Source organism: Meridianimarinicoccus roseus (genome assembly GCF_003172915.1).
Lineage (GTDB): Bacteria > Pseudomonadota > Alphaproteobacteria > Rhodobacterales > Rhodobacteraceae > Meridianimarinicoccus > Meridianimarinicoccus roseus.
In genome coordinates this window covers 1-56,218 of record NZ_QGKU01000032.1, presented here as the reverse complement: position 1 = coordinate 56,218, position 56,218 = coordinate 1, and the positions used below count along the sequence as shown (strand labels likewise).

Annotated in this window: 51 protein-coding genes, 1 pseudogene and 1 riboswitch (1 of these 53 cut by a window edge); of the genes and pseudogenes, 19 read left to right on the top strand and 33 right to left on the bottom strand. The window is 68.4% G+C overall.

Features of this window, described 5'->3' with window-relative positions:
• The 3 genes from ilvD to DKT77_RS09390 form a co-directional block, all read left to right on the top strand.
• Positions 1–744, top strand: partial view of a dihydroxy-acid dehydratase gene (gene ilvD / locus DKT77_RS09400; protein ID WP_109811589.1) — the final stretch only. The gene continues 990 nt to the left of window position 1, outside the view; the window shows 744 of its 1,734 coding nt (coding positions 991–1,734); its start codon lies off the left edge, out of view; it ends in the stop codon at positions 742–744.
• Positions 731–1,411 carry a hypothetical protein gene (locus tag DKT77_RS09395; protein ID WP_109811444.1) on the top strand — a complete coding sequence of 227 codons (681 nt, stop codon included), beginning with the start codon at positions 731–733 and terminating at the stop codon, positions 1,409–1,411. The genes ilvD and DKT77_RS09395 overlap by 14 nt, the downstream gene beginning before the upstream one ends.
• A 99-nt stretch (positions 1,412–1,510) precedes the next feature.
• Positions 1,511–3,529 carry an NADPH-dependent 2,4-dienoyl-CoA reductase gene (locus DKT77_RS09390; protein WP_109811443.1) on the top strand — a complete coding sequence of 673 codons (2,019 nt, stop codon included), beginning with the start codon at positions 1,511–1,513 and terminating at the stop codon, positions 3,527–3,529.
• Between the two features lie 420 nt (positions 3,530–3,949).
• Here DKT77_RS09390 and DKT77_RS09380 read toward each other — a convergent pair whose 3' ends face one another.
• Genes DKT77_RS09380 through DKT77_RS09365 form a run of 4 tightly spaced genes read right to left on the bottom strand, consistent with a single transcriptional unit; the run spans position 3,950 to position 6,999 of the window.
• Positions 3,950–4,936, bottom strand: coding sequence for an OmpA family protein (locus DKT77_RS09380; RefSeq protein WP_109811442.1), 987 nt, complete (start codon positions 4,934–4,936; stop codon positions 3,950–3,952).
• On the bottom strand, positions 4,933–5,502 hold the full coding sequence (locus tag DKT77_RS09375) for a peroxidase-related enzyme (protein WP_109811441.1): 570 nt from the start codon (positions 5,500–5,502) through the stop codon (positions 4,933–4,935). The genes DKT77_RS09380 and DKT77_RS09375 overlap by 4 nt, the downstream gene beginning before the upstream one ends.
• Positions 5,495–6,265 carry a GNAT family N-acetyltransferase gene (locus DKT77_RS09370; protein ID WP_109811440.1) on the bottom strand — a complete coding sequence of 257 codons (771 nt, stop codon included), beginning with the start codon at positions 6,263–6,265 and terminating at the stop codon, positions 5,495–5,497. The genes DKT77_RS09375 and DKT77_RS09370 overlap by 8 nt, the downstream gene beginning before the upstream one ends.
• Positions 6,262–6,999 (bottom strand): competence/damage-inducible protein A, encoded by a 738-nt coding sequence (locus DKT77_RS09365; RefSeq protein ID WP_109811439.1) that lies wholly within the window; start codon positions 6,997–6,999, stop codon positions 6,262–6,264. The genes DKT77_RS09370 and DKT77_RS09365 overlap by 4 nt, the downstream gene beginning before the upstream one ends.
• A 46-nt stretch (positions 7,000–7,045) precedes the next feature.
• On the opposite strand from DKT77_RS09365, the gene sfsA reads away from it, so the two are divergent.
• The 3 genes from sfsA to DKT77_RS09350 all read left to right on the top strand — a co-directional run bounded on the left by sfsA (position 7,046) and on the right by DKT77_RS09350 (position 9,883).
• Positions 7,046–7,753, top strand: coding sequence for a DNA/RNA nuclease SfsA (gene sfsA / locus DKT77_RS09360; protein WP_109811438.1), 708 nt, complete (start codon positions 7,046–7,048; stop codon positions 7,751–7,753).
• Positions 7,754–7,895: 142 nt separating this feature from the next.
• On the top strand, positions 7,896–8,735 hold the full coding sequence (map, locus tag DKT77_RS09355) for a type I methionyl aminopeptidase (RefSeq protein WP_109811437.1): 840 nt from the start codon (positions 7,896–7,898) through the stop codon (positions 8,733–8,735).
• Between the two features lie 47 nt (positions 8,736–8,782).
• Positions 8,783–9,883 (top strand): TRAP transporter substrate-binding protein, encoded by a 1,101-nt coding sequence (locus DKT77_RS09350; protein ID WP_109811436.1) that lies wholly within the window; start codon positions 8,783–8,785, stop codon positions 9,881–9,883.
• 201 nt (positions 9,884–10,084) lie between these two features.
• Here DKT77_RS09350 and rsmD read toward each other — a convergent pair whose 3' ends face one another.
• Positions 10,085–10,648: a 16S rRNA (guanine(966)-N(2))-methyltransferase RsmD gene (gene rsmD / locus DKT77_RS09345; RefSeq protein WP_109811588.1), complete on the bottom strand. Its 564-nt coding sequence runs from the start codon at positions 10,646–10,648 to the stop codon at positions 10,085–10,087.
• Positions 10,649–10,768: 120 nt separating this feature from the next.
• On the opposite strand from rsmD, the gene DKT77_RS09340 reads away from it, so the two are divergent.
• The gene (locus tag DKT77_RS09340) at positions 10,769–11,257 is read left to right on the top strand and encodes a peroxiredoxin (protein WP_109811435.1); all 489 of its coding nucleotides are present in this window, start codon (positions 10,769–10,771) and stop codon (positions 11,255–11,257) included.
• A 56-nt stretch (positions 11,258–11,313) separates the two neighbouring features.
• Here the strand turns inward: DKT77_RS09340 and DKT77_RS09335 are convergent, their stop codons facing one another.
• The 5 genes from DKT77_RS09335 to DKT77_RS09315 form a co-directional block, all read right to left on the bottom strand.
• On the bottom strand, positions 11,314–11,595 hold the full coding sequence (locus DKT77_RS09335; protein WP_109811434.1) for a 4a-hydroxytetrahydrobiopterin dehydratase: 282 nt from the start codon (positions 11,593–11,595) through the stop codon (positions 11,314–11,316).
• 72 nt (positions 11,596–11,667) lie between these two features.
• Positions 11,668–12,855: a GNAT family N-acetyltransferase gene (locus DKT77_RS09330; protein WP_109811587.1), complete on the bottom strand. Its 1,188-nt coding sequence runs from the start codon at positions 12,853–12,855 to the stop codon at positions 11,668–11,670.
• Positions 12,856–12,937: 82 nt separating this feature from the next.
• Entirely contained in the window at positions 12,938–13,405 is a 468-nt protein-coding gene (locus DKT77_RS09325; RefSeq protein ID WP_109811433.1) for a RidA family protein, read from the bottom strand.
• Positions 13,406–13,462: 57 nt separating this feature from the next.
• Entirely contained in the window at positions 13,463–14,782 is a 1,320-nt protein-coding gene (locus tag DKT77_RS09320) for an HlyD family type I secretion periplasmic adaptor subunit (protein WP_274520073.1), read from the bottom strand.
• Positions 14,779–16,509 carry a type I secretion system permease/ATPase gene (locus tag DKT77_RS09315; protein WP_109811432.1) on the bottom strand — a complete coding sequence of 577 codons (1,731 nt, stop codon included), beginning with the start codon at positions 16,507–16,509 and terminating at the stop codon, positions 14,779–14,781. The genes DKT77_RS09320 and DKT77_RS09315 overlap by 4 nt, the downstream gene beginning before the upstream one ends.
• A 171-nt stretch (positions 16,510–16,680) precedes the next feature.
• Between DKT77_RS09315 and DKT77_RS09310 the strand changes: the two genes are divergently transcribed.
• Both DKT77_RS09310 and DKT77_RS09305 read left to right on the top strand, forming a co-directional pair.
• Positions 16,681–17,460: an MlaA family lipoprotein gene (locus DKT77_RS09310; protein WP_238547772.1), complete on the top strand. Its 780-nt coding sequence runs from the start codon at positions 16,681–16,683 to the stop codon at positions 17,458–17,460.
• Entirely contained in the window at positions 17,438–18,049 is a 612-nt protein-coding gene (locus tag DKT77_RS09305) for an MlaC/ttg2D family ABC transporter substrate-binding protein (protein WP_109811430.1), read from the top strand. Before DKT77_RS09310 ends, DKT77_RS09305 begins: the two co-directional genes overlap by 23 nt.
• A gap of 164 nt (positions 18,050–18,213) precedes the next feature.
• Here the strand turns inward: DKT77_RS09305 and DKT77_RS09300 are convergent, their stop codons facing one another.
• The gene (locus tag DKT77_RS09300; protein WP_109811429.1) at positions 18,214–20,448 is read right to left on the bottom strand and encodes a transglycosylase domain-containing protein; all 2,235 of its coding nucleotides are present in this window, start codon (positions 20,446–20,448) and stop codon (positions 18,214–18,216) included.
• A gap of 268 nt (positions 20,449–20,716) precedes the next feature.
• Between DKT77_RS09300 and DKT77_RS09295 the strand changes: the two genes are divergently transcribed.
• Both DKT77_RS09295 and DKT77_RS09290 read left to right on the top strand, forming a co-directional pair.
• The gene (locus DKT77_RS09295) at positions 20,717–21,055 is read left to right on the top strand and encodes a P-II family nitrogen regulator (protein WP_109811428.1); all 339 of its coding nucleotides are present in this window, start codon (positions 20,717–20,719) and stop codon (positions 21,053–21,055) included.
• Positions 21,056–21,087: 32 nt separating this feature from the next.
• Positions 21,088–22,422: an ammonium transporter gene (locus DKT77_RS09290; protein ID WP_109811427.1), complete on the top strand. Its 1,335-nt coding sequence runs from the start codon at positions 21,088–21,090 to the stop codon at positions 22,420–22,422.
• Between the two features lie 196 nt (positions 22,423–22,618).
• On the opposite strand, the gene DKT77_RS09285 is transcribed toward DKT77_RS09290, so the two are convergent.
• The 6 genes from DKT77_RS09285 to dapA form a co-directional block, all read right to left on the bottom strand.
• A complete protein-coding gene (locus tag DKT77_RS09285; RefSeq protein WP_109811426.1) occupies positions 22,619–23,002 on the bottom strand; it encodes a rhodanese-like domain-containing protein in 384 nt (127 codons plus the stop codon).
• A gap of 59 nt (positions 23,003–23,061) precedes the next feature.
• Positions 23,062–23,913, bottom strand: coding sequence for a 3-mercaptopyruvate sulfurtransferase (gene sseA / locus DKT77_RS09280; protein WP_109811425.1), 852 nt, complete (start codon positions 23,911–23,913; stop codon positions 23,062–23,064).
• A gap of 108 nt (positions 23,914–24,021) precedes the next feature.
• A complete protein-coding gene (gene smpB, locus DKT77_RS09275) occupies positions 24,022–24,498 on the bottom strand; it encodes an SsrA-binding protein SmpB (RefSeq protein ID WP_109811424.1) in 477 nt (158 codons plus the stop codon).
• A gap of 66 nt (positions 24,499–24,564) precedes the next feature.
• The gene (locus tag DKT77_RS09270) at positions 24,565–25,557 is read right to left on the bottom strand and encodes a hypothetical protein (RefSeq protein ID WP_109811423.1); all 993 of its coding nucleotides are present in this window, start codon (positions 25,555–25,557) and stop codon (positions 24,565–24,567) included.
• 96 nt (positions 25,558–25,653) lie between these two features.
• Positions 25,654–26,136, bottom strand: coding sequence for a TrmO family methyltransferase domain-containing protein (locus DKT77_RS09265; RefSeq protein ID WP_109811422.1), 483 nt, complete (start codon positions 26,134–26,136; stop codon positions 25,654–25,656).
• The gene (gene dapA / locus DKT77_RS09260; protein WP_109811421.1) at positions 26,136–27,008 is read right to left on the bottom strand and encodes a 4-hydroxy-tetrahydrodipicolinate synthase; all 873 of its coding nucleotides are present in this window, start codon (positions 27,006–27,008) and stop codon (positions 26,136–26,138) included. The genes DKT77_RS09265 and dapA overlap by 1 nt, the downstream gene beginning before the upstream one ends.
• A 313-nt stretch (positions 27,009–27,321) precedes the next feature.
• On the opposite strand from dapA, the gene DKT77_RS09255 reads away from it, so the two are divergent.
• On the top strand, positions 27,322–29,244 hold the full coding sequence (locus tag DKT77_RS09255; RefSeq protein WP_109811420.1) for a lytic transglycosylase domain-containing protein: 1,923 nt from the start codon (positions 27,322–27,324) through the stop codon (positions 29,242–29,244).
• A 126-nt stretch (positions 29,245–29,370) separates the two neighbouring features.
• Here the strand turns inward: DKT77_RS09255 and DKT77_RS09250 are convergent, their stop codons facing one another.
• A complete protein-coding gene (locus DKT77_RS09250; RefSeq protein ID WP_274520074.1) occupies positions 29,371–30,279 on the bottom strand; it encodes a DMT family transporter in 909 nt (302 codons plus the stop codon).
• A gap of 53 nt (positions 30,280–30,332) precedes the next feature.
• Positions 30,333–31,004, bottom strand: coding sequence for a tRNA (5-methylaminomethyl-2-thiouridine)(34)-methyltransferase MnmC2 (mnmC2, locus tag DKT77_RS09245; RefSeq protein ID WP_109811419.1), 672 nt, complete (start codon positions 31,002–31,004; stop codon positions 30,333–30,335).
• 103 nt (positions 31,005–31,107) lie between these two features.
• Here mnmC2 and DKT77_RS09240 point away from each other — a divergent pair, with 103 nt between their 5' ends.
• Positions 31,108–32,154, top strand: coding sequence for an NAD(P)/FAD-dependent oxidoreductase (locus DKT77_RS09240; RefSeq protein ID WP_109811418.1), 1,047 nt, complete (start codon positions 31,108–31,110; stop codon positions 32,152–32,154).
• Positions 32,155–32,485: 331 nt separating this feature from the next.
• Here the strand turns inward: DKT77_RS09240 and DKT77_RS21510 are convergent.
• The 6 genes and pseudogenes from DKT77_RS21510 to DKT77_RS09210 form a co-directional block, all read right to left on the bottom strand.
• Positions 32,486–32,701 (bottom strand): annotated as a pseudogene (locus tag DKT77_RS21510) (methyltransferase domain-containing protein); the annotation flags it as partial.
• A gap of 200 nt (positions 32,702–32,901) precedes the next feature.
• Entirely contained in the window at positions 32,902–33,447 is a 546-nt protein-coding gene (locus DKT77_RS09230) for an NADPH-dependent FMN reductase (RefSeq protein ID WP_109811416.1), read from the bottom strand.
• 47 nt (positions 33,448–33,494) lie between these two features.
• Complete coding sequence (gene cobO, locus DKT77_RS09225; RefSeq protein WP_109811584.1) at positions 33,495–34,121, bottom strand: cob(I)yrinic acid a,c-diamide adenosyltransferase; 627 nt, start codon at positions 34,119–34,121, stop codon at positions 33,495–33,497.
• A gap of 69 nt (positions 34,122–34,190) precedes the next feature.
• Positions 34,191–34,907 (bottom strand): LrgB family protein, encoded by a 717-nt coding sequence (locus DKT77_RS09220; RefSeq protein ID WP_109811415.1) that lies wholly within the window; start codon positions 34,905–34,907, stop codon positions 34,191–34,193.
• The gene (locus DKT77_RS09215) at positions 34,904–35,254 is read right to left on the bottom strand and encodes a CidA/LrgA family protein (protein WP_109811414.1); all 351 of its coding nucleotides are present in this window, start codon (positions 35,252–35,254) and stop codon (positions 34,904–34,906) included. The genes DKT77_RS09220 and DKT77_RS09215 overlap by 4 nt, the downstream gene beginning before the upstream one ends.
• 131 nt (positions 35,255–35,385) lie before the next feature.
• The gene (locus DKT77_RS09210) at positions 35,386–36,600 is read right to left on the bottom strand and encodes a TsoY family (seleno)protein (protein ID WP_109811413.1); all 1,215 of its coding nucleotides are present in this window, start codon (positions 36,598–36,600) and stop codon (positions 35,386–35,388) included.
• Positions 36,601–36,816: 216 nt separating this feature from the next.
• Here DKT77_RS09210 and DKT77_RS09205 point away from each other — a divergent pair, with 216 nt between their 5' ends.
• On the top strand, positions 36,817–37,185 hold the full coding sequence (locus DKT77_RS09205) for a hypothetical protein (protein ID WP_109811412.1): 369 nt from the start codon (positions 36,817–36,819) through the stop codon (positions 37,183–37,185).
• Between the two features lie 153 nt (positions 37,186–37,338).
• Here the strand turns inward: DKT77_RS09205 and cobN are convergent, their stop codons facing one another.
• The 3 genes from cobN to DKT77_RS09190 form a co-directional block, all read right to left on the bottom strand.
• On the bottom strand, positions 37,339–41,046 hold the full coding sequence (gene cobN, locus DKT77_RS09200) for a cobaltochelatase subunit CobN (RefSeq protein ID WP_109811411.1): 3,708 nt from the start codon (positions 41,044–41,046) through the stop codon (positions 37,339–37,341).
• A gap of 84 nt (positions 41,047–41,130) precedes the next feature.
• Complete coding sequence (gene cobW, locus DKT77_RS09195) at positions 41,131–42,231, bottom strand: cobalamin biosynthesis protein CobW (RefSeq protein ID WP_109811583.1); 1,101 nt, start codon at positions 42,229–42,231, stop codon at positions 41,131–41,133.
• Positions 42,232–42,295: 64 nt separating this feature from the next.
• Entirely contained in the window at positions 42,296–42,940 is a 645-nt protein-coding gene (locus DKT77_RS09190) for a HupE/UreJ family protein (RefSeq protein WP_109811410.1), read from the bottom strand.
• 118 nt (positions 42,941–43,058) lie between these two features.
• Positions 43,059–43,249, bottom strand: a riboswitch (cobalamin riboswitch).
• Between the two features lie 216 nt (positions 43,250–43,465).
• Here DKT77_RS09190 and DKT77_RS09185 point away from each other — a divergent pair.
• Positions 43,466–46,918 (top strand): chromosome segregation SMC family protein, encoded by a 3,453-nt coding sequence (locus DKT77_RS09185; RefSeq protein ID WP_109811409.1) that lies wholly within the window; start codon positions 43,466–43,468, stop codon positions 46,916–46,918.
• Positions 46,919–47,003: 85 nt separating this feature from the next.
• Here DKT77_RS09185 and DKT77_RS21350 read toward each other — a convergent pair whose 3' ends face one another.
• A complete protein-coding gene (locus DKT77_RS21350; RefSeq protein WP_274520072.1) occupies positions 47,004–47,126 on the bottom strand; it encodes a hypothetical protein in 123 nt (40 codons plus the stop codon).
• Positions 47,127–47,518: 392 nt separating this feature from the next.
• Here DKT77_RS21350 and deoC point away from each other — a divergent pair, with 392 nt between their 5' ends.
• The 4 genes from deoC to DKT77_RS09165 all read left to right on the top strand — a co-directional run bounded on the left by deoC (position 47,519) and on the right by DKT77_RS09165 (position 52,637).
• Positions 47,519–48,472 carry a deoxyribose-phosphate aldolase gene (deoC, locus tag DKT77_RS09180; protein ID WP_109811408.1) on the top strand — a complete coding sequence of 318 codons (954 nt, stop codon included), beginning with the start codon at positions 47,519–47,521 and terminating at the stop codon, positions 48,470–48,472.
• Between the two features lie 9 nt (positions 48,473–48,481).
• Positions 48,482–50,863 (top strand): aldehyde dehydrogenase family protein, encoded by a 2,382-nt coding sequence (locus DKT77_RS09175; RefSeq protein ID WP_109811407.1) that lies wholly within the window; start codon positions 48,482–48,484, stop codon positions 50,861–50,863.
• A 25-nt stretch (positions 50,864–50,888) separates the two neighbouring features.
• On the top strand, positions 50,889–51,635 hold the full coding sequence (locus tag DKT77_RS09170; RefSeq protein ID WP_109811406.1) for an SDR family oxidoreductase: 747 nt from the start codon (positions 50,889–50,891) through the stop codon (positions 51,633–51,635).
• A gap of 147 nt (positions 51,636–51,782) precedes the next feature.
• Positions 51,783–52,637, top strand: a complete 855-nt coding sequence (locus DKT77_RS09165; RefSeq protein WP_109811405.1) for a fumarylacetoacetate hydrolase family protein — start codon at positions 51,783–51,785, stop codon at positions 52,635–52,637.
• A gap of 90 nt (positions 52,638–52,727) precedes the next feature.
• Here the strand turns inward: DKT77_RS09165 and rfbA are convergent, their stop codons facing one another.
• From rfbA to rfbC, 4 genes are read right to left on the bottom strand one after another with little or no spacing between them, the layout of a single operon-like run.
• Entirely contained in the window at positions 52,728–53,603 is an 876-nt protein-coding gene (rfbA, locus tag DKT77_RS09160; protein WP_109809940.1) for a glucose-1-phosphate thymidylyltransferase RfbA, read from the bottom strand.
• Positions 53,600–54,463 carry a dTDP-4-dehydrorhamnose reductase gene (rfbD, locus tag DKT77_RS09155; protein ID WP_109809941.1) on the bottom strand — a complete coding sequence of 288 codons (864 nt, stop codon included), beginning with the start codon at positions 54,461–54,463 and terminating at the stop codon, positions 53,600–53,602. The genes rfbA and rfbD overlap by 4 nt, the downstream gene beginning before the upstream one ends.
• On the bottom strand, positions 54,460–55,500 hold the full coding sequence (gene rfbB / locus DKT77_RS09150) for a dTDP-glucose 4,6-dehydratase (protein WP_109809942.1): 1,041 nt from the start codon (positions 55,498–55,500) through the stop codon (positions 54,460–54,462). Before rfbB ends, rfbD begins: the two co-directional genes overlap by 4 nt.
• A gap of 4 nt (positions 55,501–55,504) precedes the next feature.
• A complete protein-coding gene (gene rfbC / locus DKT77_RS09145) occupies positions 55,505–56,068 on the bottom strand; it encodes a dTDP-4-dehydrorhamnose 3,5-epimerase (RefSeq protein ID WP_146204935.1) in 564 nt (187 codons plus the stop codon).
• Between the last annotated feature and the right edge of the window lie 150 nt (positions 56,069–56,218).

Below are 56,218 nucleotides of genomic sequence, written 5' to 3'. Positions count from 1 at the left end.
CCGGTCGTTCTGAAGGAACTGCGTCGCGCCGGGCTGATCCACGAGGACTGCATGACAGCGTCCGGCCACGCCATCGGCGAAGAACTGGACAAGATCGAGCGCGAGGCGGATGGCCGCGTGATCTACCCGGTGGACAAGCCGATCACCAAGACGGGCGGCGTCGTTGGCCTGAAGGGCAATCTCGCGCCCGAAGGGGCCATCGTTAAGGTTGCCGGCATGTCCGAGGCCGAGCAGGTATTCACCGGCCCCGCCCGCGTCTTCGAAAGCGAGGAAGAGGCTTTCGCGTCCGTAAAGGCGCGCGGTTACGAGGAAGGCGAGGTTCTGGTGATCCGCAACGAGGGACCGGCGGGTGGCCCCGGCATGCGCGAGATGCTGGCCACCACCGCCGCGCTGTCCGGGCAGGGCATGGGCAAGAAGGTCGCGCTGATCACCGACGGGCGCTTTTCCGGCGCGACGCGCGGCTTCTGCGTGGGCCATGTCGGCCCGGAATCGGCGCATGGCGGCCCGATCGCCCTGCTGCGCAATGGGGACATGATCACCATCGACGCGATCAAGGGTGAACTGTCTGTCGCGCTGTCCGAGGACGAGCTTGCGGACCGTCGTGCCAACTGGGCCGGGGCACGGCCGACCAACTACGCGTCGGGCGCGCTTTGGAAGTACGCCCAGCTTGTCGGCCCGACCTACAAGGGCGCGGTGACCCATCCTGGCGCCACCGCCGAAACCCATGTCTATGCCGATATCTGACCGTCCGTCGGTCCGGCCTGCCGCCGTCGCGCGGTGGGCCGCCTTCGGGCTGGCGGGGCTCGCGCTGTCGGGCTGCCTGCCCCCCGGCGGATCGCTTGCCTTTCGCCAGGGCAGCGCGGCGGTCCATGCCGTGCGCGTTTCGGACAACGACGTGACCATAGCCGGGCCTAAGGGCTATTGCGTCGATCCCACATCCTCGCGGGAGCGGCCCGCCGGGTCCTTCGTGATGCTGGGCAGTTGCGCGACCCTGCGCGGGGCGGGCGAAGGGCCGGGAAAGCCCGCTGTGCTGACGGCGCTCGTCTCACCGCGCAGCGACCCGCCGCTGGTGCCTGATCCGGCCCAGCTTGAACGGTTCTTCCGGTCCGATGCGGGTCACGCGGCGCTGGCCCATGACGGCAATGCGGACAGTGTGACCCTGCTGAGCATCGTGGCCGAAGGACCGGTGCTGTATCTCAAGCTGCGCGACCGCAGCACCGGCCGCCCCGCCGACCTGAGCGACGTGGCCTGGCGCGCGATCTTCCCGCTGGCGGACCGGCTGGTCGCGCTGTCCGTGACCGGCCATGACGACCTGCCAGTGGCAGATACCGACATGCGTCGCACGCTGGACCGTTTCGTCGCCGCCGTGATGGCCGCCAACGCCGGCCCCGAGGGCGAACGCGACACCTGACGCGTCCTGGCCTGCTCCGGGGCGCCGTGACGCCGCGTTGGCCGTGACAAGCGGCGCTGCGCTTGGCATCTGTGCCGCAGCTTTGAGGGAGGCGCCGCGATGACCCCATACCCCAACCTTCTGGCCCCGCTGGATCTGGGCCACGTGACGCTGCCGAACAGGGTGCTCATGGGCTCCATGCACACCGGGCTGGAGGAACTGGGAGACTGGTCGCGCGTCGCTGCCTTCTATGCCGAACGGGCGCGCGGCGGCGCCGGTCTGATCGTGACCGGCGGCGTGGCGCCAAACCCGGAAGGCGCGGTGTTCAAGGGCGCAGCCGCCATGACCGGCGCCGCGGACGTGGCCCATCACCGCCCGGTGACGGACGCTGTGCACGCTGCGGGTGGGCGCATCGCCATGCAGATCCTCCATGCGGGGCGCTATGCCTACAGTCCGGATTGTGTCGCGCCCTCGGCGGTGAAATCGCCGATCTCGCCCTTCCCTCCGCGCGAACTGGACGAAGACGGAATCGAAGAGCAGATCGCCGATATCGCCCGTGCAGCCGCGCTGGCCCGCGAGGCGGGCTATGACGGGGTGGAGGTGATGGGATCGGAGGGGTATTTCCTCAACCAGTTCCTCGTGACCCACACCAACCGCCGCACCGACCGCTGGGGCGGCAGCTATGAGAACCGGATGCGCCTGCCGGTGGAAGTCGTGCGACGTGTGCGGCAGGCGGTGGGGCAGGACTTCATCGTCATTTACCGGCTGTCGATGATCGACCTCATCCCGAACGGGTCCACCTGGCCCCAGGTCGTGCAACTCGCCAAGGCCATCGAGGCAGCGGGCGCGAGCCTGATCAATACAGGCATCGGCTGGCACGAAGCGCGTATCCCGACCATCGCCACAAGCGTGCCGCGCGCCGCTTTTTCGTTTGTGACAAGGAAGTTGATGGGGCAGGTGGGGATCCCGCTGATCACCTCGAACCGGATCAACACCCCACAATGCGCCGAGGACGTGCTGGCGGATGGCTGCGCCGACATGGTGTCAATGGCGCGGCCATTCCTGGCCGATCCGGACTTTGTCGCCAAGGCGGCGGCGGGGCGGGCGGCCGACATCGCACCTTGCATCGCATGCAACCAGGCCTGCCTCGATCACACGTTTTCGGGCCGGGTCAGCTCCTGCCTCGTCAACCCGCGCGCCTGCCACGAAACCGAGATCCCGACCGGCCCTGCAGCCCGGGCACGGAGCGTCGCGGTGGTGGGGGCGGGCGCCGCCGGTCTGGCGACGGCGATCACCGCCGCCGAACGCGGCCATGCCGTGACCCTGTTCGAAGCGTCTGACCGGATCGGCGGGCAGCTCAATCTGGCGCGTCAAGTGCCCGGAAAGGAAGAGTTTCATGGGCTGGTCGACTGGTTTGCCCACCGCGTGCAGGCCACCGGGGTCACGCTGCGTCTGGGCGCTGTGGCAGCGCCGGGCGATCTTGCAGGCTTCGACGAGGTGGTGATCGCAACCGGGGTCAGGGCGCGCGATCCGGGCATTCCGACCGCGCCGGATGCTCATGTGATCGGGTATGCCGACCTCCTCTCCGGCCGGGCCGAAGCCGGCGCGCGCGTTGCCGTCGTGGGCGCTGGCGGCATCGGGTTCGACGTTTCTGAATATCTTGTGCATCAAGGGGTTAGTCCCGCCGAGGACCTGGCACTCTGGTGTCGTGAATGGGGCGTTGCCGACCCCGAGGCGGCGCAAGGCGGGCTGGCGCCGGGTGGCCCGTGCCCGGCCGCGGCGGCGCGGCAAGTCACCTTGCTGCAGCGCAAGGCCGAAAAGCCTGGCAAGCGGCTGGGCAAGACGACCGGCTGGATTCACCGCGCCAGCCTGAAGATGAAGGGCGTGCGGATGCTGGCGGGTGTTGAGTATAAACGCATTACGAGCAAGGGCCTGGAGATCGTGCAGGACGGCGCGCCGGTGCTGGTCGAGGCCGACACGGTCGTGCTGTGCGCGGGGCAGGAGAGCGAGGTCGCGCTGGCCGAGACGCTGCGGGCGCAGGGCGTCGCGGTCCATGTGATCGGCGGTGCGGCGTTGGCGGCGGAACTCGATGCCAAGCGCGCCATCGACGAGGGCGTGCGGCTAGCGGCGAGCTTCTGAGCGACCCAAATACGCCGTGGGAATCGTGTAGGAATTCTGCAGAGGGCGCGAACTACTCCGGGCCGCCGCCTTTGCGGCGGGACCAGGCAGGATCAGGGCGTAGGGCGCACCGCCTCTGGCCGGGCGGCCAGACGGTCAAGGACCATTCGGCGCCGACGTCGGCAGCAGCGAATGGAGTCGTACGGCGGGACCAGGGCGTCTGAACGGGGTCTGCGGCGCAGGGTTTCGATAATCCGGACAGGATGGCGCCAGGACTGTTCCGTCCGGCGGTCATGTGAGGATGCGGGGTTGGCCTTGCGTAAGGGAGGCGGTTGAGTCCCCAGTCCCCAGTCCCCAGTCCCCAGTCCCCAGTCCCCAGTCCCCAGCCCCCAGCCCCCAGCCCCCAGCCCCCAGCCCCCAGCCCTCAGCCGGGTCCACGTCTCAGCGCGCGGGGGGCAGGGCCACCGCTTCGACCCGCCGGTTCGCGGCGCGTCCTTCGGGCGTGGTGTTCGGCGCGCGGGGCGCGAAGGGGCCGACCCCGTCCACCGTGATTTGCAGTGCTTGAGCGCCCGCCGCGATCAGCGCCTCGGCCACGGCGCGGGCGCGGGCGCGGGACAGCGCGACATTTGCGGCGGGCGCGCCGGTCCAGTCGGAATGGCCGACCAGAGCGATACGCCTTTCCGGGTCCGCGCCGAGCCAGCGGGCCAGCGCATCGAGTGCAGGCGGTGCTGGGCCGCTCAGCGCCGCAGCGCCCGTGGCGAAGTCCAGCCCTTCCAGCACCGCGCGGCCGTCACGCTCCAGCGTGGCGGCCAGCGTGTCGGCGCCGGGTGGTGTGTCGGCGCCAGTTTCCGGCGCTGCATCGGTCAGTGGGACGGTGGAGCCCGGCTTGGCGGCGCCCACCGTGTCCGCCGCACGGTCCGGTGCCTGCGCCTCGGGCGGGGCCGCGATGGGCAGGATCAGCGTGAGCTGTGCAAAGGCCCCCGCCGCAGTCTGGCTGGCCATGATCGAGGCGAGCGCCTCGGGATCGTCGCGGGCGAAGGCGCGGTAGGTGAAGCCGCCCAGATCGACGAACATGTCGGGCATCGGCAGCAACGGCAGTGCGATACGGAAATCGAAACCGCCGCAGCCGTCGGTGTCGCATTCGAAGACCGGGGCAAAGCCGGCATCGCGCAGTTGCGCGTTCAGACCGTCCAGAAGGGCGCCCGCGTCCACGCTGTCGCTGTGCCAGGCGCTGCGGCTGCGCTGGCCGGTGATGCTGCGCAGCGGTGGTGCGGCCATGGGCGCGGCTGGCGCGATGGCGACACCGTAGCGGCCCGGCCCGTCCTCGGCCCGCGCGGTGCGGCGGGCATCGCCGGGCGGGTCCGGGGTAAAGCCCGCGGCGGGCAGCGCGAGAGCCCCCAGCAGGCAGACCGCCCCGGCGCGGATCACCGGGCCCTGCCGTGATACTCCGGATTGGGCCGCATCGCCGTGGCCGAAGCGACCCGGTTCGTCATGTTGAAGAATGCTGCGACCGACGCGATGTCCCAGATGTCGCGGTCGCTGAAACCATGCGCGCGCAACGCGGCGCGGTCGGCCTCGTCGATGCGGCTGGATGCTTCGGTCAGGCGGACGGCGAAGTCCAGCATGGCGCGGGTGCGCGGATCGAGCGCGGCGGCGCGGTAGTTGGCGACCAGAGTGTCGCCAAGCGCGGGGTCGCCGGACAGCTCGCGCACCGCCGCGCCGTGGGCTACGAGGCAGTAGTGGCAGTGGTTGACCGACGACACCACGACGGCGATCATCTCGCGCTCCAGTTTGGTCAGGCCGCTCTGGCCCAGCATCAGGTCGTTGTAGAGCACGGTGAAAGTGTTGAGCTTCTCGATATCGAACGCATAGGCGCGCAGCACGTTGGGCACGAGGCCGAGCTTTTCCTCGCATAGGGCGAAATAGGCGGCAGTTTCGTCCGGCAGCGGATCCACGGGCGGCAGGTTCAGCGCGGTCACGGTCGTGTCAGGCATCGAGCGGTCCTTTTCGGTAGTGGTAGCCGCCCGCCTCGGCCATGCCAAGTCCGGCATAAAGCGCGCGGGCGGGTGCGTTCGCCTCGGTCACCGCCACGGCGAGGGTGGCGCAGTCGTGGCGCAGGGCCCAGGCAGCGGCATGGGCGACGAGGTGACGGGCAAGGCCGTGGCGGCGCTGGGCCGGGCGTACCTCGAGCGCGTGCAGCATGGCGATGCCGTCATGGGCGGCGAGAAAACCGGTGGCGGCGGGATGATCGGCGGCGCGGCCGAACAGCGCCGTGCGCGGGCCGGAGGCGCGGTGCATCACGGCGATGCGGGCCGGGCCGATGCCGGCCTCGCGCCAGATGTCGTGCTGGATCGCGAGCGGCGGCCAGATGTCGAAGGCGGCAAGCCGCGGCGGAGGCGGGTCGGCCAGCGCGGCGGCGGGGGCGGCGTAGAACAGCGTGGGATCGACGATGGCGTGGCCGCGGGCGGCGAGGGTGGCGTCGAAATCTGCCTGCCCGGCGCGCACACGCCAAGTCGGTGCCTGGGTCCAGCTGCGCATCGTCGCCTCGGCGGCATCCAGAATGTCGCCGCCGGGCAGCCCGTCCGCATCCTGCGTCGCCGCGCTGACCCTTGATCCGCCCCCGCCGCCGCGCCGTAAGGTCAGCGGGCCGAGCCTGCGCGTTTCCAGCGCGGGCCAGGTCGCGCCGAGCGCGGCATCGAGCGAGGTCGAAAGTGAGCCGGTCGGCCGCGGCCGCGTGCCGCTGCTGTCCCGTGTCACGGCGCGTCGGGCGGGAACAGCCCGATCAGTCGGCTCATCGCCGCATCGAGCCGCGCGCCGTCGCGCCCGCGCACCACTATGCTCACCCCGAATGCCCCGTTTCGGATGAACGGGTAGGATCCGAAGGACAGGTCGGCGAAGTCCTCGGACAAGTCCGACAGGGGTCCCGCAATGTCGCCTTCGCCGCGATGCACGGTCAGTTGCTGGCTGAGCAGCGGCGCGCCCCCGGTGATCCGCGGCAGCACGCTGGCGACCATCGCCTCGAACACCGCCGGAACGCCGGCCATCACGTGCACGTTGCGCAAGCTGAAGCCGGGCGCGGCGCTGACCGGGTTGTCGATCAGCGTGGCGCCGTCCGGGATGCGGGCCATGCGCAGCCGCGCCGCGTTCAGTTCGGTGCCGCGCGCCTCGTAGTGCGCGGCGAGGATCGCGCGCGCATCCTCGCGTACGCCGATCGGCGTGTCGAAGGCGGCGGCAACGGCTTCGGCCGTGATGTCGTCATGGGTCGGCCCGATTCCGCCCGAGGTGAACAGGTGATCGTACCGCCCCGCAAGTTCGCGTACCGTGTCGATGATCGCGGCGCGCGTGTCGCCGATGACCCGCACCTCGGCCAGCGGCACTCCGTGCGCGGTCAGCGCGCAGGCGAGGTGGTGCATGTTGCTGTCGCGGGTACGGCCCGACAGGATCTCGTCACCGATGACCAGCATCGCGGCGGTTGGGGCATCGGCGGGCATCGGCGGCTCCTTGTTGCGGGGTCTGTCGCGGTATAGACCGCAGTCCATGCGCTTTCAAACCCCGCTCGTGCCCGCGCGCCTGGTGCGCCGCTACAACAGGTTTCTTGCCGATGCCGTGCTGGAGGAGACCGGCGCGCCGGTGGTCGCCCATTGCCCCAATCCGGGCTCGATGATGGGCCTGCGCGATCCGGGCCTGCGCATCTGGCTGGAACCCAATGATGACCCGAAACGCAAGCTGCGCTATGGCTGGCGGCTGGCGGAATTGCCGGGCGGGCACTGGGCCGGGATCGACACCGGCGTGCCCAACCGCGTGGTACGCGAGGCGCTGGAGGCGCGCGCGGTGCCGGACCTCGCGGCGTATGACACGGTGCGCCCCGAAGTGCGCTATGGCGCGCGCAGCCGGGTGGATTTCCTTCTGACCGGGCCGGGCTTGCCTGACGCCTGGGTGGAGGTCAAGAACGTGCACCTGCGCCGCGACGGCGACTGGGCGGAGTTTCCCGACAGCGTGACCGCGCGCGGTGCGCGCCACCTGGCGGAGCTTTCGGCGGTGGCGGCGCGCGGCGACCGGGCGGTGATGCTGTATCTTGTGCAGCGGACCGACTGCGCGCGGCTGCGCATGGCGGCCGATCTGGACCCGGGCTATGCAGCCGCCTTCGGCGCGGCGCGCGCCGCCGGGGTGGAGATGCTGTGCCACGGCACGCGGATCGACGTGGCGGGCGTCACGCTGGGCGCACCGCTGCCGGTGGCGGACTGACGCGGCCGCAGACGCGTGGCGGGCAGCGCGCGCCCACTGGCCGAAAACGCCCCGCTCGCCCGTCGGCGCGGCGGATCGGCGCAAGGCCGTGCAACAGGCTGTGACTGGCATCCCGCAGCGTCATGGTTTAAAAGCCCGGCCAATGAAACAGGAGAACGCATTGGACGATCGCAGCGCAGGCCGCCTGACAAAGGACGGCATCCGGATTCACGAGGCCGCCGATTTCGCCGGGATGCACCGCGCGGGCGCCCTTGCGGCCGAGATCCTGGACAAGATCGCGCCGCTGGTCGTGCCCGGCGTGAGCACCGGCGCGATCGACGCGGCGATCGAGGACGCGGTCGCGGCAGCGGGCGCCACGTCGGCCACCATCGGTTATCGCGGCTACCGTCATGCCTCATGCATCTCCGTCAACCATGTGGTGTGCCACGGCATCCCGGACGAGGGCAAGAAGCTCAAGGACGGGGACATCCTGAACATCGACGTGACGGTGATCGTGGATGGCTGGTTCGGCGACACCAGCAGAATGTACGTGGCGGGCCGCCTGCCCCGCAAGGCGGAGCGGCTGATCGAGGTCACCCATGACGCGCTGATGAAGGGCATCGAGGCGGTGCGCCCCGGCAACACCTTCGGCGACATCGGCCACGCCATCCAGACCTTCGTGGAGGCGCACCGCATGTCCGTCGTGCGCGATTTCTGCGGCCACGGTTTGGGCCGCGTGTTTCATGCACCGCCGAACGTGTTGCACTATGGCCGTCCCGGCACCGGCCCGGTGCTGGAGGAAGGCATGTTCTTCACCATCGAACCGATGGTGAACCTGGGCCGCCCGGAGACCAAGATTCTGGCCGACGACTGGACCGCTGTGACGCGCGACAAGTCGCTGTCGGCGCAGTTCGAACATTCCATCGGCGTGACCGCGGACGGGGCCGAGATCTTCACCCTGTCCCCCGCCGGGCTGTTTCACCCGACCTACGCGGCGGGCTGACCGGGCCTGCCGCCCCCATCCTTTCCATTCCCAAGGAGTGCATTCCCATGCGTTTGCCCAGCCTTTCCGACCCTGCCGCCCGTATCGCCGCCGCGGTGGCCCTGAGCGCGCTTGCCGCGCTTGGCACCCTGAGCGTCCTGCCGACCCCCGCGGCGGCGCAGGCGCAGGAGCCTGAGGTCACCTTGAGGTTCCAGCATTTCGTTTCGCCAAATTCGGCGAACCCCAAGCATTTCATCGAACCCTGGGCCAAGAAGGTCGAGGCCGAGTCCGACGGGCGCATCAAGGTGGAGATCTATCCCTTCATGCAACTCGGCGGGTCCGCGACGGCGCAATACGACCTGATCCGCGACGGGGTGATCGATGGCGGCTGGGTGATTCCCGGTTACCAGCCGGGCCGCTTCCCCGAGGCGGAGGCGCTTGAGCTGCCGTTCATGACGCCGAAGCTGGGCGAGGAGGCAAGCATGGCCGCCTGGGAGTTTACGCAGGAGCATCTGACCGACGACTTCGCTGATGTGCACCTGATCGCGGCGCACATGCATGGGCCGGGGCTGATCCACAAGAAGGGCCCGGCGGTGCGCGAGGTGGGTGATCTGCGAGGGCTGAAGCTGCGTGGCCCGTCGCGGCCCGCGACGCTGCTGTTGCGCAAGCTGGGCGCGCAGCCCGTGGGCATGGCCGTGCCGGCCTTTCCCGAAGCGTTGTCGAAGGGCGTCGTGGATGGCGGGGTCATCACCTGGGAGATGTCGCCCTCGCTGAAGCTGGACGAGTTGACCGACAGCCACACGGACGTGGCGGGCGATGATGCGCTGTACAACCTGTTCTTCATCTGGGCGATGAACAAGGACAGCTATGCGCGGCTGCCCGACGACCTGAAGGCGGTGATCGACGCAAATTCGGGTATGTTCGCGTCTGCCTGGGCTGGGCGTGCCCATGACACCGGCGACGCCGAGGGCCGCGCGGTAATGGCTGCGGCGGGCAACGAGATCGCTGAGATCAGCCCGGAGGTGACGGAGCAGATCCGCGCGCTGGGTGCGGAGGTAACGCAGGAGTGGATCGACGAGGTCACCGCCAAGGGTCTGGACGGCGCCGGGCTGGTGGAGGACGCGCGCGCGGCGATGGACCGCCATCGCGGGACCGTTGGCACGAACTGAGCGGCGCGTCAGGCTGCATCGGGGCGCGCTGGCCGCATTGTTTCGGGCGGCTGTGCTTCCAAGAAGGGGCGCTCCCGCCCGTCTTCGACCCGCTGCGCGCGTCTCATCCCGTTGGGCCCGGCAGGCTGCGCCTGCCGCTGTGCCTGTGCACGGGGGCGCGCCCGGCAGGTCTGATATCGGGGCAGCGTGGCCGCCGCGCGGTCAGGCGTCGCGGGTCAGCAGCGTGACATGGGTGTCGCCGTAGCGGCGCTGGCTGTCGGGCGAGAACCCATCGGGCGCCTGCTGCGGCGCGGCCTCTTCCCAAACCACAAGTGCGCCGGGTGCGATCCAGCCGCCTGCCGCCGCCGTCGCCAGCGCCCGGTCGCCAGCGCCCTTGCCGTAGGGCGGGTCGAGGAAAACAAGCGTCGCGGGCGGCAGCGGTGCCGCGCCGAGCCGGGTTGCGTCCTGTGCCAGCACGCGCGTTTCGTCCTCGCCCATGCGGGTCAGTGCGATGTTGGCGCGCAAGAGCCGCAGCGCGGTGCGCCCATTGTCCACGAAGGTTGCGTGCGCGGCCCCACGCGAGAGCGCCTCCAGCCCCAGCGCGCCGGTGCCGGCGAAGAGGTCCAGCACACGCGCGCCGTCCAGCGGATCGTCCGGTCGGCTGGCCAGCGCGCTGAACAGGCTTTCGCGCACCCGGTCGGCGGTAGGGCGCAGATGCGCGCCCGCGTCGCCTTTTCCAAGCGCGGCCAGCCGGAGCCCGCCGAAACGCCCCGCGACGATCCTCATGCCCGTGCCCCGACGCGGCGGCGGCGAATATCCTGCATCCTGCATCTCCGTTCTGGCGGTGCGCCCCGGCTCGCCCTATAACCCACCGAGACAAAGGCAAACAGGGAAGGATGCCCAGCCATGACGATTGCTGTCGGTGACACGCTGCCCGATGCGGATCTGCTGATCTTCGGCGAGGAGGGGCCGGGGTCGGTCGCGCTGTCTTCGCTGACCAAGGGGCGCAAGGTCATCATCTTCGGCCTGCCGGGGGCCTTCACCCGGACCTGCGATGCCGCCCATGTGCCAAGCTTCATCCGCACCAAGGACGCGTTCGCGGCGAAGGGTGTGGACGACATCATCTGTTTCGCGGTGAACGATCCGTTTGTGATGGCGGCCTGGGGTAAGTCCAGCGGCGCGGCCGAGGCGGGCATTCACATGCTGGCCGATGCCGATGGCGGTTTGACCAAGGCGCTTGGCATGGACTTCGACGCGCCGCCGGTGGGCTTTCACGGCCGGTGCAAGCGGTTCGCTCTGCTCGCCGAGGACGGCGTCGTGAAGGTGCTGCAGATGGACGAGAACCCCGGCACATGCGAGCTGTCGGGCGGCGAGGCGATGCTGGACGCCATCTGAGGGCGCCTTTCGGGCGACATTGGCAAGGGGGCCTGGCGGCCCCCTTTTTCATGCGATCAGAGCGCGTCCATCCGATCGGCGAGGCGCACGTCCAGCGGTGACAGGCCGCCCGCGTCATGGGTGGTGAGCGTGACCGTCACCGTCTTGTAGACGTTGGACCACTCCGGGTGGTGGTCCATCTTCTCGGCGATCAGTGCGACTCGGGTCATCCAGGCGAAGGCTTCGGTAAAATCCGCGAAGGTGTAGGTCTTGCTGATCGCGTCGCGGTCTTCGGCGAGGGTCCAGCCACGGGCGAGCGCCGGGTCGAGGACGCTGCGGTCGCTGAGGGTCTGTGTCATGGGGCCTCCTTCTGTGCGGGGTGTTGTCGTTCCGGCCGCTTGCGGGCCGGGCGCGGGTGGTTCCTGCGCCGGTCACGGGTCGATCGCGGCGTCGGTCCTGCGGAAAGGGCCGTAGGCGGTGAGCACCTCAATCTCCTCGGTGACTGCCCCTGCCTCGGCCTGAAGATACTGGTCCACGGCGCGGGCGAAGCCTTCGTCCGCCACCCAGTGCATCGAATGGCAGGCGACAGGCAGGTAGCCGCGCGCAAGCTTGTGGGCACCCTGCGCGCCGGCCTCCACCCGGTCCAGCCCGCGCGCAATGGCGGCGTCAATGGCCTGATAGTAGCAGCATTCGAAATGAAGGCAGGGGTGATCCTCGATCGCGCCCCAGTAGCGGCCGTAAAGTGCGCTGCGCCCGATGAAATTGAGCGCGCCTGCCACAGGCCGTCCTCCGCGCAGCGCCAGTACCAGAAGCATGTCGTCGCGCAGCGTCTCCTGCGCGCGGTCGAAAAAGGCGCGGGTCAGGTAAGGCGTGCCCCATTTGCGCGCGCCGGTGTCCTGGTAGAATTCCCAGAACGCGTCCCAGTGTTCGGGGCGGATATCATCCCCGGTCAGTGCCACAATCTGCCCGCCGAAGGCCTGCGCGGTCGCCCGTTCCTTCCGGATGTTCTTGCGTTTGCGCGACGACAGGTCGGCCAAGAAATCGTCGAAGGTGTCATAGCCCCGATTGAGCCAGTGAAACTGCTGACTGCTGCGCGGCATCAGCCCCAGTTCCGCGGCCTGTGCGCGTTCGTCTTCGGTGCAGAAGGTGATGTGCAGCGACGAGAGGTGATACCGGCTTGCAAGGTGCAGCGCGCCCTGAACCAGTGCCGCGCGCCCGTCGGCCTCAAGCCCCGGGCGGGTCAGCAGGCGCCGCCCTGTCGCAGGGGTGAACGGCACCGCGATCTGCAGCTTCGGGTAATAGCGTCCGCCCGCGTTTTCGTAGGCGTGGGCCCAGTTATGATCGAAGATGTATTCGCCCTGGCTGTGCGACTTCGCATAGAGCGGGGCGGCGGCAATTACCTGCCCACCGCGGCGGGCGACAAGGTGTCGTGGTTCCCATCCAGTGCCGGTGCCGACTGACCGGCTGTCTTCCAGCGCCCGCAGAAAGCGGTAGGTGGTGAAAGGATCGACCGGGCGCCCGCCATCGGCGGTTTCGGGGCAGGCGCAGGCATCCCAGTCCGCCGCCGGAATGTCGGCAAGCGAGGCGTGGGCCGTCACCTCGATCGTGTCGTCGGCCATGTCGTGCGATGCCTGTCCGTGCATGTCACGACACCAGTTGGACCTTGCCGGGCCGAGGTCAAGATGCAGGTGCCGCGCGGCCTCAGCCGATCTGGAAGATGCCGTCGATTTCCACCGCGACGCCGAAGGGCAGCGCAGCGACCCCCACGGCGGAGCGCGCATGGGGCGAAACGGCGGGGTCCAGCAGCGCGGCGAACAGGTCGGACGCGCCGTTTACGACCTTGGGTTGGTCGGTGAAATCCGCCGTGGAGTTGACGAAGGCGTTCAGTTTGACCACGCGGCGCAGGCGCGACAGGTCGCCGTCGCAGGCGGCGTTGACCTGTGCCAGCAGGCTCAATGCGCAGGCCCGCGCGGCGGCGACCCCGCCATCTAGGTCCATCGTGTCGCCAAGCTTGCCGATGATGAAGCCGTTCGCGTCCGCAGCCACCTGTCCCGAGACGTGCAGCAGGTCGCCCGCCAGCACGAAAGGCACGTAATTGGCCGCCGGCGCGGGTGCGGGCGGCAGCGCGAGGCCGAGGTCGGTCAGGCGGGCCTGGATGTCCGGGGTCATGGGCATTGTCCTTCTGGGCGCGGGGTGGAGTACGGAAGGCGGGCGCACCGGTACCGGTCAGGTTTCGCGGAACGCCTTGATGAAATAGTCGGTGAGCGGCTTGAGCAGATAGGCCAGCGGCGTGCGGTCGTCGGTGCGCAGGAACGCTTCGACCGGCATCCCCGGCAGCAGCGTCACGCCTTCGGGCAGGCGGTCCATCTCGCCGTCCTTCAGGATCAGTTGCGCGGTGTAGTAGCTGGTGCCGCGCTGTTCATCGGTGAAGGCGTCCGCCGACACCTGCGTTACCGACCCGATCAGTTGCGGCGTGGTGCGCTGGTCCAGCGCGGAGAAGCGCAGGCTGACCTCCTGGCCGGGATAGACCTGGTCGATATTGGTGGGCTGGATGCGCGTCGTGATGATCAGCGGGCGATCTTGCGGGATGATGTAGAGCACCGGGTCCGCCGGACGGATGACCGACCGTTCTGCGAATACCCGCATGTCGTAGATCACTCCGGCCAGCGGCGCCTTGATGTCGAGTCGGCCGATCCGGTCCAGCAGCGCGCGGCGCTGTTCGGCCAGTTCGAATTCGCGCGAAAGCATGTCGCGCAACTGGGTGATCGCCTCTTCGCGCTGCTGGTTCACCAGTCCGATGATCTGGATGTCGATCTCGGTGATGCGGCCCTCGTTTTCGGCGCGGGAGGCCTGCAATTCGCCGAGGGTCCCGCTAAGGCGGGCCTCTTCGCGCTTGAGCGCCAGAAGCCGGGATTTCTGCGCCAGCCCGCTGTCCAGCAGGGTCTGCTGGTCGCCCAGTTCCTCGCGCATCAAAGCAAGCTGCACCCCCATCGCGGCTTCCTGCGCGTCGATCCCCTCGATCTGGCTTTCGATCTGCGCCCGGCGCTTGCCAAGCTGTTCGACCTCGCGGTCGAGCGATTCGCGCCGCGCGGCGAAAAGGTTGCGCTGGCCTTCCATGATCTCGGCGACGTCGGGACGGTCCTGCGCCGCGGCGATGAGAGAGGCGTCGAAGGTGATCGAGTCGATGCCGTCACGTTCGGCCTGCAGGCGCGCGCGTCGAGCCATGATTTCGTGCAGCTGGCCTTCGATGATCGACAGTTCCGACCGCAGGGTAGACCCGTCGAGCCGCAGCAGAACCTCGCCTTCCTCCACGATGTTGCCGTCGCGCACGAAGATCTCTTCGACCACGCCGCCGTCGATGTGCTGCACGACCTGCCGGTTCTGGTCTACCTCGATCCGCCCTGAGGCGACGACCGCCCCGGCGATCTGCGTGAAGACCGCCCAGCTGCCGAAGCCGCCGAACAGGATGAGCAGGACCACCATACCGGTGATCAGGGGTCTGCGGGCCGACCAGGTGCGTTCGGCGCTGTCTGGATTCTGGGTCACGAGATGCCCCCCTTTGCTTTAGACGACATGATTTCGCCGGCGTTGCGCACCATCTTCGACAGGACTTCGTCCCGCGGGCCGAAGGCGCGCACGGCGCCGCCTTCGAGCACGAGAAGCTTGTTGCATTCCTGGATCGCGGCGGGCCGGTGCGCCATGATCAGCACGCCCTTGCCTTCCGCCTTCATCGTCCGGATCGCTTCGTTCAGCGCCAGCGAGCCTTCGTTGTCGAGGTTGGAGTTCGGTTCGTCCAGCACCAGGATCACCGGGTCGCCGTAAAGCGCGCGGGCCAGCCCGACCCTCTGGATCTGTCCACCGGACAGGTTGCCGCCGGTCATCGACAGGTAGGTGTCGTAGCCGCGCGGCTGTTTCAGGATCATCTCGTGAGCGTCGGCCTTCTTGGCGGCGGCGATGATGTCCTCGTCGCGGGCCCCGGGCGCGAGGCGGGCGATATTCTCGGCGATGGTGCCGTCGAACAGCTGCACCTTTTGCGGAAGGTAGCCGATATAGCTGCCCAGCGTGTCGGGGTCGTACTGGTCCAGCGTCGCGCCATCGAGCCGCACTGCGCCGCCCGCGGGCGGCCATGCTCCGGTCAATGCCCGCGCCAGCGTGGACTTGCCCGACCCGGACGGGCCGATCACGCCGATCGCCTCGCCTGGTTCCAGCCGGAAGCTCGCCATGCGCAAAGAGGCCTGGTGTTCGCCGGGCGGCAGCACGGTGAGGCTGGCCACGTCGAGAATCGCGCGCGGCCGCGGCAGGTCGGTGCGGCGCGGTCGTTCGGGCACCTTGGTCAGAAGCTCCGCCAGGTTGTCCCAGCTGCGCAGCGCGCCCTGCACCAGCGCCCACTGGCCCACCGCCATCTCGATCGGAGCGAGGGCGCGGCCCATCAGGATCGACGCTGCGATCATGCCGCCAGCGGTCATCTGTTCCTGCAGAACGAGGTAGGCGCCCAGTCCCAGCATGGCGGATTGCAGGAACAGGCGGAACGTCTTGGTGCCGGCGGTGTAGCCGCCCTGCGCATCGCTGGCCGTCAGCCCGAGCGACAGCGCGCGCGCGCGGATTGCCTGCCAGCGGGTGAAGGCGGCACCGCGCATCCCGAGGCTCTGGACCATGTCGGCCTCGCCGCGCAGGCGTTCGGACATCCTGTCCGCCTCGGCGGTGGCCTGGCCGGACCGCAGCACAGGCTCGCGGGTCTGAGCCTGGTTCATCAGCGTCGTGGCGACAAGCACCGCGCCGCCGCCCACTGCGAGGAGCCCGAGCCACGGGTGGAAGATGAAAATGCCTGCCAGGAAGATCGGCGTGAACGGCACGTCGAAGAACGCGCTGAGAACGGGCGAAGCCATGAACCGCTGCACCGTTTCAAGGTCCCGCACCCCGGCCGCAGAAGCGTTCCTGTCGCTGCTGGCCGAATTCTCGATCGCGGCGGAGAACACACGTTTGTCGAGCCGCGCCTGAAACCGAGCCCCGACCCGCGACAGCAGCCGTCCGCGCACGTAGTCTAGTATGCCCATCATCAGATAGAGGAACGCCACAAGCGCGGCGAGCGCGACCAGCGTCGCTTCGGAGCGGCTGCCGAGAACCCGGTCATAGACCTGCAGCATGAAGATAGGCCCGGTCAGCATCAGCAGGTTCACACAGGCGCTGAAAATTCCGACGAACCATAGCAGCGGCCGACTTTCCGCCCGTGCCTGCTTAAGCTCGCGCCGCCCCGCGCTGTCCGACCCGCTCATGATCCGGCCCCTTCGAGAAAGTCCGCCCCGAAGCCCACAGCGAGCTTACAGACATCGACGTGGCGCGCCCGGCCTGCCAGTCGCGCCCCTGTCACGAGGTCGAGAGACGGTGGCGCTGTCGCCGCCGATCTACTATGTCTGACATGGTCGTTACAAGGGGCTCGAACCGAAGTGGTCATTGATAGTCGCATTCTCGAAAAATCCGGACCGCGTCGCGCCGTGCGGGCCGTTGCCGTCATGGGGCTGGCGCTTGCGCTGTCCGCGTGCACTGCAAGTTCCCCGCCAGGTTCCGAGTTCAACGATCCGTACGAGTCGGTCAATCGCGATGTGCATGCATTTAACAAGGAATTCGACCGGGTCGTGTTCCGGCCGGTCTCGCGCGCCTATGGCACCGTGCTGCCCCGCTACGTCCGCCAGCGTCTGAACAACGTCCAGTCTCATTTCAGCCTGCCCGCCGACACGATCAACGCCGGGCTTCAGGGGCGTGGCGAGAACACGGTGCACAACTTTTTCCGGTTTCTTGTCAATTCCACGGTCGGCGTGCTGGGCATCTTCGATCCGGCGACGTCGCTCGGCCTAGAGGATCGCAGCACCGATTTCGGCGAGACGCTGTTCGTCTGGGGCGCGGGCGAAGGCGCCTACCTCGAAGTACCGCTGTTCGGCCCCTACACCCAGCGCGCGCTGGTGGGCGAAGTTGTGGACGTGTTCCTGAACCCGCTGTCCTTCATTGGCCTGGATGCGCCCGAGTCCTATATTCCCGCCGGCACCTACGTGACCGAGGCGGTCGATTACCGGTACGAGTTCGCGGATACCGTGGACAACGTGCTGTACGAAAGCGCCGACAGCTATGCGCAGCTCAGGCTGATCTATCTCGACAACCGGCGTTTCCAGCTGGGCGACACGTCCAGCGCGGCCGCCATCGACCCTTATGAGGAGCTTTACGGTGAATGATCTGACCCTCACCCGTCGCGGCTTCGCGGCCCTTCTGGGCGCGGCTGCGGCCATGCCCGGCGCAGCAGTTGCGCTGACCGACGCACAGGCACAGCAACTGGTGACATCGCTCGTGGCCGACATCCAGAAGGTGATCAACTCTGGCAAGTCCACGGGCGCGATCCTGTCGGACTTCGAACGCATCTTCGAACGCTACGCGGATGTGCCGACGATCGCGCGGTTTTCGCTTGGCGTGGCGGCGCGATCGGCCAGCGCGTCCGAACTGCGCGCCTATACCGACGCCTATTCCGGCTATGTCGCCGACAAGTATGGCCGCCGGTTCCAGGAGTTCAAAGGCGGCGACATCACAGTCAAGCGCGTGCGCGCCGAAGGCAAGTACACCGTGGTGCAGAGCGTCGCCAACCTGCGGGGCGAAAGCCCCGTCGCGGTTGATTTCCACATCTCCGACCGGTCGGGCAGTCCCAAGGTGTTCAACGTGATCATCGAGGGGATCAACATGCTGACCACCGAACGCACCGAGATCGGCGCCCTGCTGGACAGGGCCGGCGGCAGCGTCTCGCGGCTCACGCAGCAGCTCAAGGCGGGCTGACGGCGCCGGGGGACGGCGTGCCACCCCACCGCAACAAATGGGCCCCCGCGCCGATCCGGCATCGGGGGCCTTTTTGTGTCTGACTGGCCGTTATCTGGCCACCGAAGCTGGCACGTGCACGTGCCCGTGCCCGTGTCTGGGCTCGTGCGGTGCGGCGGCCGGGATCAGCCGCCGAACAGGTTCTTCAGCACATTGGTGATCGCGCGTTCCGTTTCGCGCACCACGCGGTCGCCCGCCGCACCGAAATCGTCCAGCGGGGCAACGCTGGGGCCCTGTCCGCCAGACTGGGCGCCGTCTGCCACAAGCGCGCCGCCGCCCTTCGGCGGGTCCATCGGCAGCGGAGTGATCGGCAGCCCGTCATGCACGCGCAGCATCGTCTCGCGCCAGATGTCGGCGGGCAGCCCGCCGCCCGTGGTGCCCGAAAGCGGCGTGTTGTCGTCATAGCCCATCCACACCCCGGCGACGTAATCGCCGGTGAAGCCCACGAACCAGGCGTCCCGCGCCGCCGATGTGGTGCCGGTCTTGGCGGCGGCGGGTCGGTCGCCCAGCTTGGCGCGGCGGCCCGTGCCGTCTTCGATGACGCGATGCATCATCCAGACAAGCTGCCGTGCCGCTCCGCCCGAAACGACCCGTTCTCCGATCCCGCCATCCTGGCCCAGAAGCGGGGCGTCGTCGCCGAGCAGGCGCAGTTCCGTCAGCCCGTATGGTGTCACCGAACTGCCGCCGTTCAGGATGCCGGCATAGGCTGCCGTCATCTGCAGCAACGTGGTTTCCGACGTCCCGAGCGCCATCGCCGGCACATTGTCGATGTCGGTCGAGATGCCGAAGCCCTGCGCCACGGCGATCACCGCGTCGCGCCCTACCGCTTCGGACACCTTCACCGCCGGAATGTTCAGGCTGTCGGCCAGCGCCTCGGTCAGGGTGACCCGGCCCGCGAAATCCCGGCTGTAGTTCTTCGGGGACCACGGCCCGGACCCGGGCACGTTCAGCGTCAGCGGTTCGTCCACGACGATGCTGTCGGGGCTGTAGCCAAGGTCGAGGGCGGCGGCGTAGATGAACGGCTTGAAGGCCGACCCGGTCTGCCGCAGTGCCTGCGTCGCGCGGTTGAACTGGCCCGACACGCGCGTCTTGCGCCCGCCTACCATTGCGCGCACCGCGCCGTCCGCGCTCATGACCACGATGGCGGCCTGCGCCTTTGACCCTTCGCGCACTTTTTCCTCGAACACGGTGCGCATCGCGTCCTCGGCGGCGCGCTGCAGGCGCGCGTCGAAGGTGGTGCGGATCAGGACGTCTTCGGTGGTTTCAGATGCAAGGAAGGACGGCGCGCTTTCCATCACCCAGTCTGCGAAATAGCCGCCCGCGCGGGCCTCGGCGGCCTCGGACAGGGCGGCGGGGTAGGTGCGGGCGCGGTCGGCCTCGGCCGGGGTCAGATAGTCCTGTTCTTCCATCAGGCCGACGATCAGGTTGGCGCGCTCGCGCGAGCGTTCGAGGTTCGAGGTCGGCGCGAAGCGCGTGGGCGCGACCAGAAGGCCGGCCAGCATCGCCGCCTCGGCAGGGTCCACCTCGGCGGCTGACTTGCCGAAATAGCGCTGGCTGGCGGCCTGGAAGCCGCGCGCGCCCGCGCCGAGATAGGCGCGGTTCATGTAGATCGTCAGGATCTCGTCTTTGGAATAGCGTGCTTCCAGAGCCAATGCATAGATCGCCTCGCGAATCTTGCGGGTGAGCGAACCGCGTCGGCAGTCGGCCTCGTAGGCGGCCTCGTTCTTCCATTCAGAGGGCACGTAGGGCCGCCCAAGACACAGCAGCTTGGCGGTCTGCTGCGTGATGGTGGAGCCGCCATGCCCTTCGAGGGCGCCGCGCCCCTCGCTCAGGTTGATGCGGATTGCACTGGCCACGCCGCGCGGGCTGACGCCGAAATGGCGGTAGAATCGCCGGTCCTCTGTGGCGATGATCGCGTGCTTGAGATGCGGCGACACGGTGTCTGCGGTGATCATGCCGCCAAACTGGTCGCCGCGCCATGCGAAGACCTCGCCGCCGCGATCCATCAGCGTGACCGACCCGCGCGCGCGCCCGTCGATAAGTTCGGTGGAGTCGGGAAGCGTGTTGTAGACCATCGCGACCGCCCCGGCGACGACCACCCCCAGCACCGCGCCGACGCGCCAGCCGATCGCCCACACAAGGCGCACAATCCAGCGCAGCAAGGCCCGGACCGGACCCAGAGGGCCGCCGCCGCCGCCACGCGCTCGGCGTGCCGCCGGTTTGCGCGGCTTGCGCGCTGCGGACTTGCGCGGGGGCGGATTGCCTGTTTTCCCAGCAGTCGTCGTTTTGCGGGGCGCGGGTGACGCCGGGTAGCGCCGGTCTGCCCGCAAGGGTGACTTGCGCTTGCCTGTTCTGCTCATGAGATGCCCCTTTTGCGGGTATTGCTTGGCGCCACCTTAGCCCAATTCGGACCGCATGTGGACCCAACTTGCTGCGCGTGCAAGATTCCAAACTGCCCAAAAAGTAATCTCAAATACCTTAATGTGCAAAAATTGTGCATCAACCTCGGGATTCTGCCGGTTTCACATGCATGGCTTCCTTGTGAAGCCCCGCGCCCTCGGCGCTAGTGAGCGTCGTGAAGATACGCGGGGCGCTTTGGGGCACCCGGCCCAACGGAAGGGGAAACACGTGAAACTGATCATTGCAGCAATCAAGCCGTTCAAGCTCGAGGAGGTGCGCGAGGCGCTCACCACCATCGGCGTGCGCGGCATGATGGTCACCGAGATCAAGGGTTTCGGGTCACAATCCGGCCATACCGAGATCTATCGCGGCGCGGAATACGCCGTGAATTTCGTGCCCAAGGTCAAGCTGGAGATCGTGGTCAACGCCGCGATGGCCGACCAGGTGGTCGAGACGATCCAGACCACCGCCAAAACCGACAAGATCGGCGACGGCAAGATTTTCGTGCTCGACGTGGCGCAGGCGGTGCGCGTGCGGACCGGCGAAACCAACGAAGACGCCCTGTAATCCCGGCGCGACCTGAGAGGGGAAGATACCTGATGAAACTGACCAAGACATTCCTGATGGCGGCCGCCGTTGCGGCGCTTCCGGCGCTCGGCATGGCGCAGGAGGCGGAAGTGCCTGCTGCGGTGCCCACCGACGTGGTGTTCATTCTGAACTCCCTGCTGTTCCTCGTGGGCGGCTTTCTTGTGTTCTTCATGGCGGCCGGCTTTGCCATGCTGGAGGCGGGCCTCGTGCGGTCCAAGAACGTCACCATGCAGCTGACCAAGAACGTCGCGCTGTTCTCGCTGGCGGCGATCTTCTATTACCTGATCGGCTACAACCTGATGTACCCGCTGGGCGACTGGGCGATCGATGGCGTGTTCTCGGCCCTGTTCCCGGCCGTGGGTGTGCTGGAAGCGGTCGGCGTGGATGCCGCGGGCGCGGACGATTATTCCTATGCCTCGACCGGCTCGGACTTCTTCTTCCAGCTGATGTTCTGCGCCGCGACCGCCTCCATCGTGTCGGGTGCGGTGGCCGAGCGGATCAAGCTGTGGCCGTTCCTGGTGTTCACGATCATCCTGACTTCGATCATCTACCCGCTGCAGGCGTCCTGGTCCTGGGGTGGCGGCTTCCTGTCGGAAGCGGGCTTCTCGGACTTCGCGGGTTCGTCCATCGTGCACTCCGTGGGCGGCTGGGCCGCACTGATGGGCGCGATCATCCTCGGGCCGCGCATCGGCAAGTACAAAGGCGGCCAGGTGCACCCGATCCCTGGTTCCAACCTGGCTCTGGCGACCCTCGGGACGTTCATCCTGTGGCTGGGCTGGTTCGGCTTCAACGGCGGCTCGCAGCTGGCGATGGGCTCTGTGGGTGACGTGGCCGACGTGTCGCGGATCTTCTCCAACACCAACACGGCGGCGGCCGGCGGTGCCGTGGCGGCGCTGATCCTGACGCAGATCCTGTACCGCAAGCCCGACCTGACCATGGTCCTGAACGGCGCGCTGGCGGGCCTCGTGTCGATCACGGCGGAACCGCTGGCTCCGACGCTGGGTCAGGCGACGATCATCGGTGCCGTGGGTGGCGTGATCGTGGTGTTCGCGGTTCCGATGCTGGACAAGCTGAAGATCGACGACGTGGTCGGCGCGATCCCGGTGCACCTGTTCGCGGGCATCTGGGGCACGCTGGTCGTGGTCTGGACCAACAGCGACGCGAGCCTCGGCACGCAGCTTTACGGGATCGGCGCGATCGGCGGCTTCACCATCATCGCCTCGGGCGTGGTCTGGATGGTCCTGAAAGGCCTGATGGGCATCCGCGTCAGCGAGGAGGACGAGGTCAACGGGCTCGACATGTCCGAAATGGGGATGGAAGCCTATCCCGAATTCTCGAAAGGCTGATCCTCCTTCCAGTCAGCCTCAACCTGGCCCGGGCGCGCGCAGCGCCCGGGCTTTTTGCTGTCGTGCGGTGCCGCAGTGTGCTGGATCGAAGGTGCAAGGAGGAGGGGGAGCGGCGCGTCCGGCGTGGTGCCTCTGGCCGTGTCCCGCACGCGCCGCACGGCAGGCCGGGCCGCCACTGGCCGTCCGCGCCGGGGCGTCAGTCGGCCGGATCGACCCGTCGGGGTGCGCCCGTGGCCATGTCGGTGCCCATGTAGGGCTTGCCCGCCGCCTTCCACGCCGCGAAGCCGCCGCCCATATGCGCCACGGTTCCAAGACCCGCGTCCAGCGCGGCACGCGCGACCCTGTGGGACCGCACGCCCGATCCGCAATGGAACACCAGGCGCTTGCCCTTCTGGCTGGGCAGCTTGGCCGCGTCGAAGAACGACAGCGGCAGAAGCAGCGCGCCGGGCACATGTTCGAACATGTATTCCTGCGGCGTGCGCACGTCGATCAGCGCGATCTCGTTCGCGTCGAAGGCGGCCTGTACCTCGTCCGGGGTCCAGGTTTCCAGCGTGCCGGTGTCAAGTTCCTCGACGGTCATGGCGCATCCTTCGTGCCGGTGTCGGTCTGCGGCGTTGGCGGCTTGCGGCCCCTTGGGGGTCAGCCTGTGGCGACGTCCAGATCGCCGAACATGCCCCATTCGGCCCAGGATCCGTCGTAGAGCGCGTGGTCGGTCTTGCCGATCCGGGAAAGCGCGAGGTTCAGGATCGCCGCCGTCACGCCCGACCCGCAGGTCGTGATGACCGGCTTGGCGAGATCCACGTCGGCGGCTTCGAAGGCGGCGCGCAGCGCATCCGGTGCCTTCATCGTGCCGTCATCGTTCAGAAGTTGTGCAAAATGCAGGTTGCGGGAGCCGGGGATGTGGCCCGCCCGCAGCCCCTCGCGGGGTTCGGGAACGCGGCCCGCAAACCGCTCGGCCGACCGTGCATCCACGATCTCGTGGTCGCCCAGCTTGGCCGCGCGTGCCACCTGCGTGACATCGCGCACCATCGCCGCCTGGCGCTGCACCGTCATGTGGCGGTCGCGGATCACCGGCGGCAGATCCTCGATCTCGCGGCCTTCGGCGCGCCATTTCGGCAGCCCTCCATCCAGCACGGCCACGTCCGTCTTGCCCATCAGGCGAAACAGCCACCACACCCGTGCCGCCGAAAACAGCCCCGCGCCATCATAGATCACCACCTGGTGCCCGTCGCCCACGCCCAGCTTGCGCAGGCGGGACATGAACTTTTCCACCGGCGGTGCCATGTGCGGCAACTCGGACCTATGATCGGAAATCTCGTCGATGTCGAAGAACCGCGCGCCCGGAATATGCGCCGCGTCGTATTCCGCCCGCGCGTTGCGCCCCATGTCCGGCAAGTAATACGACGCGTCCAGCACCCGCAGGTCCGGGTCGCGCATGTGATCGGCAAGCCAGTCTGTGGAAACGAGGGTCTTGGGATCGCTGTCGTGCATCGCTGGCTCTTTTCGCTGGGAACGTAATTTTATTGCTAGACGGGTGCACAGCCCGGTGCAAGGCCGGTGGTACGGCACCGGCCGACAGCGCGTGTGAACACGGCGGCCTCAGGCCTCGTGGCGCAGCAGCCGCGCCTTCTGACGCTGCCAGTCGCGCTTGGCCTCGGTGGCGCGCTTGTCATGGGTCTTCTTGCCCTTGGCGATGCCCAGCTTGATCTTCGCGGTGCCCTTGTGGTTGAAATACAGCACCAGCGGAACCAACGTCATGCCCTGCTTCTGCGTCGCGGCCCAAAGCTTGGTCAGTTCCTTGGCGTTGACAAGCAGCTTCCGGCGGCGGCGTTCCTCGTGGCCCCAGGTCTTGGCCTGCTTGTAGGGTGCGATATAGCCGTTCACGAGCCACAACTCGCCCTCCTCCACCGCCGCGTAGCTGTCGGCGATGTTGGAGCCGCCCATGCGCAACGACTTGACCTCGGACCCCTGCAGGACCATCCCGCATTCGATGTCGTCCTCGATCGCATAGTCATAGCGCGCGCGCCGGTTCTCGGCGACGACCTTGTAGTTCGGGTTCTGTTTCTCTTTTGCCATGATCCGCAGGATATACGCGCTTGGGCCGCGGGTTTCCAGACGCGACGCCCGTGCGCGTTCCGGCGGTCAGTGGCGGCCTGTACGGCGCCGTGCAAGCACCCCGAGCCCGGCCAGCCCCAGCACGAAGGCAGGCAGCATTGGGGGCAGCGGCACCTCGTCCACATAGGCGATACCGGCAGTCACGGTGAACGAGCCGTCCGCCGCCTCGTTCCCGGTGCGCATGAACTGGAACACCTGCGCCTGCGCGGGGTCATAGCCGAAATCGGTTGGCCCCGCATCGCCGAACAGGTGGATCGCCGACAGGAAATGGCTCAGGCGTTGGAAATCGATCCGCTGGTCGAAATCCCCGATGAAGAAATCGAGATAGTCCAGCGTCCCGCCGACGACCTCGAAAAAGGTGATCCCGTCGCCGCCGGAATAGGCCGACTGCACGTTGTTCGGGGCCGGGTCCTGCTGGGGCGGCGCCGCGAAGATATCGCCGCCGACTGATATGGTGCCCTCGTAAGCCACTTTCACATCGCGCACCGGGCCCTGCAGGTGATCTTTTACCAGTTCAACGAATCGCTGGTCCAGCGCGCGGCCTGGATTGTCCTCGCCGTCGGCGAAGGCGAAATTCGCCTTCCAGCGCGCGCCCGGCGTGCGGCCAAGCCCGTAAGTTGCGTAGGTCAGCGGCGCGTTCTTGCCGTCGGCATCCGCCGGGCCGGCAGCCCCGCCGGTGATGGCGCCGCGCTTCACGCCGCCGGGCACGCCGCGCAGATCGAAACGCAGGTAGATGCCGCCGCCTTTGTCGCCGCTGCTCTTGTCGGTGTGGAAGATCCAGCCCCGGTTGGGATTCGAGACCGCCGGCAGGATTGCGCTCAGGAACGGGTCGTCCTCGTAGGCGGTGTCTGTCAGCGTCGTTCCAAAGGTCAGCACTGGGCCGGCCACGACTCCCGGTGCCGATACGACGGTTCCGCCGCCGTCGTTGAAATACAGAAGCTGCGCGGCCGTTCCGGCCGTCCCCCAGCACACTGCAAGGCCGATGGCCCCGGTGGCGATGGTGCGTCGAATGCGTGTCACGGTGATCCCCTCCCTCTAGAATTGACCTAAGGTAAGGTTAACACGGTTTCAACCAAAAGTATCGCGATTCCTGAATGAGAGCAGGTGTTCGCTCCGTCATTCGCGCGGGGGCAGGTCCACGGTTTCCAGCCAGGGCTTGATGTCCACCACGGGCGTGCCGTCGAAGGCGTCGGTCGCGTCGATGCCGATCACGCCCGCCTCCGGGTCGATCGACGTGATCCGCACGGTGGACATGGCGACCGGATTCGGCCGCCGCGGAGAGCGTAGCGCGAAGGTGCCGCGCGGCCCGTCCGCGTGGCGCGGCGCCTGCACGATCAGGTCGCGGCGGCCAAGATGCATCCAGGTGATCACGATGATCGGCTGCCCGACAGACAGGCCCGCAAGGCCCGCGCCGAACCCCTCGGCCAGTTCGATCTGCGCGGGCTGCCCGGTCTCGCGCGCCCGGCCGATGTTCTTCGGCGTGTCGGTGTCCGGCCCCCAGGGCGACCGGATATGCCCGATGAAACACAGCGACGCGTCGGCGCGCGCGCCTGGATCGAATGGTAGCAGGCGTTCGCCCTCGCGCGGCGCGTCGCCCATCAGGTCAGCCCGGCATGGGTCAGCGCGGCGTCGATCCGCGCCTTGACCGCATCGGTCAGCCCGACCAGCGGAAGACGCACGTCCGGCGCACAGCGGCCCAGCCGCGACAGCGCGTACTTCGCGCCGGCAACGCCGGGTTCTAGGAAAATCGCCTCGTGCAGCGGCATCAGCCGGTCCTGAAGCTCCAGCGCGGCGGCATAGTCGCCCGCCAGCGTCGCCTCCTGAAACTGGGCGCAAAGCTTCGGCGCGACATTCGCCGTGACCGAGATGCAGCCTGTGCCGCCCTGCGCGTTGAACCCTAGCGCGGTCGCGTCCTCGCCCGAAAGCTGTACGAAATCCGTCCCGCAGGCGATACGCTGCTGGCTGACGCGGGCCAGATCCCCGGTCGCGTCCTTCACCCCGATGATGCGCGGGAGCTCCGCCAGAGCGCCCATCGTCGCCGGGGTCATGTCCACCACCGATCGGCCGGGGATGTTGTAGATGATGATCGGCAGCTCGCAGCAATCGTGCAGCGCGGTGAAATGCGCGATCAGCCCAGCCTGCGTGGGCTTGTTGTAATAGGGCGTGACCACCAGCGCGGCGTCGGCGCCGACGGCGGCGGCGTGCTGCATGAGGCCGATCCCTTCGGCGGTATTGTTCGATCCCGCGCCCGCGATCACCGGGATGCGGCCCGCCGCCGCGGCCACCACGGTTTCCACGACTTGCTGGTGCTCGTCGTGGCTCAGCGTGGGGCTTTCGCCGGTCGTGCCCACCGGCACCAGCCCGTGCGACCCTTCGGCGACATGCCATTCGACCAACTGTTTGAGCGTGTCATGATCCACCGCGCCGTTCTTGAACGGGGTTACCAGGGCTGGAAGGGACCCTTTGAACATGACCTTGCTCCTTGTTCTGGGCCGACGTCGGGGTCGGCCGTCTTGCACCGCGCGGGCCAGTCCGGGCGGCCACGTGGCACATACATGCGCGGCCCGGCCTTGCCAAGAACCCTGCCGAATGCCGTGATTTTGAGTTGCGCGGCCGGTTCGGCTTGCTACGTCTGCGCGGGGCCGCGCGATCTGGGCGGCGCGCGTCGGGCCAGGCCGACACGCGAGCAGCCATGCTGCGGTGCCGGTCCGCCGGTCGGGGTCGGAACAGTCGGGCGCGCTGGTCGGGGTTGCGGCCGGTGCGCGTATGAAACGGGGGGTGACGATGCACAGGTGGGTGAAACTCGGGCTGGCGCTGGGGCTGCTGGCGGGACCGGCGCAGGCCGATCTGTCGGCCGCGATGGACCACGTCCGCGCCCGCGACTGGCCCGCAGCCGCTGCCGCCGCCCGGCGCGGTGGCGAGATCCCCCTTGCCGTCGCGGACTGGCACCGCTTGCGGTCGGGGCAGGGCAGCCTCGACGAATATCTCGCCTTTCTGCGCGCCTATCCCGACTGGCCGGGCCTGCCGCTGATGCTGCGCCGGGGTGAGCAGGCGATCGCGCCCTCCGCGCCGGCCGCAGACGTGATCGCGTACTTCTCCTACCATCTGCCGCAGACGTCTGACGGGGTGCTGCGGCTCGCCGCCGCACTCGAGGAGGCCGGGCGCGGACAGGACGCGCAGGCGCTGGCGGTGTTGGCGTGGCGGTCCATGACGCTCGGCGCAGAGGCCGAGAACGTTCTGATGGCGCGCTACGGGGTCGCGCTGGCCGATCACCATGTCGCGCGCATGGACGAGCTTCTATGGCGCGGCGCGCTTGATGCCGCGGCGCGCCAGAGGCCCCGCGTGCCCGAAGGCTGGCGCCTGCTGCACGATGCCCGCGTGGCGCTGCGTGGCGACGAGCCGGGGGTGGACGCGCGCATCGCCGCCGTGCCGGACGCACTGGCGGGCGATCCCGGGCTTGCCTTCGAACGGATGGAATGGCGCGCGCGCAAGGGCCGCGAGGACGGCGTGATCGAGATCCTGCTGGACCGTTCCACCACCGCCGAACGGCTCGGTCGGCCCGAGGTATGGGCGCCCCGGCGCAGGCTCGTGGCGCGCACTCTGTTCGGCGACGGACGGACTCGCGAGGCGTATCTCGTGGCGTCCCAGAACTTCCTGTCCGAAGGGGCGGATTTCGCCGATCTCGAATGGCTTTCGGGATATCTCGCGCTGCGCAGGCTGGACAGTCCGGCCGCCGCGCTGGCGCATTTCCGCCGCTTCCGGGCCGGGGTCACGACGCCGGTCAGCCTCGGGCGGGCGGGCTACTGGGAAGGCCGCGCCCACGAGGCGCTGGGCCAGGCCGCCGAGGCCGCCGCCGCCTATGCCTTCGGGGCCGAGTTCCAGACCAGCTTCTACGGCCAGCTTGCCGCGGAACGGGCTGGCCTTCCGCTCGATCCGCGGTTGACCGGGCACGAGACGTTCCCGGTGGCGCGCGACAGTGCCATCGCGGCTTCCAGCGTCTACCGCGCGGGCGTGGCGCTGCATGAAGCGGGCGAGTTGACCCTCGCGGCGCGGTTCTTCGCGCATATGGCCGAAAGCCGCGACCGGGGCGAGATCGGGCGCCTGCTGTCGCTGACCGAACAGCTTGGCGCGCCCTACATCCAGTTGCAGATCGCCAAGCGCGCGGCGGATTACGGTCACACTTTCCACCGCGACTACTTTCCGCTCGAACGTATCTCGGTCGAGGGACGCCCTGGCGTCACCCGGGAACTGGCGCTGGCCATCGCGCGCCGCGAAAGCGAGTTCAATCCCACCGTGGTCAGCCCTGCGGGCGCGCGCGGGCTGATGCAGGTGATGCCCGCCACTGCAAGCGACGTCGCGCGCGAGTTGGGGATGGAGTACTCGCTGGCGCGGCTCACCGCCGATCCGGACTACAACGCGGCGCTGGGCACGGCCTATCTGGCCGGGCTGGTGGCCGAGTTCGGGAACAACCCGATCCTCGTTTCCGCAGGGTACAACGCGGGTCCGGCGCGCGCCCGGCAATGGCTGCGCGAGCTTGGCGATCCGCGCGCGCCCGGTGCCGATGTCGTGGACTGGATCGAGGCGATCCCTTATCGCGAGACGCGCAACTATGTCATGCGGGTGTCCGAAAGCCTCGCGCCCTACCGCGCCCGCCTGAGCGGACAGACCGGCCCCGTGACCCTGAGTGCGGAGCTTGCCGGACGCTAGCTTGGCCCGGACCTGATCCGGGGGTCTCGCGCGCGGAACCGTCCGGCACTCCGTCCGCCCCACGCCAGCTGCACGCCTGCCCCGCCGACCTCGCACCTCGAGTCGCCTCCGTTCGCCCGCCCCGGGCTAGCCCGACGCCGCACGGTCCGCCTGCCGGGCACGCCACAGCGCGAAAAGGCCCGCCGCCACGACGATCGCCCCGCCCGCCGCCACGTTCGGACGCAGCGCCTCGCCGAAGGCCAGCATCCCGACGCCGGTGGCGAAAACCAGTTGCAGGTAGGCGAAGGGCTGCACGGTCCCTGCCTCGGCCGCGTCGTAGCAACGGATCAGGCACCAGTGCCCCAGCGCGCCCGAAACGCACAGCGCGGCCATCATCGCAGCATCCGCCCGCGCCATTGGCTCCCAGTGCCACAGGCCCACGGCGGTCATCGCCACAGCCCCTACCGTGCCGGTCCAGAAGAAGCTGGTCGTCGCGCTGTCCCGCCGCGCGGCGTAGCGCGTCAACAGGCCGTAAAGCGCGAACATTGCCGCCGCCAGCAGCGGCACCGCCGCCGCGGGCGTGAACACCGCCACGCCGGGCTGCAGGATCACCAGGATGCCGGCGAATCCCGCCAGGATCGCCGCCCATCGCCGCCAGCCCACCCGTTCGCCCAGCAGCGGCCCCGACAGCGCCGCGATCAGCAGCGGGTAGACCGCGAATATGGCATGGGTCTCCACCAGCCCCAGCAACACGAATCCCGCCACCATCACGCAGATCTCGGCGGCCAGCAGCAGCCCGCGCAGGACCTGCACCACAGGCTGCCGCGTCGCCGCCGCCGCTCGTAGCCCGCCCGGCCTGCGCGCCGCCACCGCGATCACGAAAGCCGCGAAGAACCAGTAGCGGATCATCACGATCATCAGCAGGCTGTAGCTGTCCGCCAGATGCCGCGACAGCCCGTCCTGCAAGGCAAAGACCAGGGACGCGGCCACCATGAACCCGATCCCGGTCCGGTTCGCCCGCGCTTGATCCCGTGCCTGTGCGGATGCGCGATCCAGCGCCTCGCTCGATTCCCCGTCCGGGTCGGTGCCTGCGGCCGTCGCCGCGCGCGTCACTCCAGCCGTCCGAGCGTCATGTGCCGCTTGCGACCGAAGCCCGGCACCTTGGCCACCGCGAAACCCGCAGCTTCCAGCCCGCGACGCACCACGCCTGCCGCCGTGTAGGTCGCCAGCGTGCCGCCCGGTGCCGTGTGCAGCGCGACGTCGGTCAGCAGCGGCGCTTCCCACAGCTCCGGGTTGCGGGCTGGCGCGAAGCCGTCAAGGAACCACGCATCGGCGATCCCGTCCCAGCGCGACAGCGTCTCGCGTGCATCGCCGATGATGACCTGCGCCTCCAGATCCGGCGCGCTGAACCGCGTCGCGCCATCCTCCCAGGCGGCAAGGAAGGGGCGCGCGGTTTCCAGAATCTCGGGAAAGGCGGTCAGTGCCAGCGCCATCTCCTCGGCCAGCAGGGGGTAGGCCTCGAACCCGGTGTAGTGAAGCTGCCCGCCCACACCCATATCGCGCCACGCCTTCAGCGCGGCAAACAGGTTCAGCCCGGTGCCGAAGCCCAGTTCGGCGATGTGAAAGCCCGGCCGGAAGCGCTCCGGCAGGCCGTTGCCCGCAAGAAAGACATGGCGGGTCTCCGCCAGCCCGTCCTCCAGCGAATAGTACGGATCGTCGAACTGTCCCGAAACGGGGACACCCTCCTCGTGCCACTGGATATCGACCGGATCGGCTGTCATAGCTGACGTTCCCTGCCCTTGGTGTTCCGATGCTCCCCAGCGACGTAAAATTGCCAGAACCGTCCAAATGTCAATCTGATGTTACCTTTTTGCAGGGTCCGTCATGACGCAGCCCGATGTGACGATTCGCGGTGCCGGGATTTTCGGGCTGGCCATCGCCCATGCCTGCGCCCGGCGTGGGGCACGGGTGCGGGTGGTCGATCCGGGCGGGCCGGGGGCCGGGGCCTCGGGCGGGATCGTCGGCGCGCTGGCCCCCCACACCCCCGAGAACTGGAACGAGAAGAAGGCATTCCAGTTCGACAGCCTGATCATGGCCGGCTCGTTCTGGGATGAGGTCGAACATCGTTCGGGGCGGCCGTCCGGCTATGGGCGGCTCGGCCGGTTGCAACCGGTGGATGGCGACCGGGCGCTGGCACTGGCCGACGAACGGGCACAGGGCGCGGCGCGGCTCTGGCAGGGTCTGGCTTGCTGGCAGGTCATCGCGGCGGATGATGCAGGCGACTGGGCGCCCCTCAGTCCTTCGGGGCGGCTGATCCGCGACACGCTCAGTGCGCGGCTTCACCCGGCGCAGGCCTGCGCCGCGCTCGCCGCTGCCGTCACCGCGCAGGGCGGCAGCATCGTGCCCGATGCGGAGCCCGCCACCGGGCGCCCCGAGGTCTGGGCGACCGGCCATGCCGGGCTGCTCGCGCTGTCCGCCGAAACCGGCCGACCCGTTGGGACTGGCGTGAAGGGGCAGGCGGCGCTACTGCGGCTTGACCGGCGCGGCGCGCCCCAGCTTTTCGCGGGCGGGCTGCACGTGGTGCCCCATTCCGACGGCACCGTGGCCATCGGTTCGACCAGCGAACGCGACTACGACGATCCCGCCGCCACGGACGGTCAACTTGACGATGTGCTGGCACGCGCCCGTGCCGCTGTCCCTGCCCTGGGGGGCGCCCCGGTGATCGGGCGCTGGGCGGGCGTGCGGCCACGCGCCCGCAGCCGCGCGCCGATGCTTGGCCCGCACCCGACCCGCGCGGGCGTGTTCATCGCCAATGGCGGCTTCAAGATCGGCTTCGGCATGGCGCCCAAGGTTGCAGAGGTCATGGCCGATCTGGTTCTGGACGGGCGGGACGTCATCCCGGCGGGGTTCCGGGTCGAAGACAACCTGTAAGGCCGCTAACCGCCGGGCTTGCGCGCGTTGTCGAACCCTCAGCAACTGACAAATTCCGCGCGCTCTTCCGCGACGATGGTGCGCGCCGCGCCTGAGCGGCCGTTGCGGTCGGCAAACCGCTCGAAGCGGGTCTGCATCGGACGGCAGTGGTTTTCCGGCAAGCAGTTCTGAGAGGGGGAAACATCGCAGCAAGACAAGACCCGCGGCCTCGATCACGGCGGTTCTCTCGGCCGCGGTGTCCACTTCGGGGGTAGGCGGCGTTCCGGCGCTTCTCCAGCGCCGTGGGCTGGCGGGTCAGCCGGGTCAACTCGCTCTGCGCCAGATCGCCGCCGGGCCTCGGAAGGCGTGGCCACTCCGCCACCCCGCGCACAAGGCCGATGTTGCAGACAGCGCCTTCCGACCAGATCGTGTCGAAGGCGCCGTCCCCGAACGGCAACTCGGCAATGTTTGCCGTCACCGTCTCGATCCTGTCCTGAAGACTGCGGTCACGCGCAGTGTCGCCAAGATCGGCGAGAATCTCGGGCCAAAAAATCGGCCGCCGCGACATGCGCTTCCGGTTCCGCTGCAAGGAAAAGACTTGTGGCCCCGGTCCCGCAGCCGATGTCGGCGAAGCGAAGACCGCTCCGTCCCGCAAGCCCCGACACGGTCAGGGCCTGCCGCGTGGTCGCGTCGCGTCCGGGCCCATGGCGCGCGCCGCCGCGATGACGAGCGACCGGAAGCGCGAGATCGTCCAGAAGCCCGCTTTGCCTATTTGCGCTCTGCCGCGGTGCGCAATTCCCCCATCAGGTCCGACAGCGCCTTCTCGTAAAGCTCGTTCTGAAGACGCCCGTCCTCACCGAACTCCTTGCCGGGCGCGGCGATCAGCACCTCCGGGCCCGGCACCATCAGCGGGCGGAACGGCGCAAGGCACAAGCGTAAAGCGTATTGCCCGCGCGCCCCACCCGATCGGCCGGCATTGGCCGACATGATCGCTACCGGCTTGCGCAGCCACGGGTTGCCCTCGGTCCGGCTGATCCAGTCGAGCGCGTTTTTCATCACGCCCGATACCGACTGGTTGTATTCCGGCGAGGCTATGATCACGGCATCCGCTGCCGCGATGGCCTCTGCCGCCGCCTGCACCTCCTTCGGGATTCCTTCGCCCTTCTCTATGTCCTCGTCGAACACGGAAAAGCGCGTTTCGACCAGCGTGAACTCGCAGTCCCCGAAATGGCGCACCGCCTCGTGCAGCAGCTTGCGGTTGAACGACTCGCGGCGCAGCGATCCGCACAGCCCGGCAAGTTTCAGCGTCGTCATCGATATGTCCCCTCGTCATGACCCTTGGCGCAGGTAATGCCCCGCGCTCAGAACTCCACCCCGACCTGCGCCTTGATACCCGACCGGAACGGATGCTTGACCAATTCCATCTCGGTCACGAGGTCCGCCGCCTCGATCAGCGGCTCCTTCGCGTTGCGCCCGGTCAGCACCACATGCGTCATCTCCGGTTTCTCGTCCCGCAGGAAAGCAACCACTTCCGCCACGTCGAGGTAATCATACCGCAGCGCGATGTTGATCTCGTCCAGCAGGACCATGCGGTTCGCCGGGTCGCGGATCAGCTCCTTCGCCTTCTCCCAGGCCGCCTGCGCCATCTCCGTGTCGCGGGCGCGGTCCTGCGTCTCCCAGGTGAACCCCTCGCCCATCGTGTGGAACTGGCAGACGTCGGAAAAGCGCGACAGGATCAGATCGCGCTCGCCCGTGCTCATGCCGCCCTTGATGAACTGCACCACCGCGCAGGGCATCCCGTGCGCGATGCAGCGGAAGATCATTCCGAACGCGGCCGAGGATTTCCCCTTCCCCTTCCCGGTATGCACGATGATCAGGCCCTTCTCGCCCTCCTTCGTAGCCATGATCTTGTCCCGCGCGGCCTTCTTCTTGGCCATCTTGGCGGCGTGGCGGGCAAGTTCGTCCTGCGGCCTGGTCTCTTCGGTCATGGCATCCCCTTCCTGTTGCGCGCCAATCTCCGCCATCGCGCGCGCGCCGTAAAGCCCGCATGCCCCCGCTCAGAACAGCCAGCCCACCACCAGCGGCGTCGCCAGCGCTGTGAAAAGCGCGTTCAGACCCATCGCGATGCCCGCGAAGGCGCCCGCCACCGGATCGACCTGAAAGGCCCGCGCGGTGCCGATCCCGCTCGCCGACGCGCCGGTGGCGAAGCCGCGCGCCCGGTAATCCCGAACCCCCAGCGCATCGTAAAGCGGCGTGACGATCACCGCCCCGAGGATACCGGTCAGGATCACCAGCGCGGCGGTCAGCGACGGGATGCCGCCGATCGCTTCGGCCACGCCGATGGCGATGGGCGAGGTGGCCGATTTGGGCGCCAGCGACAGCAGCACCTCGCCGCGCAGACCCAGCGCCCAGCCCACGCCCAGGCCCGTCAGCATCGCGGTCAGGCCGCCCGCCACCAGCGCCGCCAGCATCGGCAGCGCCGTGCGCAGGATGTGCGAGCGGTTGGTGTAAAGCGGGACGGCCAGCGCCACCGTCGCCGGTCCCAGCAGGAAATGAACGAACTGCGCGCCGTCGAAATAGACCTCGTATGTCGTGCCCGTCGCCAGAAGGACCGCGCCCAGCAACAGCATCGCGATCAGCACCGGGTTGACGTAGGTCTTGCGCCCGCTCGCCCGGAACGCCCGGTCCCCGACTGCATAGGCCAGCACCGTCGCGGTCAGCCACAACAGCGGCTCGTCGGTCAGATAGACCCAGATATCCACGACCGGGGTCATGACCGCGGCTCCACCAGTCGCAGCACGCCGGCGAAGACCAGCACGCTGACCGTCAGGCCCGCCAGCGTGCTGACCACCAGCGCCGCAAGCAGCGCGATCCCGTTCTCACCCAGCAGGTGAAGGTGCGCCACCACGCCCACACCGGCGGGCACGAACAGCAGCGACAGATGCGCCAGCAGTCCCTCGGCCAGCCCGCGCACAACCTCGTGCAGCGCGGGAAAGGCCAGCATCAGCCCGGCCAGCAGCGCCATGCCCAGTACGGGACCGGGCAGCGCCAGCCCCAGCGCGGTGACGGTGACCTGCCCGGCCAGCTGGCAGGCAAGCAGAATGGCGATGGCGTGCAGCATGGCGCAACTCCTCGGGATGTGTGCTCCCGTCCTAGCATGGCGCACGGCAAAAGCGACGCCCGGCCGAGCGGGTCGACCGGGCGCGCGGGGAACCGGACTGTCAGGACCGGAACGTCATGAAGCAGGGCGGGTCATTCCGCCGGATGGGGCAGAACGGCGGCGGCCGGGCGGAAATGGCGCCGGTTCAGGTAGAGCGCAAGCCCGATGGCGACGGCCTGCACCGCGACGGCCATGGCGCTCAGGCTCCAGTAGGCGGCGCCGAACTTGTCCAGCACGCCCGCGCCGACCAGCCCCTTGTTGATCCAGAACTGCATCATCACTGACAGCGCGACCGCCGGGCAGATCAGCGCATACGCCCCCGCCGAGGTCGCGGCGCCCGTCACGAAGCGCGCGACATAGCCGATCCGCGCCAGCACGAAGACCCCGAACAACGTGAACAGGACCTGCACCGACAGAAGCCGCGTCAGCAGGACCAGCGTGTCCGCGTCGGCGCTATGCCAACCGAAATGGACGTGCAGACCATGCTGTTGGCGCATGACGAGGATGCCGAGAACCGTCAGGATCGGCACGATCACCATCAACGTCGGCGCGGCTTCGGGCGCGACGCCATGCTCCAGCATCGCGTGCAGGCCCAGAACCAGCGCGACCAGCGCGATCACCGCCGCAGACGCAAGAAAGAAGGTCGACAGCGCCAGCGACACTGCCACCGTGGTGGGCACGCTGCTCATCGCGGCCGGGGCGGCAAGGCCGACGCCGACCATCGCCAGCGCGAATGCCGGCAGTTTCTGCGCGAAGCTGTTGTTGGCGGAATGGTCGAAATTGCCGTTAGAAAGGACCCTGCCAAGAAAGCTGCCGATCTGGCGCAGCGCCAGCACGCCGATCGCCACAAAGACCGCCATTGCCGCCGGAAACAGGTATTCGGTCACGCCCCAAAGGCCGGGCACGAAGACAAGGCCAAGGATGAAGCCGACATTGACGCTCATCGCCAGCGCCAGTGGCAGCGCGGTCATCTGGGTCTGTGCGTTGGTACGGCTCAGCGCATCTTGCGCGCCGCTGTCGCGGAAGCGGCGCAACTGGCCGATGTTCCAGGCCAGCAGGCGCAGGTTGGTGGCCGCGAACAGCGCGATCCCGGCCATCGCCGTGCCGATCATGGCCTGCTGCGCGAACCTGCCCGCGCTGAAGGCGGCGGCGATGTCTTCGAATACCGGAACCGGTTTGCCGGGATGCGGGATCCAGAACATCAGCCACAGGAAGAACGTCACCGCGATGCCGCCCGCCCCGAGCGAGGCCAGGAAATAAAGCGGGCTGTAGCGGGTTTCGGCGGGAAACAGGTGTGTGCGGGCCATGTCGGCCTCCCTTTTCACATTCTAATTAAAGAATATGATGGGTCGTGACGGCTTGGGGTTCAAGCCCCACCTGCAGGGTGCGACATTCAGCTCCATGAATGTGATTGCCCTGCCGCGCTCAATCGTCTGTGTTCATTACCGGTTAAACCCACGCCGCGCATCATAGCGACGCGGCGCGAAGTCGCCGAAGGGGGGCGATCGGAAAGGGCAGGCTCCATGACATTTCCACGCCGGGCGGCCTGCGCCGCCCTCGTGATTGGCGCCACTTCGGCGCTTGCCGGATGCGATACGCCCAGCCCGCCCATGTTCGGTGCCGACCGCACGCGCGTTTCGGTCAGCGGGCAAGATTTTACCGTGCGTCATGACCGCATGCGCGCCGAATCCGTCCGCACCAGCCCGATGGCCGATCCCGGCCTGCGCGACATGCTCCTGATGTCCCGCGCCGCGATCGAGGCAGCCAGCGGTTGCCCGGTCCGCTCTGGAACGCTTTACGGCGACCGCGTCATGGCCGAGGCGTTTCTGGACTGTCCCGACAGCCCCGGCGTGACCCTGCGCCCGGCGCAGATCTTCACCCCGCCACGCTAATCCGCCTCGCCCATTCGCGCCCAGTTTCCGCGCCGCAGCATCCCTGCGCGCCTGTCGGCGAGTCCGACAGGAGTCCTACGGGATTCATATGCGAGTCATATGGAATTCATATGATCCGTCTCTCACGGCGTGCCGCGCCGCTCGACCCGCGCCTCACCCGGCCTGTCCGGCGGCCTGCGCGATCCGCGCCCGGGCCGAATTGGATTTCGGCTGCCACATGCCGCGGTCGATAGCCTCTTGAAATCGCTCGGCGATTTCCTTCAAGGCACTAGGGTTGTGGGCCTCGATGAATCCCCGCGTATCGTCGTCGCCAAGGAAAGCCTCCTCCACCGCGTCGAAATGATGACTCCGCACCGCCCCGGTCGTGGCTGCGAACGCAAAAAGGTAATCCACCGTCGCCGCGATTTCGAAGGCACCCTTGTATCCGTGTCGCTTAACCCCTTCAATCCACTTGGGATTCACGACCCGAGACCGGACGACCCGGGCGATCTCCTCGTCCAGCGTGCGGATTACCGGCCGCTCCGGGCGGGAATGGTCATTGTGATAAACTGGCCGCGCAACCCCTTGCAATTGCTTGATAGTTGCGGCCGCTCCGCCCTCGAACTGGTAATAATCGTCGCTGTCCAGAAGATCGTGCTCCCGGTTGTCCTGATTCTGCACCGCGGCATCGACCTGCGACAGCCGCGTCTCCAGCGCCCCCCGCGCCTCAATTCCTTCCGCGTCCTTGCCGTAAGCATATGATCCCCATGTCAAATATGCCTCCGCCAGATCGGCCTCGTCTCGCCACAGACGCTCATCGATCAGCGCCTGAAGTCCCGCGCCATATGCGCCCGGTTTCGATCCGAACACCCGGAACCGCCCCGCCTCGCCTTCGATTTTCGCCTTTGCTGCCGCGGGGTTGGCGTCCTCTGGCTCATCCAACGCCATGACCGCCCGCGCCGCGCTGTCCACCAGATCGATTTGTGCCGGGAACGCATCGCGGAAAAACCCCGAAACCCGCAATGTCACATCCACCCGCGGTCGCCCCAGCGCCGTTGCCGGAATGATCTCGAACCCGGTGACCCGGCGCCGCGCGTCGTCCCAGCGCGGTTTCACACCCATCAGAGCCAGCGCCTGGGCGATGTCGTCCCCGCCGGTGCGCATGTTCGCTGTGCCCCATGCCGTCAGTAGCAGTGCCCGCGGCCAGTCCCCATGGTCCTGCAAATGCCGCTCGATCAGAAGGTTGGCCGATTTCCACCCCAGTGCCCAGGCGGTCGGGGTTGGCACGGCGCGGCTGTCCACCGAGAAGAAGTTCCGGCCGGTCGGCAAGACGTCCAGTCGCCCGCGGGTCGGGGCCCCGGACGCGCCCGGGGCGACGAAGTGCCCTGAAAGGGCGGTGAGGAGCCCCGCGCCCTCCGCCGCGCCGCAGCCTTGCACCAGCGGCGCCACCGTGTCGCGAATGCCCTTCAGGACCGCGGCGCTTGCAGGGCCTGGCGGTGCGGCGGCCCCGTCTACCAGCGCCGCGGCCAACGCTTCGAGCCGTTCCACCGTGTCGCCTGCGCTGCGCCATGTCCCGCCGTCTGCCAGCGCATCCGGCCGCGGGCCCGTCCAAGGGGCTGCCATGTCGCAGTCCAGCGGGTCGAATGCGAGACGCAGATCCTCCGCCAGTGCCCGCGGAAGCGATGCGTCGCGCCCGGTTCCGTCGCCGCGCGGCAGGCGCACCAGCGCAAGGATCAGGTCACGTGCAAGGCGCCCATCGGGGGCCTGGCCGAACACGTGCAGCCCGTCCCGGATCTGCGCTTCCTTCAACTCGCACAGCCACGCATCGAGGCGCGCAAGGTCCCTGTCTTCATCTTCGCCGGTCAGCCCCGCGTCCCGCCCCAGTCCGGTCGCATCGCACAGGCTGACGATCTCGCGGCGCAGGTGCGCGATCCGCCGCGGGTCCAGCCCGGCGGCCTCGTAATACTCATCGACCAGTGCCTCCAGATCGCGCAGCGGTCCGTAGCTTTCCGCGCGGGTCAGCGGCGGCGTCAGGTGATCCACGATCACCGCCTGCGCACGCCGTTTGGCCTGTGTGCCCTCGCCCGGATCGTTGACGATGAAGGGGTAGATATGAGGCACTGGTCCCAGGACGACCTCGGGCAGACAGGACTCGGATAGCGCCAGTGCCTTGCCCGGCAGCCATTCGAGGTTGCCATGCTTGCCCATGTGCACGATCGCCTGCGCGCCCTGCACCTCGCGCAGCCAGAAATAGAACGCGAGGTAGTTGTGGGGCGGTACGAGGTCCGGGGCGTGATAGGTCGCTTCAGGATCGATGTTGTAGCCTCGCGCGGGCTGCAGGCCGACGGTCACGTTGCCGAAGCGCAGCACGGACAGCGCGAACCCGTCCGGCCCGGCGAACGGATCGTCCTCGGCCGCGCCCCACCGATCTTCGATCCGCTGGCGGACCGCCCATGGCAGGCGCCCATAGGCATTGCGGTAGTCCTGCATCGACAGCCGCACCCCGCCGCTGCGCGCGGCCCTGTCCGGCAGCCAGTTCGTCGGCCCGGCGAGGATAGCGCGCATCAGCGCGTCCGGCGTCTCGGGGTTTGCCTGCACGTCGTACCCCGCGCCGGACAGAAGCCGTAGCGCGTGTACCGTCGCGGCGGGCGTGTCCAGCCCGACTCCATTGGCCAGTCGGCCGTCCTTGTTCGGGTAGTTTGCCAGCACCAGCGCGACCTGCCGGTCGGCGGCGCGGGTCCGGCGCAACCGGACCCAGTTCGCGGCGAGGTCCGCCACGAAGGCCACGCGGTCGCCGCGCGCGCGGTAGCTGGCGATCGGGCATTGAGTCGCCTCGTCGAAGAACGCCTCGCCCTTGAAGCTGATCGCCCGGCTCAGGACACGTCCGTCTATTTCGGGCAGGGCCACGTTCATTGCGATGTCCCGGGCGCCAAGCCCGGTCAGGCCGTCCTCCCATGCGGCTTCCGAGGCGCTCGACAGGACAATCTGGAACACGGGCGCGCCCTGCGCGGACGGGGCGGCAAGGGGGTTCGATGCCCCCGCGCCGTCGGCTCCGCCAAGATCGGGCGTCCCGACGGCGAAGGCGGTGGCGTTCAGGATCACGTCGGGCGGGGCATCCCGGAACAGTCCGTCCAGCACGCCCGCGCTCAGCGGGTCCTTGAGCGACGCGACGAACACCGGCATCGGGTTCAGCCCGCGCCGCACGAGTTCCTTCACCAGACGGTTGATCGGGTGCAATCCTGCGCCTTGCAGGAGCGCGCGGTAGAACACCACCGGCACGACTGGTGCTCCGTCCGTCCAGTTGGCGCGCAGCGCGTCGAGGCCGGTGGCCCCGCTGCCCGGCCAGTAGAGTCCCGCGCGCAGCAGTGGGCGCGCGGCCGGAGGCCGATCGGTCCGCCCGTCGATCATCGCGCGGGCATGGGCAATGAAATGAGACGCGTTCTCGGGTCCGCCTTCCACCAGATAGGCCCAGAGCGCGTCCCAGTCCGCGCGCGGAACGCTGGACAGGCCCCACAACTCGTCGTCGGGCCGGTCGTCGCCGGGCAGCGCGACAAAGGGCACCCCGGCCGCGTGCAGGGCCGCGGCGTACTGCTCCAGCCCGTAGCGCCAGTAGCCGGTGCCGCCCAGCACCCGCGCGATCACGAGGCGCGATTTCGCCGCGCAGGTCTGGATGTGCAGGTCCACCGACAGCGGGTGGCGCAGATGCATCAGGTTGCCGAGCCGCATCTCGGGCGGGTCCGGCATCGCGGCGCGCGCCTCGCTCAGCGCGGCAAGTTCGCTGTCGGCGGCGGACAGGACCACAAGATCGGCCGGAGTCTGGCCCAGGTCTACGGGCTCCAGCCCCTCATCGAGACTGCCGGGCGTGGCTGCGAGAAGGTGCATGTCGGGTGTCCTGTGGGGCGCGCCGCAGCGTCGCACGGCGCGGCGGAAAGGGGAGCCGCCGGGCCTGTGCCCGGCGGGGCCTGGTCAGGCGGCCAGTGCGGCGCTGATCGCGGCGCGATCGAGACCGGCCTGCCCGATCACCACAAGGCGCGTTTCACGGACCTCGCCGGGGGCGAAGGGGCGGTCGAAGTAACTGTCCACACGCGGACCCACCGCCTGCAGCGTCAGCCGCATGGGTTTGCCCGACACAGCTGCGAAACCCTTTAGCCGCAGGATGTCGTGGCCCCGGATCACCTCGGCCAGCCGGGCGGCAAAGGCTGTCTGGTCGGCGATCTCGGGAACAGTGACGACGAAGCTTTCGAACGCGTCGTGGTCATGTTCATGGTGATCGTGATCGTGATCGTGGTCGTGGTCGTGGTCGTGGTCGTGGTCGCGGTCGTGCCCCGCATCCGCCTCGTGGTGGTGATGCATCTCGCCGCGTGCATCGAGGTCGTCCTCGGCGCCGATGCCCTGGCCGAGCAGCACGTCCACCGGCAGCGCGCCCATCGCCGTGCGCACGACCTGCACACCTGAGCGGGCTTCAGCCTTCAGTCGTGCGGTCAGCGCTTCTGCCTCGGCGTCGCCCAGAAGGTCGGACTTGTTCACGACAATCATGTCGGCGCACGCGATCTGGTCCTCGAACAGCTCGGACAGCGGTGTTTCGTGGTCGAGATTCTCGTCCTGCCGCCGCTGCGCATCCACCGCCTCGACAGAATGGGCGAAGCGCCCCTCCGCCACGGCCTTGCCGTCCACAACGGTGACCACGCCATCCACTGTCACGCGGGTGCGGATTTCGGGCCAGCCGAAGGCGCGCACCAGAGGTTGCGGAAGCGCAAGACCCGAGGTTTCAATCACGATATGATCAGGCGGCGTGTCGCGATCCAGTAGCTTCTGAAGCGTCGGCACGAAATCCTCGGCGACGGTGCAGCAGATGCAGCCGTTCGACAGTTCCATTACGTCGTCGTCGGCGCAACCCTCGATGCCGCAGCCCTTGAGGATGTCTCCATCCACGCCGAGATCGCCGAATTCGTTGATGATCAAGGCAATCCTCTTGCCATTCGCGTGGGTCAGCAGGTGACGGATCAAGGTGGTCTTGCCAGCCCCGAGGAAGCCGGTCACGACGGTCGCCGGAATTTTCTTTGCCATGTCTTGCTTGTTGCCCTTCAAAGGAATGGCGGCCCGCCGGGCCGCCATGCGTGTTTGCTGCCGTTCAGCCCCAGCCAAGCGCCGCGAAGGCGACGCCCTCGGCGGCTTCGAGGGTCAGGAGAAGCCCGGCGCCCGCGACCACAGCGCCCGCGATGCGCGCGTTGATCGCGCCCGGTTCGCGGGTGCGGAAGACGGTTTCGGCGACCCAGCCCGCCGCGACGGCGAGCGCGAACTGCACCACAGCGAGGCCCAGCAGGTATCCCGCAAGAACCGCGCCGCCGACGGCGCCTTCGGCACCGGCCAGCGAGTCCCCGAAGGCAGAGCCGTGGAACAGCCCGAAGCCGGCGAAAAGCGCGAGTGTGAGACCGGGCGCCAGCGCGCGACCCGACAGAACGATCCCGCCGGTCACGAGAAGAGACAGCGCGATCACGGCCTCCTTGGCGGGCAGGCCGACCCCGGCATACATCAGCGCACAGCCTGCAAGCATCGCGGCGACGTAGGCGCCCGGTGCGGCGAAGCGGCGTCCGACCAGCAGGCCCGCGACCCCGGCCAGCGCCACGAAGAACAGGTGGTCAAACCCGAGGACCGGGTGACCGATGCCCGACAGCGCCCCGTCGGCGAACGTCGTCATCGGCGCCCCGGCAAGCGGGTGGTGGGCCAGTGCGGGGCCTGCCACGACCAGCAGCGCGGCGGTAAGAAGTCTTTTCATGTCTGTCCCCTTCGATCCATCAGAAGGGGGGTGGCGTCGAAGGCGGCCGGGTTCTGGTCGTCGGCTTACCCTCACGGAACACCCCGTCCGTTACAAGGCCGGGCCCGTGCGGACCCGTGCGTGGCTGGTCTCCTGGCTCGCGGGTCGTGGCGCTGGCGTCCCCTTCCCGGGCCTTGCGGCCCAGTGGTCACGGACGGGCGCTCACCGCTTACAGTCGCGGGGGCGGCTGCGGTTTCCGGCCCCGGATTGGGTCACCGTCACCGCATTCCCATTTGATCCCCGGCGCTTTGCACCATCGGGGAACCACACTCCTTGCTTGTGCCGGGTCCGGGGCGGCTCGGTCAAGGGCCATCGCGTCGCGGCTTAGCGGCGAGTCGATCGGCACAACATATATTTCAGATACTACAGCAAGATATGGGGTTAGCTTGGGTATATCCACGCCATATGCTGCGTTGGTGATTGACAGGCTGGATGCGTCGGAAGACAATTGCCAGCGACATAGTTTCAGCACACGAGCGTCGACACGTGCAGTTTACCCGCCTCCGCCTCAATGGTTTCAAGAGCTTCGTGGACCCGACCGACCTGGTGATCGCGCGGGGCCTGACCGGCGTCGTGGGGCCGAACGGCTGCGGCAAGTCCAACCTGCTTGAGGCGCTGCGCTGGGTCATGGGTGAGAATCGCCCTACTGCCATGCGCGGCGCGGGGATGGAGGACGTGATCTTCGCCGGGGCCGCGACCCGCCCTGCCCGCAACTATGCGGAGGTGTCGCTCTCGGTGGACAATACCGACCGACTGGCTCCGGCCGGCTTCAACGACACCGACATGATCGAGGTGGTGCGCCGTATCACCCGCGATGCCGGTTCGGCCTACAAGTGCAATACCCGTGATGTGCGCGCACGTGACGTGCAGATGCTGTTCGCGGACGCCTCGACCGGGTCGCATTCGCCGGCGCTGGTGCGACAGGGGCAGATTTCGGAACTCATCAATGCCAAACCAAAGTCGCGCCGTCGGGTGCTTGAGGAAGCTGCGGGGATCTCGGGTCTCTATCAGCGGCGGCATGAGGCCGAGCTGAAGCTGCGGGCTACGGAAACAAACCTGGAGCGCGTGGCGGATGTGGTCGATCAACTGTCGGGGCAGTTGGCGCAACTTGCCCGGCAGGCGAAACAGGCGGCGCGTTACCGGGCCATAGGAGCGGAACTGCGTGCGGCGGAATGGCTGCTGATCTACCTGCGCTGGCGCGACGCCGACCGCGCTTTGGCAGAGGCGAAGGCGGGTCAGGGCGATGCGGTGCGCGCCGCCGCCCGGGCCGAGGCCGACAGCCGCGCCGCCGCCGCCGCCCGCGAGCAGGCCGAGGCGGCCCTGCCGCCGCTGCGCGAAGAACAGGCCATCGCCGGAGCCGTGCTGCAGCGCCTGACGGTGGAGCGCGACACCCTGCGCGACCGCGAGGCGCGGGCGCAGGAACAGATCGTGACGCTGGAGGGGCGGCTGGCCCAGCTTGGCCGCGACAGCGAGCGGGAGTCGAGCCTGACCCGCGATGCCGGCGATACGCTGGAGCGTCTGGACTGGGAGGCGTCGGAACTGGCCCGTGCCGCCGAGGGGCACGAGGCACGGCTGGCGCAGGCGCAGGACGCGGCGCAGGAGGCTGCCGATGTGCTGGCCGACCGCGAAGATGCGCTGTCGGCCCTGACCGAAGAAGTCGCGCGTCTGGTCGCCCGGCACCAGTCGGTCGATCGGCTTCTGTCCGATAGCCGCAGGACGCTGGATCGCAGCGAGGCCGAGGCGGCGGCGGCACGGGACGCGGTGCAGACTGCCCGCGATGCTGCCGCGCAGGGCGCGCTTGCGCAGAACGAAGCGAGCGCGGCGCTGGCCGAGGCGTCGGACCGTCTGGCGCGGGCCGAGGCGGCGCTGTCAGCAGCTGAGGACCGGCGCGCCCGGTGCCAGTCGGCCGAGGCGGATGCCCGCGCCGCCCGAAGCGAGACGAGCGGCGAGGCAAAGGCGCTGGCCGCCGAAGTGGCCGCGCTGCGGCGGCTGGTGGCGCGCGATGCCGGGGATGGTGCGCAGATCGTCGACGAAACCACCGTCGCGGGCGGGTTCGAACGCGCGCTCGGGGCTGCGCTTGGGGATGACCTTAAGGCGCCTCGCGTTGGCGCCTCGGGCAGCGGCTGGACAAAGCTTCCCGACTACGACGCGCCGCCGCCCCTGCCTGAGGGCGCGCGTCCGCTGTCGGACCATGTCCGAATGCCGGACGTCCTGGCGCGGCGCCTGTCGCAGATCGGCTTGATCACACCCGATCAGGCGGCAACCTTGCAGCCTCTGCTGCGTCCCGGTCAGCGGCTGGTATCGCAAGCGGGCGATCTGTGGCGCTGGGACGGGTTCCGCGCAGCGGCCGAGGACGCGCCATCCGCCGCCGCGCTGCGGCTGGAGCAGGTCAACCGCCTTGCTGAACTCGATGCCGCGCTGGAAGAGGCGGAGGCCCGTGCCGAGGCCGCGGCCGGGGCGCATCAGCGCCTGACCGACGATCTGGCCGACGCATCGGAAGCCGACAAGCAGGCCCGCGCGGAACGGCGCGCGGCCGATGCCGCAGTCGCCGAGGCCAGCCGGGCCGAAAGCCGCGCCGAAGCGGACCGTGCCCTTGCCGAGGGCCGGGTCGAGAGTGCCGCGCTGGCGGTGGATCGCCACGAGGAGGCGGCGGGCGCCGCCCGTCTACAGCTTCAGGAGGCGGAGCGGCAGGCCGCGGTGCTGCCCGATCTGAGCGAGAGCCGCGCGCGCGTGGAGGACGTCAAGACCGCCGTGGAAGCGGCCCGGATGACGATGATGACCCGCCGCTCCGCCCATGACGAGGTCCGGCGTGAGGGACAGGCTCGCGTGGCGCGCGGTCAGGCGATCGCCAAGGAACGCGCACTCTGGGCCGACCGGCTTGCCACTGCCGATGCGCGCATGGCCGAATTGTCGGCCCGCATCGCCCGGACCGAGGACGAGTTGTCGGTTGCCCGCGACGCCCCGGCTGAACTGGCCGACCAGCGCGAGGCGGTTGTCGCAAGGCTTCTCGAGGCCGAGGCGCGTAAAGCCGCCGCCGAGGATGCCTGCGTCGCCGCCGAGGCCGCTTTGCGCGCTGCCGCCGGGGCGGAACGCGATGCCGAACGCGCGGCATCGGAGGCGCGGGAGGCGCGGGCGCGGGCCGAAACCCGCGTCGAGGCGGCGCAGGACACCGTGGACGCGGCGCTGGACCGGATGCGCGAGGACACCGGCGAGACGCCTGAAACGCTGGCCACGCAACTGGACACCGACCCGTCCCAGGCCATGCCGCCCGCCGAGCTTGAGGCGAGCATCGCGCGTCTGCGCCGGTCCCGCGATGCGCTTGGCGCAGTAAACCTGCGTGCCGAGGAAGACGCCCGCGCGGTTCAGGAGGAACATGATCTGCTGGTGACGGAAAAGGCCGACCTGGAAACAGCCATTGGCAAGCTGCGCGCCGGGATCAACGGGCTGAACCGGGAAGGGCGCGAACGGCTGCTGACCGCGTTTGAACAGGTCAACGCCAATTTCGCGGCGCTTTTCACCCATCTGTTCGGCGGGGGCGAGGCACGGCTTGTGTTGGTGGAAAGCGACGATCCGCTGGATGCCGGGCTTGAGATCATGTGCCAGCCGCCGGGCAAGAAGCTGTCCACGCTCAGCCTTCTGTCGGGGGGCGAGCAGACGTTGACCGCGCTGGCGCTGATCTTCGGAGTGTTCCTTGCGAACCCTGCACCGATCTGCGTTCTGGACGAGGTCGATGCCCCGCTGGACGATGCCAACGTGACGCGGTTCTGTGACATGCTGGACGAAATGACCCGCCGCACCGAAACACGCTTCCTCGTCATCACGCACCATGCGGTGACGATGAGCCGAATGGACAGGTTGTTCGGGGTAACGATGGCGGAGCAGGGTGTCAGCCAGCTCGTCAGCGTCGATCTGAAGAAGGCCGAGCAACTGGTTGCCTGACATGCCCGGCTGATAAGCTTTGGGTGGAGGGCCGGTAAGGTCTGCCCCCGGGCCACCAATGCGGCGCGGGGGCATGAACGCACCGTCAGTCGGCGGCGTGCTTCTGGCGGAAGTTCAGCTCGCGGATCAGCGCGCGTGCGGCAAGGGTCATACCCGAATCCTGCAGATCGGCGATCCGGCGTTCGATTTCTTCGGTGCTCAGGCTCATGGCGTGCTCCTTCGTCAGTTTCAGCAATCCCGCGCGAAAAACGATGCCGCCCCCACCTGCGGCAACAGGTGGGTCGGTGGCAGACCCTCGCGGGGAGTGTGTCCAGGCTCGCGATTCGTGCGCCGCGCGGCGCCGACAGGACCTGGACCCGGCGTGGCACCCGTCGGGCGCCTCAAAACCGGTCAATGGATCGTCTTTGTCGCGCAACTGGCTGCAAAAATCAACCCCTGCCCTGTTTCCGTGGCGTCAGGCGGCGCCTGCAATGCCCGCGGATCATCCGGCCGGGACGCGGGGTTGCTGTTGCAGTGCGCACTCAAGCGGGTCACTGTCCGGAGTGTTGGCCCTGTCCACAGCAGGGCCGCGCGGCCCCCCGCAACCCGGACGGACACGACATGATACCTGATTTCCCGCGCATGACGGGCACGCCCTTCACCCCTGCCGATTTCGACGCTGTGCGCGTGAACCGCACCGCAGCCGAACGGCGCGCGGCAAGCCTGACGGCGCGCCGCAGCGTGAAGAAGGAATGGCAGGCGGCCTGGCTTCTGCGCGCGGTCACCTGCATCGACCTGACCACACTGGCGGGCGACGACACGCCGGGCCGGGTCGCGCGGCTGTGCGCCAAGGCCCGCGCGCCTCTGCGCCCCGACCTGCTGGACGCGCTGGGGCTGGAGCCGATGACCGTGGGCGCGGTCTGCGTTTATCCCACGATGGTGCCACACGCCGTCCGCGCACTGGAGGGAAGCGGCGTGCCGGTCGCTTCGGTGGCGACTGGCTTTCCTGCCGGGTTGACCCCGCTGCCTCTGCGGCTGGAGGAGATCCGCTATGCCGTGGGCGAAGGTGCGGCCGAAATCGACATCGTGATTACCCGCGAACACGTGCTGACCGGCCGATGGTCCGCGCTTTACGACGAGATCGCGGCAATGCGCGCGGTCTGCGGCGCGGCACACATGAAGGCGATCCTGGCAACCGGCGATCTGAAGACGCTGAGCAACGTCTATCGCGCGTCGATGGTCGCGATGCAGGCGGGGGCGGATTTCATCAAGACCTCCACCGGCAAGGAGAACGTGAATGCGACGCTGCCCGTGTCGCTGACCATGCTGCGAGCATTGCGGGATTTCCAGGCGCGCACCGGCCAGAAGGTCGGCTTCAAGCCCGCGGGCGGGCTGAAGACCGCGAAGGACGCGCTGGCCTGGCTGATCCTGATGAAGGAGGAACTGGGCACGCGCCACATGATGCCCGACCTCTTCCGCATCGGTGCCTCGTCTCTGCTGGGCGACATCGAACGGCAGATCGAACACCATGTCACCGGCCGCTACTCGGCCGCGAACCGCCACGCGCTGGCCTGAGGACTTCCCATGCCGCATATCAGGGACATCATGCAGACCATGGATTACGGCCCCGCGCCAGAGGATAGCAGCGAGGTTCTGCACTGGCTGGACGGCCATTCCGGTGGGATCGGCCATTTCATCGACGGGACGTTCCTGGCTCCGTCCGGGCCACTGGCCGATGTGTACAGCCCGGCTGACGCCCGGGTAATCGCGCGGCTGGGCCATGCCGGCGCGGCCGAGGTAGACGCCGCCGTGGAGGCCGCACGCGCGGCGCAGGCGGGATGGGCCGCCCTGTCCGGGCATGACCGCGCCCGGTATCTTTACGCGATCGCGCGCCACGTGCAGAAACGCGAACGCTTCCTTGCCGTGCTCGAGACGATGGATAACGGCAAGACGATCCGCGAGACGCGGGATATCGACGTGCCGCTGGTCGCGCGGCATTTCTATCACCATGCCGGCTGGGCCGAACTGCTGGAGGACTCGTTTCCCGGTCATGTCCCGCACGGCGTCTGCGGGCAGGTGATCCCTTGGAATTTCCCGCTGCTGATGCTGGCGTGGAAGGTCGCTCCCGCGCTTGCGGCGGGCAATACCGTTGTTCTGAAACCCGCCGATCTCACGCCGCTGGCCGCGCAGGCCTTCGCCGAAATTTGCGTGGAAATCGGGCTGCCGCCAGGCGTTCTGAACATCGTGCAGGGCGACGGTGCCACCGGCGCGCTGGTGACGGGGCATCCGGGCGTGGACAAGGTCGCCTTCACCGGCTCGACCGAGGTGGGCCGCACCATCCGGCGCCAGACTGCCGGTTCGGGAAAGGCGCTTACGCTGGAACTGGGCGGCAAGTCACCCTTCATCGTCTGCGAGGATGCGGATCTCGATGCAGCGGTCGAGGGTGTCGTCGATGCCGTCTGGTTCAACCAGGGCGAGGTGTGCTGCGCTGGCAGCCGCATCCTGGTTCAGGAGGGCGTGGCCGAAGAGTTTTTCGATCGGCTGAGGGCGCGGATGGCGACGCTCCGTGTGGGCGATCCGCTGGACAAGACGATGGACGTGGGGGCGGTGGTGTCTGCAGGGCAGTTGGCCCGAATCTCGGAACTGCTTGCGCATGGACAGGCCGAGGGGGCTGTGCTGCACAGCGCGGGGGGGGATCTGCCCGCCGACGGGTATTTCTGTTCCCCGGGCTTCTTCACCGGCACCGGACCGGGCGACACCGTCAACCGCGAGGAAATCTTCGGCCCGGTTGCGACCACAATGACCTTCCGCACGCCGGACGAGGCGGTGCAACTGGCCAACGACACCCGCTACGGGCTGGCCGCGACCGTCTGGTCGCAGGATATCGACCGGGCCATCGGCATCGCCGCCGGGGTGAAGTCGGGCGTGGTCTGGATCAACGCGACCAACCTGTTCGATGCGGGCGCGCCCTTCGGCGGAATGCGGGAAAGCGGGTTCGGACGGGAAGGCGGGCGGGCGGGCATGGCCGCTTACTTAGTGCCGCCGTCCAGCGGACCGGGCCAGCCGCGCCCGGCGCCCGCACCGGCTCCAGTGGCCGCGCCCTTCGGCGGGGCGCAGGATGGCCCCGGAATCGACGCGACCGCGAAGCTGTATGTCGGGGGGCGGCAAGTCCGTGCCGACAGTGGCCAGAGCTTCACCGTGACGGACGCCAACGGCACGGCTATCGGGCAGGCCGCGCTTGGCAACCGCAAGGACATCCGAAACGCCGTCGAAGCAGCGAGCAAGGCCACCGGATGGGGCGGTGTGACGGCGCATAATCGCGCGCAGGTTCTGTATTTCCTGGCCGAGAACCTCGCACAGCGTCGGGCCGGGTTCGAAGCGCTCCTCGCCCGGAACTGCACCCCGGACCTTGCCGTGGCCGAGGTGGACGCCGCGATCCGGCGCTGCTTCTGGTATGCCGCGCAGGCCGACAAGCGCGCGGGAGTGGTGCAGGCCACTGCGGCGCGGCATGTCACGCTGTCGCTGAACGAGCCCTGGGGTGTCGTCGGTGTCGTCTGCCCCGACGAGGCGCCGCTACTGGCGCTGCTTTCGCTGGTGCTCCCCGCGCTTGCCATGGGCAACCGGGTCGTGGCCGTGCCGTCGCAAAGCCAGCCGCTGGTGGCGGCGCTGCTGTACCAGGTGCTCGAAACCTCCGACATTCCGGCGGGGGTGTTGAACCTTGTAACCGGTCCGCGCGCCGCGCTGGCCAGGACGCTTGCCGAACACGACGAGGTGGCCTGCCTGTGGTACTGCGGCAGCGCCGACGATGCTGCGCGGATCGAGGCATGGTCGGCGGGCAATCTCAAGCCCACTTGGACCGATGGCGGGCGGCTGCGCGACTGGGCTGATCCGGCTCAGGGGCAGGGCAATGCCTTCCTTGACCGTGCCACGCAGGTCAAGACGGTGTGGATTCCCTACGGCGACTGAGGAACGGGAGAAGGGACGGGGCCGCATGCGGCTGGACGGCAAGACGATCCTCATCACGGCCGCGGGGCAGGGCATCGGGCGCGGCGCCGCGCTGGCCTGCGCTTCTGAAGGCGCGCGTGTGATCGCGACCGACATCAACCCGGACACGCTTGCCACGCTCGCGGGGCGGGACGGGATCGAAATACGGCTGTTCGACGTGACCGACCCTGCCGCGACTGCGACGCTGGCCGCCGCGTTGCCGGATCTCGACGGGTTGTTCAACTGCGCGGGCATCGTCCATCACGGCACAATCCTCGAACTCGACGATGCGGCGTGGGACCGGTTGGTCGCGGTCAATATCACGTCCATGGTGCGGATCACGCGGGCCTTCGTGCCGGGAATGTTGCGCCGGGCCGAGGCCACGGGCGGCGCGTCGATCCTGAACATGTCGTCCATGGCCTCTTCGGTGAAGGGATTTGTAAACCGCACCGCCTATGGCGCGACCAAAGCGGCGGTGATCGGGCTGACCAAGGCTGTCGCGGCGGATTTCGTCGGCACCGGGCTGCGCTGCAACGCGCTGTGCCCCGGCACGGTGGACACGCCGTCGCTGCGGGGGCGGATCGCCGCGGCGCCGGACCCGGCGCAGGCAGAACTGGATTTCATTGCGCGCCAGCCGATGGGCCGGCTCGCCCTGGTGGCGGACCTGACCCCGACCATCGTGCATCTTCTGTGCGACGACAGCCGCTTCGTGACCGGGCAGGCGGTGTCTGTGGATGGCGGTGTCACGATCTGATCCGACGCGCAGGTGCGGGTGGTCTTCTGTTTCGGCGTCGGCTGACGTAGCTAGGCAGGCGCAGCTGCGCGGACAGGCCGGGCAAGGGCCGGAGCAAGCGGTCTGCCGGTTGCCTGGACGCTTGCCCTTGAAGGGAGAGGAAACACGATGAAACTTGTGAGATACGGTGCCGCCGGCCTTGAAAAGCCCGGCATGCTGGATGCGGACGGGCGGGTGCGGGACCTGTCGGGGGTGATCGATGATCTGTCGGGCGAGGCGCTGACCGCGGCGGGGATCGCGCGTCTTGCCGCGCTCGATCCTGCCGCGTTGCCGCTGGTACCGGGCACGCCGCAGCAAGATCTGCGGCTCGGACCCTGCGTCGGGCATATCGGCAAGTTCATCTGCATCGGGCTGAACTACGCCGACCACGCGGCCGAATCGGGAATGGCGGTGCCGCCTGAACCGGTGATCTTCGCCAAGTGGACCTCGGCCGTCGTGGGCCCGGACGACGACGTGCTGATCCCGCCCGGTTCGGTGAAGACCGACTGGGAAGCCGAACTCGCCGTGGTGATCGGCACCGGCGGCAGCCATATCGACGAGGCGGACGCGCTGGCTCATGTGGCCGGGTTCTGCATCGTCAACGATGTGTCGGAACGGGCCTACCAGATCGAGGGTTCGGGCACCTGGGACAAGGGCAAGGGCTGTGACACGTTCGGTCCGACCGGCCCGTGGCTGGTCACGCCGGACGAGATCGGGGATTACGACAACCTCGGCATTTGGCTGGACGTGGACGGCCAGCGGATGCAAGAGGGGTCCACCGCGACGATGGTGTTCCGGGTGCCGCACCTCGTGTCATATTGCAGCCGCTTCATGTCGCTGCAGCCGGGAGACGTGATTTCGACCGGCACGCCGCCGGGGGTTGGCATGGGCAAGAAGCCGCCGCGCTACCTCAAGCCGGGCGAAGTGATGCGCCTTGGCATCGACGGACTTGGCGTGCAGACCCAGAAGGTGAGGTCGGCCTGACCTCGCCGCACCCCCGGACCGGGCGGACCGGGGGAGACACAGCATCGGGGTTCGGACCGGTGCGCTGGAAGCGTTCCCCTACGGTGAACGCTATTCCTCGGCCAGTCTTGCGAGGTATGCGCCGTAGTCGTTTTTTCGGTAACCCTGCGCGGCTTTCAGCAGGTCGTCGCGGCTGATCCATCCTGCGTCATGGGCGATTTCCTCGAGGCATCCGACCTGCTGTCCCTGTCGCAGGGTGAGCGTGCGCACGAAATTGCCGGCATCGAGCAGGCTGCCATGCGTTCCGGTGTCGAGCCATGCATAGCCCCGGCCCATCTGCTCGACGCTCAGCAGGCCCCTGGCGAGGTACATCTCCAGCAGGGTCGTGATCTCGAGCTCCCCGCGGTCGGAGGGTTTGACCTGCCGCGCCAGCGCGGGCGCGTCCCCGTCGAGGAAATAGAGCCCCGTCACCGCGTAGTTCGACGGCGGCACCGCCGGCTTCTCGATGATCTGGCTGGCCTTGCCGTCCGCGCCGAAGGCCACCACGCCGTAGCGTTCCGGGTCCGACACGCGGTAGCCGAAGACGGTGCCGCCCTGCGGCTTGGCATCGGCCGCCGCCAGCAGGTCCGGCAGCCCGTGCCCGAAGAAGATGTTGTCGCCGAGGCACATGGCCGACGGCGCGCCGTCCAGGAAGTCTTCGGCCAGGATATAGGCCTGCGCCAGGCCGTCGGGCGAGGGCTGGGTGATGTAGGTGATCGAGATGCCCCATTGCGCGCCGTCGCCGAGCGTGCGCTGGAACTGCGCCTGGTCGACCGGCGTCGTGATCATCGCGATCTCGCGGATGCCGGCCAGCATCAGCACCGAGATCGGGAAGTAGATCATCGGCTTGTCGTAGATCGGCAGCAGCTGTTTGGACACGCCCTGCGTGATCGGATAAAGCCGGGTGCCGGAGCCCCCGGCAAGGATGATGCCCTTGCGATCGGTCATGCGCGGTATGCTCCGAGGTCCTTGAGAATGTCGGTCAGCCCGGCGCGCCAGTCGGGGCGGGGCAGGCCGAAGACGGTCTGTGTCATGCTGTTGTCGAGCCGCGAGTTCAGCGGCCGGCGCGCGGGGGTCGGGTAGTCGCGGGTCGGGATGTCCGCGACCTCGCACTGCGTGCCCGACTGGCGGAAGATCTCGCGGGCGAAATCGGCCCAGCTGACATCCGGTCCGCCGGTCACGTGGTAGGTGCCCGTCACCGACGCATCGCGCACCAGCCGGTCCGCCACCGTCATGCAGGCATCGGCCAGCGCCGCCGCCGGGGTCGGCCCGCCGACCTGGTCGGCGACGATGGTCAGGCGGTCCCGCTCCGCCCCGAGGCGCAGCATCGTCTTCACGAAGTTGTGCCCGTGCGAGGACACCACCCACGAGGTGCGCAGGATCGCATGGGGTCCGCCCGCATCGCGCACCGCCGTCTCGCCGACGAGCTTGGTGCGCCCGTAGGCACCGAGCGGGCCGGTGGGCGCGTCGATGGAAAAGGGCTGCTCGCCGCTGCCGTCGAACACGTAGTCGGTGGACACCAGCACGACCGGCAGGCCGCGCGCGGCCGCCGCCCGGGCGATCGCGCCGGGGGTCGTGCCGTTCACCGCGAGCGCGAGGTCCTCGTCGCTTTCGGCCTTGTCCACGGCGGTATAGGCCGCCGCGATGATGATGGCATCTGCGTCGGTCTGCGCGGCCATCGCGGCGCAGGCATCGGGGTTGGTGAAATCGGCCTCGAACTCGTCGCGCACGTCCAGCACCACGTCGCCCGCGCGCCGTTGCAGTTCCAGCCCGAGCTGGCCGGACTTTCCGTAGACCAGGATCTTCATGCCTTCGCCCCGAGCCGTTCGCCAACCCCCGCCCGGCCTTGCAGCGCGCGCCACCAGTCCTCGTTGTCGAGATACCATTGCACGGTCTTCTCGAGACCCTCGTCGAGCGTCACGGACGGTCGCCACCCGAGTTCGGTGCGGATGCGGGTCGGGTCGATCGCGTAGCGCAGGTCGTGCCCCGGCCGGTCGGTCACGAAGCTGATCTGTTCGCAGTAGGCCGTGTTCTTCGGGCGCTTGGCATCGAGGATCGTGCAGATCTTGCCGACGATGTCGATGTTCTTCGCCTCGTTCTCGCCGCCGATGTTGTAGGTCCGGCCGGTCCTGCCGTTTTCCAGAACGCACAGCAGCGCGTCGGCGTGGTCTTCCACGTAAAGCCAGTCGCGCACGTTCTCGCCCTTGCCGTAGACCGGGATCGGCTCTCCGGCCAGCGCCTTGAGGATGACGACCGGGATCAGCTTCTCGGGGAAATGGTAGGGGCCGTAATTGTTGGAGCAGTTGGTCAGCACGAAGGGCAGGCCATAGGTCTCGCCCCAGGCCCGCACCAGGTGGTCGGACGCCGCCTTGCTGGCCGAATAGGGCGAGTTCGGGGCGTAGGGCGTGTCCTCGGTGAACTGTCCGGTCGCGCCGAGCGTGCCGTAGACCTCGTCGGTGGAGATGTGGTGGAACCGGAAGGTGTCGGGCCGACCGGCCTCCACCCAGTAGGCGCGTGCCGCGTTCAGCATCTCGTAGGTGCCGTTCACGTTGGTTTCGATGAAGGCGCCGGGCCCGTCGATCGACCGGTCCACGTGGCTTTCCGCGGCCAGGTGCATCACCTTGTCGGGCCGGTGCTGCGCGAAGATCCGCGCCAGCGCCGCGCCGTCGCGGATATCGGCCTTCTCGAAGGCGTAAAGCGGGCTGTCGGCGACCGGCGCCACGTTGTCGAGGCAGGCGGCATAGGTCAGCGCATCGAGGTTCACGACCTCGTGGCCGCGCGCCACGGCCAGCCGGACGACGGCGGACCCGATGAACCCGGCACCGCCGGTGACAAGTATCTTCATGGCTTCAGTCCTCGTAGACAAACGGACTGTCAAAGTCCTTGAGAAGGGGCGCGGCGGCATCCTTGGCGGACAGGATCGCGGCGGCCGGATCGACGCCCCAGTCGATGTCGAGGTCCGGATCGTCGAAGCGCACGGCGCCGTCGCACTCCGGCGCGTAATAGTCGGAGCACTTGTACAGAAGCTCGCTGTCCGGTTCGAGAACCGAGAAGCCGTGCAGGAAGCCCTTGGGAATGAACAGCTGGTTGCCGACCTCGGCCGACAGCTCCACCGCGACCCACTTGCCGTAATGCGGCGAGCCGCGCCGGATATCCACCGCGACATCCTTCACCCGCCCGGCCCCGACGCGGACCAGCTTGTCCTGCGCATGGGGCGGGGCCTGGAAATGCAGCCCGCGCACGACGCCGACCTGCCGGGACAGCGAATGGTTGTCCTGCACGAAGGGGACATCCACCCCGTGCGCGGCCATGACCTCGCGGTTGTACACCTCGGAAAAGAAGCCCCGGTCATCCCCGAAACGCCGCGGCGTCAGGAGAAGGACGCCAGGCAGTTCCGTCAACTCGACTTGCACCACACAAAACCCCTGCTTGATCTCAACCTTCGCAGGTCTTGTAGCGAAACGACCGCGAAAGGTCACATCGCAATTTCGGCGCACTCCGCACCGCAACGAGAACCGCGACCTTTCCGCACTCCGCAAGACATCCAAAAAAATCCAGGGCCT

Bases quoted from the DNA above. Each gene is read 5' to 3' on its own strand.
- cobW (WP_109811583.1), bottom strand. From the start codon at position 42,231: ATGGCAAAGAAAATTCCGGCGACCGTCGTGACCGGCTTCCTCGGGGCT.
- DKT77_RS09240 (WP_109811418.1), top strand. From the start codon at position 31,108: ATGACGCAGCCCGATGTGACGATTCGCGGTGCCGGGATTTTCGGGCTG.
- DKT77_RS09265 (WP_109811422.1), bottom strand. From the start codon at position 26,136: ATGGGCGACGCGCCGCGCGAGGGCGAACGCCTGCTACCATTCGATCCA.
- DKT77_RS09215 (WP_109811414.1), bottom strand. From the start codon at position 35,254: ATGCTGCACGCCATCGCCATTCTGCTTGCCTGCCAGCTGGCCGGGCAG.
- DKT77_RS09255 (WP_109811420.1), top strand. From the start codon at position 27,322: ATGCACAGGTGGGTGAAACTCGGGCTGGCGCTGGGGCTGCTGGCGGGA.
- DKT77_RS09220 (WP_109811415.1), bottom strand. From the start codon at position 34,907: ATGACCCCGGTCGTGGATATCTGGGTCTATCTGACCGACGAGCCGCTG.
- mnmC2 (WP_109811419.1), bottom strand. From the start codon at position 31,004: ATGACAGCCGATCCGGTCGATATCCAGTGGCACGAGGAGGGTGTCCCC.
- DKT77_RS09210 (WP_109811413.1), bottom strand. From the start codon at position 36,600: ATGGCCCGCACACACCTGTTTCCCGCCGAAACCCGCTACAGCCCGCTT.
- DKT77_RS09350 (WP_109811436.1), top strand. From the start codon at position 8,783: ATGCGTTTGCCCAGCCTTTCCGACCCTGCCGCCCGTATCGCCGCCGCG.
- DKT77_RS09390 (WP_109811443.1), top strand. From the start codon at position 1,511: ATGACCCCATACCCCAACCTTCTGGCCCCGCTGGATCTGGGCCACGTG.
- DKT77_RS09305 (WP_109811430.1), top strand. From the start codon at position 17,438: ATGAGGAGCTTTACGGTGAATGATCTGACCCTCACCCGTCGCGGCTTC.
- DKT77_RS09290 (WP_109811427.1), top strand. From the start codon at position 21,088: ATGAAACTGACCAAGACATTCCTGATGGCGGCCGCCGTTGCGGCGCTT.
- smpB (WP_109811424.1), bottom strand. From the start codon at position 24,498: ATGGCAAAAGAGAAACAGAACCCGAACTACAAGGTCGTCGCCGAGAAC.
- DKT77_RS09190 (WP_109811410.1), bottom strand. From the start codon at position 42,940: ATGAAAAGACTTCTTACCGCCGCGCTGCTGGTCGTGGCAGGCCCCGCA.
- DKT77_RS09170 (WP_109811406.1), top strand. From the start codon at position 50,889: ATGCGGCTGGACGGCAAGACGATCCTCATCACGGCCGCGGGGCAGGGC.
- DKT77_RS21350 (WP_274520072.1), bottom strand. From the start codon at position 47,126: ATGAGCCTGAGCACCGAAGAAATCGAACGCCGGATCGCCGATCTGCAG.
- rfbD (WP_109809941.1), bottom strand. From the start codon at position 54,463: ATGAAGATCCTGGTCTACGGAAAGTCCGGCCAGCTCGGGCTGGAACTG.
- DKT77_RS09375 (WP_109811441.1), bottom strand. From the start codon at position 5,502: ATGCCTGACACGACCGTGACCGCGCTGAACCTGCCGCCCGTGGATCCG.
- DKT77_RS09340 (WP_109811435.1), top strand. From the start codon at position 10,769: ATGACGATTGCTGTCGGTGACACGCTGCCCGATGCGGATCTGCTGATC.
- rfbA (WP_109809940.1), bottom strand. From the start codon at position 53,603: ATGACCGATCGCAAGGGCATCATCCTTGCCGGGGGCTCCGGCACCCGG.
- deoC (WP_109811408.1), top strand. From the start codon at position 47,519: ATGATACCTGATTTCCCGCGCATGACGGGCACGCCCTTCACCCCTGCC.
- map (WP_109811437.1), top strand. From the start codon at position 7,896: ATGAAACAGGAGAACGCATTGGACGATCGCAGCGCAGGCCGCCTGACA.
- DKT77_RS09205 (WP_109811412.1), top strand. From the start codon at position 36,817: ATGACATTTCCACGCCGGGCGGCCTGCGCCGCCCTCGTGATTGGCGCC.
- DKT77_RS09365 (WP_109811439.1), bottom strand. From the start codon at position 6,999: ATGCCCGCCGATGCCCCAACCGCCGCGATGCTGGTCATCGGTGACGAG.
- DKT77_RS09285 (WP_109811426.1), bottom strand. From the start codon at position 23,002: ATGACCGTCGAGGAACTTGACACCGGCACGCTGGAAACCTGGACCCCG.
- rfbB (WP_109809942.1), bottom strand. From the start codon at position 55,500: ATGAAGATACTTGTCACCGGCGGTGCCGGGTTCATCGGGTCCGCCGTC.
- DKT77_RS09165 (WP_109811405.1), top strand. From the start codon at position 51,783: ATGAAACTTGTGAGATACGGTGCCGCCGGCCTTGAAAAGCCCGGCATG.
- sfsA (WP_109811438.1), top strand. From the start codon at position 7,046: ATGCGCTTTCAAACCCCGCTCGTGCCCGCGCGCCTGGTGCGCCGCTAC.
- DKT77_RS09335 (WP_109811434.1), bottom strand. From the start codon at position 11,595: ATGACACAGACCCTCAGCGACCGCAGCGTCCTCGACCCGGCGCTCGCC.
- sseA (WP_109811425.1), bottom strand. From the start codon at position 23,913: ATGCACGACAGCGATCCCAAGACCCTCGTTTCCACAGACTGGCTTGCC.
- DKT77_RS09325 (WP_109811433.1), bottom strand. From the start codon at position 13,405: ATGACCCCGGACATCCAGGCCCGCCTGACCGACCTCGGCCTCGCGCTG.
- dapA (WP_109811421.1), bottom strand. From the start codon at position 27,008: ATGTTCAAAGGGTCCCTTCCAGCCCTGGTAACCCCGTTCAAGAACGGC.
- rsmD (WP_109811588.1), bottom strand. From the start codon at position 10,648: ATGAGGATCGTCGCGGGGCGTTTCGGCGGGCTCCGGCTGGCCGCGCTT.
- DKT77_RS09230 (WP_109811416.1), bottom strand. From the start codon at position 33,447: ATGACGACGCTGAAACTTGCCGGGCTGTGCGGATCGCTGCGCCGCGAG.
- cobO (WP_109811584.1), bottom strand. From the start codon at position 34,121: ATGACCGAAGAGACCAGGCCGCAGGACGAACTTGCCCGCCACGCCGCC.
- cobN (WP_109811411.1), bottom strand. From the start codon at position 41,046: ATGCACCTTCTCGCAGCCACGCCCGGCAGTCTCGATGAGGGGCTGGAG.
- DKT77_RS09395 (WP_109811444.1), top strand. From the start codon at position 731: ATGCCGATATCTGACCGTCCGTCGGTCCGGCCTGCCGCCGTCGCGCGG.
- DKT77_RS09330 (WP_109811587.1), bottom strand. From the start codon at position 12,855: ATGGCCGACGACACGATCGAGGTGACGGCCCACGCCTCGCTTGCCGAC.
- DKT77_RS09175 (WP_109811407.1), top strand. From the start codon at position 48,482: ATGCCGCATATCAGGGACATCATGCAGACCATGGATTACGGCCCCGCG.
- DKT77_RS09315 (WP_109811432.1), bottom strand. From the start codon at position 16,509: ATGAGCGGGTCGGACAGCGCGGGGCGGCGCGAGCTTAAGCAGGCACGG.
- DKT77_RS09300 (WP_109811429.1), bottom strand. From the start codon at position 20,448: ATGAGCAGAACAGGCAAGCGCAAGTCACCCTTGCGGGCAGACCGGCGC.